The following is a 56377-nucleotide window of genomic DNA, read 5'->3' as shown; positions in this document are numbered from 1 at the left end:
TTGGCACGATCTCGGCTAACGGCGAGACCTCGATCGGCGACATGATCGCTGAAGCCATGCAGAAGGTTGGCAACGAGGGTGTGATCACCGTCGAAGAAGCCAAGACTGCCGAGACCGAGCTCGACGTCGTTGAAGGCATGCAGTTTGACCGCGGCTACCTGTCGCCATACTTCGTGACCAATGCCGAGAAGATGACTGCCGTTCTGGAAGATCCAGTGATCCTCCTGCACGAAAAGAAGCTCTCGAACCTGCAGGCTATCCTGCCGATCCTTGAGTCGGTTGTTCAGTCGCAGCGCCCACTGCTGATCATTGCTGAAGACATTGAAGGTGAGGCTCTTGCGACCCTCGTCGTCAACCGTCTGCGCGGCGGCCTCAAGGTTGCTGCCGTCAAGGCTCCAGGCTTCGGCGATCGCCGCAAGGCAATGCTCGAAGACATCGCCATCCTGACCGGTGGCCAGGTGATCTCGGAAGACCTCGGCATCAAGCTCGAGAACGTGACCATCGACATGCTCGGCACTGCCAAGCGCGTTGAAATCACCAAGGAAAACACCACGATCGTTGATGGCGCCGGCTCTGCCGAAGACATCCAGGGTCGCGTTGGCCAGATCAAGGCGCAGATCGAAGAAACCACTTCGGACTACGACAAGGAAAAGCTGCAGGAACGTCTGGCAAAGCTCGCCGGCGGTGTTGCTGTGATCCGCGTTGGCGGCTCGACTGAAGTTGAAGTCAAGGAGCGCAAGGACCGCGTCGACGACGCGCTGAACGCTACCCGCGCTGCTGTTGAAGAAGGCATCGTCCCCGGCGGCGGCGTCGCTCTGCTGCGCGCTTCGCATGCCATCAAGGCAACCGGCATCAACGCTGACCAGGCTGCTGGTATCGCGATCGTTCGTCGCGCCCTGCAGGAGCCAGTTCGCACCATCGCCAACAATGCTGGCGCTGAAGGTTCGGTCGTTGTTGGCAAGATCCTCGAGAACTCCTCGGCGAACTTCGGCTACAACGCTGCTACCGGCGAATACGGTGACCTCGTTGCACTCGGCGTTATCGACCCAGTGAAGGTTGTCCGTCACGCTCTGCAGGACGCAGCTTCGGTTGCATCGCTGCTGATCACGACGGAAGCCCTGATCGTTGAAGCCCCCAAGAACGACGCACCGGCAATGCCAGGCGGCGGCGGCATGGGCGGCATGGGCGGCATGGATTTCTAGTTCGCAAAAGCGAACTAGATTCCCTTCTCGCTCGCGGGCCGTTTCGCGATCGGCAAACTGCCGATCGCTGGCCCTACGCGGGTGCGGCCGACGGCCGGGCGGCCTTGCCGCCCGAAAAGAATATAGAGCTACGAAGTCTCGTTACTTCCCAGTCACGGACTTTGCAGGAGGCGCGGTGGAAACACCGCGCCTTTTTCGTTGGCCCCTACCCTGTGGCTGGCGGTAAACTGGGAAAGGATACGAGGAAGATTCGATGAAGCCCACCCGACGGACTGGCAGCGCGCTCGATAACGCCGAAGCTGCTTTCAAGGCTGTGACGAGCAAGCCAGTGGCGGCCGCACCCAAAGTGACGGCTCCGCCTGAAGGCAAGGAAATGGTGTCGCTACGCCTCGACCGCGCCGTGCTTGAGCATTTCCAGGAAGACGGCCCCGGCTGGCAGGATCGTATCAACGCGGCGCTGCGTTTGGCGGCTGGGCTGGAATAGGTCTCGGGTAGTTCCCGCCACGACCTCGTCCTTCGACAAGCTCAGGATGAGGTCTACTGTAAATGCGCGGCCCTAGCCGTAGACCTCATGGTGAGCCTGTCGAACCACGAGGGCGTGGCCCCCTTAGCGGAAGACCAGCAGGCGAACCGCCAGTGCGATCGAGACCACGACCACCAGCGGCCGGATCAGCTTGGCGCCGTAGCGAATGCCCGTGCGAGCACCAATATAGCCACCGACCAGCTGTCCGATGCCCATGGCCAGCGCTGCCGGCCAGACGACATCTCCAGCCGGAATGAAGATCGCCAGCGCGGCCAGGTTGGAGGTGAGGTTAAGGATCTTGGTGTTGCCCGAGGCGCGGGTGAGCCCGAACCCGAACAGCATGACGAAGCCGATGGTGAGGAATGAGCCCGTGCCGGGGCCAAATATGCCGTCGTAAAAGCCAATGGCAAAACCCATCAGCGGAACGAACATGCCAAATGGCAGCCGCGCGGCCTTGTCGGCGTCCGAAAGGTTTGGGGCGAACAGGAAGTAGAGCGCGATACCGATCAGCGCCACGGGCACGGCAATGTCGAGCAGACTGGTGTCAGCCTGCTTGACCACCATGGCGCCAAGAAAACTGCCGACGAAAGTGAAGGCGATGGCGGGAATGAGCGCCTTCAGCGAGACAAAGCCTCGGCGCCAATAGGTAAGCGCCGCCATGCCTGTGCCGAACACCGACTGCAATTTGTTGGTCGCCAGCGCCGACACCGGTGGCAGCCCTGCCGACAGGAGGGCCGGCAGCGCGATCATCCCGCCCCCACCCGCAATGGCATCGACAAATCCGGCCAACGTGCCCACCGCGCCCAAGGCAAGAAGGGTCAAGGGATCAAGCATGTTTTGGCACCGTTACCATTCTCGAACTTTCCCGCGCTATCATCACGCCAACTTGGGATGGGGCTGGGATGTCGACGAATCTCTATCGGGGCAACCGTGTAGCGGTGATACTGCCCTGCTACAATGAAGTACTTGTGGTCGCGAGCGTCATTGCAGCCTTTTCCGAGGCGCTGCCGGAAGCGGAAATCCATGTGTTTGACAACGCGTCAACTGACGGCACGGCCGAAGCTGCGCGAGCCGCAGGGGCCCATGTGCGCCATGTCGGCCAGCGGGGCAAAGGCAATGTGGTTCGCCGCATGTTTGCCGATGTTGAGGCCGATATCTACGTCATGGCAGATGGCGACGGCACCTATGACGCTCCCAAATCGCGCGCGCTGGTAGACCGGCTGCTAGACGATGGTCTCGATATGGTGGTGGGTACCCGCCAGCCCGTGGGCGATGGCCTGGAATATCGGCCGGGGCACGCGTGGGGCAATCGGCTGCTGACCGGAACCGTGGCTCAGGTGTTCGGTGGCGGCTTTACCGACATGCTGTCAGGCTATCGGGTGCTGTCGCGCCGTTTCGTCAAATCCTTCCCGGCGCTGTCCAAGGGGTTCGAGATTGAAACCGAGCTGACCATTCACGCGCTGGAGCTGCGCGCGCCCTATGGCGAAATGCAGACCGCTTATGGATCGCGCGTCGAAGGGTCTGTCAGCAAGCTGGGAACGATCCGGGACGGCTTCGCCATTCTCAAATCCATCCTGCGGCTTTATGTGCGCGAGCGGCCACGCCAACTCTATTCTACCATTGCGGCAGCGGGCATCGTCGTTTCCGTGCTGCTGACGCTGCCGATATTCTTTGAGTTCTTCGAGACAGGTCTGGTGCCACGCCTGCCAACGGCGGTGCTGGGTGGGCTGATCATGATTGCCGCCATTGTCACCGGCGCAACCGCCGTGATCATGGACAGTGTGGTGACCGGGCGCGCCGAAGCCAAGCGCCTGCGCTACCTCGATATCCCAGCGGTCAGCGAGCGGCCGAAACGGGCGACGTCGTGAAGCGGCTGCTGCCTTTTGCGATAGCCGGTGCCTTCGGCTATGCAGTCGATGCGAGCGTGCTGTCGTTCTGCATTGGGTGGCTGGGGCCAATTGGCGGGCGGGCGCTGTCATTTGCCTGCGCCGTGCTGATGACCTGGCTGATCAACCGCAACTTTGCCTTTGCCGACCGAGCCGCCGCTGAGGGCAAGCACTACGAGTTCCTGCGCTATCTGCTGGCGATGATCCCGGGTGGGGCGATCAACTGGATGACCTATGGCCTCGCCATGGCGCTTCTGCCATCGGGCGGGTGGAAACCGGCGCTTGCGGTTGGCATCGGAAGCCTCGCCGGCATGCTGACCAACCTGACGGCGGCACATACGCTGGTGTTTCGGGCGCACAAGCAGGGCTAAGCGCCCTGCCCTTCAAAACTCCGACGAAGCGCCCAGCTTTTGCAGCAGGGCCGACATGATCGCGCGGCGCTCGTCCGACCAATCGGCAGTGCGCGAGACGATCAGGCAGGCTTCGCTTTGCAGCATCACGCCATCTTCGAGAACGCGGAGGCCATTGGCAGCCAGCGTCGAGCCGGTGGTGGTGATATCGACAACGATATCGGCCACGCCAGATGCCGGGGCGGCTTCGGTCGCGCCGAGGCTTTCGACCGTGCGATACTCGGCAATACCGGCTTGAGCGAAATACTGGCGGGTGATGTTGATGTACTTGGTGGCGATGCGCATCCAGCGGCCATGACGGCTGCGGAAGTCCGAGGCGACGTCGGCCAGATCGTGCATGTGGGTGACGTCGATCCAACTGTCGGGCACGGCCACGACGCAATCGGCCTTGCCGAAGCCCAGCGGCTTGGCAATGGAGACCGAGGCTGGACCGGTCTCGCTGGTTTCGTGGATCAGATCGCGGCCCGTGATGCCGAAGTCGATATTGCCACGGATCAGCTCGCGGGCAATCTCGGAGGCCGGATAGAAGCGCACGGTGACGTCGGGAAGGCCATCAATCGCGCCGAGATAAGAGCGCGCACCACCGGGGCGGGTAATGGTCAGACCGTTCTGAGCGAACCAGTCGCGGGTGAGTTCTTCGAGGCGCCCCTTGGAGGGGACGGCGAGCGTAATGCCGGTCATGCGCGAACCTCGCTTTCAAGGCGATCCACCCAGACGGCGCAGCCGGAGGCGGCGATGGGCGCGGTGGCGCCGAGACGCTCCAGCAGACGATCGTACTGACCGCCTGAGGCCAGGATTTCGTCGTTGGCGCCAGTCATTTCAAAGACGATGCCGGTGTAATAATCGAGGCGCGGCGAAAAGCTGGCGTCGAAGGTGACGCGAGCTTCGCCCAGCCCGTCGAGATGACGGCGAATGGCGCGGATAGGCGCACCCAGCATCAGCTTGTGTTCGGCCGCCAAAGCCTCAATGCGGGTCAGCGACTGCAGCACAGGGCCGGAGATCGCGAGATAATCATTGAGGAGCTTCAGCGTTGCGGCGGGCACATGCGAGTCATTGAGCATGGCCTTTTCGAGGTAGCGATCAGCAATCTCGCCCGGGGTGCGGCCTTCAGACAGGCTGAGACCGGCGGCGACCATCTGCTCGGTGATGTCTTCGACCAGCGCATCACGGGACGGCTGGGAGACATGATCGGTGTCGTGCGTTACGGCCAGACGGGCCAGCAGGCGATTGAGCGCCTCGGTGTGCCCAAAGCGCTGGCGGATGCGGCTGCGCCACGGGTCGGGCATGTCGGCCTGCACCAGCAGCGCCTCGAACAGCCCAACGCCGCCGAGGCGGATGGTGGGAGCGACGCCGAAAATGGAGAGTGCAGCGCGGGCGAAGGTCAGCACCTGATCGAGCGCAACATCGCCATCGGTCTGCGCCAGCAGCTCGATACCGGCCTGATCGAATTCGGCGGGGCCGGTCTCGCGCTGGCGGAAGATGGGACCGAGATAGGAGAAGGCTGCGGGCTCGCCCACGCCATCGGCAATATAGGACTGCACGATGGGCAGGGTGAAGTCCGGGCGCAGGCAGTGTTCGGCGCCGGTGGTGTCCGTGGTCAGCAGCAGGCGGCGGCCGAATTCCTCGCCCGCCAGATCGAAATAGGCATCCGCCGATAACAGCAGTGGCGGCGAGGCGCGGCAGGCGCCCTGCGCCTCGACGAGGGATTCTAGCTGGGCGCGGCGGACTGCAGCACCACTCATTGTTGCGCCGCCAGCAGGTCTTTGATCGCGGTGACGAGGTCTTCGCGCTTGACCTCGAACTGGCCGGGACGCGCGGCTTTCCATTCGGCATTGTCGGTGATGGCGGCAGCGGCCTGTTTGCCGGCGATCAAGTCCTTGATCTGCAGAATGCCCTGCTCGCGCTCCTGGCTGCCTTCGATGATGACGGCAGGCGCGTTGCGCTTATCGGCATAGGCAACCTGCTTGCCGAAGTTCTTGGTGTTACCCAGGAACATTTCGGCGCGGATGCCGGCATTGCGTAGCTCGGCCACCATGGCCTGATAGCCAGCCATCTGGTCCTTATCCATGACGAGCACCACGACCGGGCCTGCGGGCTCGGTGGAACCGAGATTGCCGGTGAGCTTGAGCGCATTGGCCAGACGCGAGACGCCGATGGAGAAGCCCGTTGCTGGGACTGGTTCGCGACGGAAGCGCGACACGAGGCCGTCGTAGCGGCCACCGCCACCGACGGAACCGAAGACGACCGGCTGGCCCTTTTCGTTCTGCACCTGGAAGGTCAGCTCGATCTCAAAGACCGGGCCGGTGTAATATTCAAGGCCACGCACGACAGACGGATCGAGGATGACGCGACCGCCAAAACCGGCAGCGCTGACTAGGCCAAAAATGGAGGCCAGTTCCTGCACGCCCTGAAGGCCCGTTTCGGAGCCGCCGATAAGACCGGCCAGTGTGTTGATGGTGGCGATGACATGAGCATTGCTGCCCTTTTCGACGCCTTCGGCGGGCGTGCCGCTGCCGATATAGGTGAGCAGGGGCTCGATCTGCTCAGCGGTGAGGCCGGCGCCTTTGGTGAAGTCGCCGCTTTCATCCTTGCGACCAGCGCCCAGCAATAGCTTGACGCCTTCGGTGCCGAACTTGTCGAGCTTGTCGATAGCGCGCAGCACGGTGAGCTTCTGCTCATCGGTGGTGACGCCTGCGGTGGCCAGAACGCCATCGAGGACTTTGCGATTGTTGACGCGGACAACGTACTGGCCGGCAAGGCCCAGCGCATCCATGACGTCAGCCATCATCATGCACATTTCGGCGTCGGCCTCGGGGCCACCGGCACCAACGGTGTCAGCGTCGAACTGCATGAACTGACGGAAGCGGCCCGGACCGGGCTTTTCGTTGCGGAACACGTAGCCCTGCCGATAGGAGCGGTAGGGCTTGGGCAGGGTTTCGAAATTCTCGGCGAAGTAGCGAGCAAGCGGCGCAGTCAGATCGTAGCGCAGGCTCATCCACTGTTCGTCATCGTCCTGCAGCGAGAACACGCCGGCATTGGGCCGATCGGTATCGGGCAGGAACTTGCCGAGGGTTTCGGTGAACTCGAAAAGCGGGGTTTCGACGGGGTCAAAACCATAGCGCTCATAGACTGCCTTGATCTTGTCGATCATGGCGCCCACGGCGGCGATCTCGCCCGGCGTGCGGTCTTCAAAACCACGGGGCAGGCGCGGAGCGATCAGCTTGGTCTTTTCGGTCATCTGGCAGTCCTTAGAAGTCGCGCCGTTCCTAGCGGATCGGGGAGATTGAGACAACAGGGGCACAGGGCGAAACGCCATGTGCAACCCTAAGTTAAGTCGGCTGGGTGGGGAGACCGGGCGAACCCGATCTCCCCTGCTCTTACATTCCCGGTCTCCGCAAGGGCGGTGGGAGAATTGGATGCGCCGGAAGGTCGAACCATTGCGGGGAGTCTGAATCTGGCAATAGGCCAACGTCAGTCCGCAGATGGGCCGGCAATTCGGGCGGCAGCCGTGGGCGGTTCCACCAAGCCGAAATCGCTGCGCCGAGGACGGCGAGCAGACCGCGCTGATGAACGGCATCGGCGATGGAGAATTCAAGGCGCAGCACAATACTGCGCTCGGAGAGTGCATTGTGAGTCATGATGTTTCCGGGCGCGCAAAAACGCGATCCGGCCTCTGGTGAGATGTGAAGACGGATGGACCGGAGTCAGGGGCGCTAAGCGACCCGAATTCGGCGCATCAGTGTCTGGTGATTATGGAAATGTCCGCGGTCCTAGGGACCGGAGCGATTGAGAACGAGGGATCAACCTCGGCTGAAATGCGCTGCTTTGGGACCCTGATGGAGTGTGAACATGGCAGTCATGTATAAGCCTCCCTCGGGTACGGCGTTTATGGACGCATATCCGCTAACTCACGGCCGCGTGATGCGCAAGCGCATATGTGGCGGCATGCCGCAGCGCCGCGAAATCGTTGCGAATGGGCAACAGGTTGGCCAGGTAGGCTATTTAGGGCGAACGAGTGCGGCGCGCTGCGCTTCCACCTCAACGCGGCAGAAGCAGTCTTCCGTGTGGTCATTGACCATGCCCATGGCCTGCATGAAGGCGTAGCACGTGGTGGGACCGACAAAGTTGAACCCACGCTTGCGCAGATCCTTGCTGAGAGCGCGCGAGGCATCGGTCTGTCCGACAGCGCTGAGGGCAGCCCAGGAATAGTCCTCTTCACGATGTCCGGGCTTCGGCTCGAAGCGCCAGAAATAAGCGGCGAGCGAGCCGAACTCCTTCTGCAGCAGCAGGGCGCGCTTAGCATTGTTGATGGTCGCGTTGATCTTGCCGCGATGGCGGATGATGCCCGCGTCTTGCAGCAGCACCTCCACATCGGCCTCGGTCATGGCCGCGACTTTGGCGATATCGAAGCCATGGAAAACCTCGCGAAAGCGCTCGCGCTTGCGCAGGATGGTGATCCAGGACAGGCCGGACTGGAACCCTTCCAGACAAATCTTTTCGAACAGACGGACATCGTCGGTGACGGGACGGCCCCATTCGTAGTCGTGATAATGGCGGTAGAGCGCATCCTCGCCGGGCCAAGGGCAGCGTGGCAGACCATCTACATTTGGCTCGTTCGACATGCTGACTCGTTCCCGTTTCCGACAGGGCCTGATTAGGCCGACTTGGCGCAGATTGGAATTGCCCGCGACCCGATTTTGACCGGCGGCACCGACGGCATTCGTTATTGCTTGGCTAACCAACCGCATCGCCAATGACTTAACCATGCCGCTTCACCGCAAATTGGACAATTTGCGCGAGATTGCCGCGCTGAACCGGCACAGGGCCGGAGCAAGTGCGGATGAGACGATGAAGATCATCAGGATGATGGTGCGGGCCGGGCTGGCCTTGCTGGTATCGCTGCCAATGATGACGCCGGCGCTGGCGCAGGCTTGGCGCTTTGCGCCTCCACCCGGCATAACCATGACCACCGGCAAGCCCAAACACGCACTGATGCTGCAGGGCAATAGCCAGGTGCATCCAATGTTCCTGCGACAAGTGGTGCAATATCCCACCAACGAGCGCAGCGGCACGATCGTTATCGATACGCGCGCGCATTTTCTGTTTTTCGTACTGGGGGATGGTCGCGCCCTGCGCTACGGCATCGGCGTCGCAAAATCGGGCTTCGAGTGGAGCGGCACCCATCAGGTGACCCGCAAGGCGGAATGGCCAGGCTGGACGCCTCCGCCCGAAATGCTTCGGCGTCGTCCCGAACTGCCCCGCTTTATGGAAGGCGGCCCGAACAATCCACTGGGGGCCCGCGCCCTCTATATCGGCTCGACGCTATACCGCATTCACGGCACGACCGAGCCCTGGAGTATCGGACAGAACGTGTCGTCCGGCTGCATTCGCATGACCAATGCGGATGTCGTCGACCTTTATGAACGTGTCAAACTTTATACGAAGGTAGTCGTCCTTTAATAAGGTTTTTGAGCAAGACTTAGTGCGCTCCGAAATGGAGCGAAAGACTTATGGGTGCTGCGTGATGACTTCAATCCTCCAGTTGATCTCCCGATTTCGTCGGGATGAAAGAGGTGCATTTGCCGTGATGTTTGGCATCATGGCTGTCGTCATCATCGCGCTCGGTGGGGCTGTGGTCGACTATGTGTCGCTCGAGCAAACGCGAAGCCGCGCTCAAATTGCGCTCGACGCGGCCGCCCTGGCGCTGCAGCCGGAAATCATGAAGGCGAGCAAGGACGACATACAAAAGCGCGCCCTGGCTTTGATCGTCGATCGTATCGGTGACACACGGGTCACAGCCGACATTACAGACGTCAAGATCGACAAGGTTCTTGGATCGCTGTTCATTGACGCCGAGATCGAGATGCCAACGATCTTCGTTTCGTTGGTCGGTGTCCAAACGCTTGGCGCCCGCGTCAAGTCAGAAACGACGCGCGGTTCGCTGAACGTTGAAGTGGCTGTGGCAATCGACGTGACCGGATCCATGTCCGAACTCATCTCGGCAGGCGCAGGCGGCACCGGCAAACGCACCAAGCTTGATGCGCTGAAAGACGCCTTGAACACTCTCATCGACATCGTGGTGCAGGACGAGCAGACGCCAACCTATTCCAAGATGGCCATCGTTCCCTATTCAGCGAGTGTGAACCTCGGGACCTATGCCGGCGCGATCCGCGGCGGCATCAGGCAACCCACGGGTATTACCAGCGTCGCATGGTCGGCAGACAGTGCGAAAACCATCACCACCACGTCAGCGACAGACCCTGTGGAGGTAACCACAAGCACCGACCATAGCCTCAAGGCGGGTGACACGATCTACGTCTCCAACGTCTCGACCATGACGGGACTTAGCAACACGATACTTGTGGTCAGGGCCGTTACATCCCCGAGAAAATTCACGTTGCAGACGCCTGACGGTAAGGCGTTCAACGGATCGAAACTGAAGGCAGGATCTGGTGGCACCGTGCAAAAGTGCCTGGTATCGACGTGCGACCTCGTCGTGACTTCAAACAGGCACGGGCTGACCGATGGCGAAAATGTCTACATCACCGGCACCGGCGGGATGCAGAATTACGACGCAAAAGTTGCCAGCACGAAGTGGTTTAACAACAATCCAAACGGCGACGATAGCGGCACCGCTGCCGCGAGCGCGACCTTCCTGGTGTCCCGAATAGCCAATGTGACGCTCAATACGTTTTCCGTTGTCAACACGCCCCGAACCAACGGCCTGAACAACTATGGGAGCTACACTTCAGGCGGCAGCGTCTCCTGTGTCACCTCGGGATGCTCCGAGTTTCTCTTTCAGAACGCCAATACGGGGGCGTCTGGCAACACCGGCAAAAACACTGATCGCCGGCACTCGATAAGCACCTGCGTGTCGGAGCGCACGACCAATGCCTATACCGATGCCCCTCCCCAGGAAACGTGGCTCGGGCGCATGTATGACGCACGCGCGAATCCGTGCCTGACCACCAAGGTCATTCCACTGACGACCAACAAGGACACGCTCCACAACCTGGCCAACAACCTCTCGGCAGTGGGCTCGACGGCTGGTCACCTGGGTGTCGGCTGGGCCTGGTATATGGTCTCGCCAAACTTCAATGGGCCTTGGCCCGCCGCAAGCCAGCCTGCACCCAAGGACACGCCCAATGTCCTGCGCGCGGTCGTGCTGATGACGGATGGTGATTTCAACACCGCGTTTTGCAGCGGCGTACTCAGCCGATCCTCCACAACGGGTAGTGGCGACGCTGCCAATAAGATTACCTGCAATGCGCCCAATGGCAGTGCGTTCACCCAGGCCGAAAAGCTTTGTACGGAAATGAAGCGGGTGGGTATTCGCGTCTATACCGTGGGGCTGGACGTGGCCAACCTGACTGCAGCCAAGCAGATCATGGCCAACTGTGCGACGGACGCTTCGCACGCCTACGAGGCGACGACCAGCGCCGGCCTCGCGGATGTGTTTGCCGATATCGGTCGCAAGCTGTCCTTCCTGCGCGTGACTCAGTAGTCGGGGCGGGATCTGGGCTTTGCCAAGCGGCGGTGGATGCGTGCGAAAGCCCATCCACCGATCAGCAGCAACGCGATCAGCGCGAAGGTCATCATGGCGAGCGCACCATCTGAAGTGCTAAGGAAGCCGGTGAGCACCGGGTGATCGGCCCGTGTGGCCGCATCGAACGACCACCAGCGATCAGGTCCTCGCACGGCGTTACCGAAGAGCACCAGTGTGCCGCCGAGTCTTTCTGCGAGCCAGGGGCGCAGCAGAGCGTTCAGGGCTGTGCACATAAACAGGGGCACCACGACGGCGGCGGTGGGCGCTGAGAACAGGACCTTTCTGCGAAGGCTTGGCACTGTCATCGGCGCCCCCTTTACGGCTCGTCGCCTTCGTCCTCGTCGTCATCCTCGAAGCACTGCCAGAAGAAGGCGCTGAGCTGCTCATCGGCAGCGTCCTGCGCCACCTTGGCTTTGATGAGCTCAGCTTTTTTCAGCGTGTATTTCTGTCGATCAGCGTCAGGGAGGTGCTTTGCTGTGGCGTCGTGTTTGCGAAAATCGATTGGCATGGCAACTCAGTCAAATGGCGTTTGATCGAAGTGTCGACGATTGCGCATGGGTTCGGCAAGCACAGTCGCGCCTGGCGACACAGCGCAGCAAAAACTCAAAACTTGCAAGGGAAGGAATGGTACCACCTCTCGGGATCGAACCGAGGACCTCTAGATCCACAATCTAGCGCTCTAACCAACTGAGCTAAGGCGGCAAATACCATTGCTGGGACGGCGGTGCGCTACGTCCCGAAAGCGGGCGGAACATAGGTCGAGAATTTCTGGATGACAAGCACCCATTTGCCCACCTTCCCCGGAAATTCCTTTCCAGCGGATAACGGGTCCAATCACGGCCTTTCTTAACGCTTTGGGACTTAACCATCAGGACGGAATGCCTTGGCAGAAAGGCGCTGCGCTATGGACCGTCCTCGCCACGCCCTATATTGAAGAAAGCTTAAGGATCCCACGCATTTGTGCCGTCTTGGCACACATTGCCGCCGGAATCGCAGGAACACTGTCGTATATGGATGCCGACTGGATCACATCGCCCAGCGCTCGTCGCGTGTTACAGCACGCCGATGACTCGCGCCCGGCCTGGCTCTGGTCGCAGGATGGCTCGCTGCTGCTGTGGCAAAACGCAGCGGCTGGATTGTTTCTGGCGAAACTCAAAAAGCACGGGCTGAAACCAGCGCCGCTGGCTGTTCCGATCAAGGGACAGATCGCGCGCAATATCCGGCTGGGCTCGCTTGGCCGCACAAGCCTGGCGCGAATCCAGTTCCTGGCCGGCGACAAACCCGCTTCGAGCACCTGTGCGACGACACCGCTGACCTGGCAGGATGGACAAAAGGTTCTGCTGGTGGTGGGCGTCGATCCTATCGCTGCCGAGGTGCTGGCTGCGGCCAAAGCGCCCGCAACCGTGGACGAGGCCGTAACGCCCGATGTGACTGTTGCGGACGAATCACCGACGATCCCTGAAGAGTGGCATGACGATGTGGATCATGGGGACATCGTGCCCCCTGCCGCCGACACTCCCGAAGTGTCCACGCCGGCATACCAGGATGACCTGGCGAACTGGACAGAAGCCGAACAGGACGCTGCGCCGCCGCTGGCTTTGGTGACGGCGGATGATTCGGCGGAGCGGACCGAGGACACCGCTGCGTCCGATACGCCTTTGACGAGCAGCCGCCTGAGTCGGCTGGTCGACAAGCTCGCCGCCGACGAGGCGCTCTATACCCCGCTGACCGCGGACGACGACACGCCACCAGAAGCGCCGCACGCCGAAGTGCCCGAAACAGCTGCGACAATGGACGAAAACGATTCGACCGACGCCCGCGTTGCCATCATGGACCCGGGCGAGATCGAAGACACACCAGCTGAAGAGACCGACGCTGAAGCGGATCTTGATGACCTCACCCGGCTGGATCAGGTTTCTGAAGAAACAATCGTCGAGGCGATCACCGAGCCCGGACCACAGCCTGAGGATGCGGCCGCTCCGGACACTGAAACCGTCGAGCGCGTGTCGCGGTATAATTTTGATGAGTTGTCGCGCATCCTCAATGATCGCGTCGGCGACAATAGCGCTGCACGCCAGCCCGTTGCGCCGGTCGCAGCGGCAGCGCCGTCCGGCTCCCTGATCAATCTGGGCGGCGAAACGCTGGTGCTGAACCGTTTGCCGCTGGGCATTCTGGTGTTCCGGGATCAGCAGGTGCTGTTTGCCAACCGGGCGATCACCGAAATGGTGGGGTACAGCTCGGTCGAAAGCCTGCGCGCTGCGGGGCTCGCCTCGGTGTTTCCGGCGGCTGGCCCTGACGGACAGGAAGCCGGACCGGTCAACCATCTGGTGCAGCGCGACGGCACGCTTGTGCCGGTGACGGCGCGCCTGCAGTCAATTTCCTGGCAGGGACGCCCTGCCCTGATGCTGTCCGCCAGCGCGACCGAAGTGCGCACTGGCCATGAAGGGGCAGTGCGCGCCTTTGCGCAGTCGTTCGCCGATGTGCGTGGTGATGGTTTCTTTGAAGCGACCCGCGCGGGTGTGATCAGCGCCATGACGGCGCGCGGCGCCATGTTGCTTGAACAAAAGCCCGACGCTGCGCTGGGCATGTCGCTGTCTGCCATGGTTGCCGACACCGAATTGCCGGGGCTGCGAGAGTTCCTCGAACGCCCGGCGCGCTTTGCTGAAACGGCGCGGCCATGCCTCACCGCCCGGTCTGGCAGCGGCAGAGCTGAAATCATTTTGTTCGCGCAGGGCCAGGCTGGAATCGTCACGGGCTATTTCGGCTTCGTGCGTAATCGCGATACGGCGCCTCAGCGCCTCGCCGCGCCCAGTGACGCCGATCCAGCACTGCTGGCACGTATCAGCCGGGGCGTACGCCGACCACTCAACACCATTATCGGCTTCTCGGACCTGATCCGCACGGAGGCTTTCGGGGCGCTGGAGAACGAGCGCTATGAAAGCTATGCCCAAGACATCACAACGGCTGGCCATGAGATTGCGGCGCTCGTCGATGAGCTCGATGATTATGCGCGCCTGCGGGATGGTCGCTACCTGCCGCAGCGCGCTAGTATTGAGCTGACGGCCCTGCTGGAAAGCTGCGTCATTCGGGTGCGCCAGCAGGCCAGCAGCGCCCGGGTGATCGTGCGCAATGCCATCTCCGAAACCCTGCCCCGCATCACGGCTGACCGTGCATCGCTGGCTCAGGCTGTTTTGAACCTGCTTGCCAGCGCCATCGACCAGACCCCGACAGGTGCCGCAGCCGTGATCTCGGCGCAGCGCGAAGACGATGGTGGTATCGCCATCCACGTCCGCGACAGTTCCACCAATGCCGTGGATATGGCTGAACGCTTCGTGGTGTTCCGCGATGGCCCCGGCCGCGACGGCAAGATGATGACCCCGGTGCGCTCCAGCGTCGGGCTGGCGCTGACGCGCTCGCTGCTGGCCGTGAATGCGTTTTCGCTCGCTGTCGACCCGGCCGGTGAGAAGGGCATGCTGTTCACTCTGCGCATCCCACCCGACCTCGTCGAGCAGACCAACGAAGTCAGCAAAGAAAGCTGACTTGCCTCGTCAGGCAAGGTGCTGAATCTACTCCACTATCGCGCTGCAGTTTGGAATCACTCCAAACGGTAACGCATTGTTTTCGCTAGATTTAATTGACACGCGACCGAACCAGTTCCACAAGGCAGCAACTGGAGATCGGCATTATGGCTGTTTGGCAACGCGTTGGTTTTGTGGTGGCTGCATTGGCATTGAGCCAGAGTGGTCCGGCAATGGCGCAGAGCGATGTGGTGAACGTTTACACCTATCGCGAGCCCGGCCTGATCCAGCCCTTGCTCGATCTCTTCACCTCGGAAACCGGCATCAAGACCAATGTGCTGTTTGCGGCAGATGGGCTGATCGAGCGCGTGCAGGCCGAGGGCGAGCTGTCGCCTGCTGACGTCATCGTCACCGTCGATATTGGCAACCTCGCCAATGCCAAGGACCTGGGCGTGAGCCAGACCATTGCGCCGGAGGCTCTGGCGCGGGTGCCGGCACAGTATCAGGACCCAGACGGGCAATGGGTGGCGCTGTCGCTACGCGCCCGCGTGTTCTATGCCTCGATCGATCGTGTGAGCGAAACCGCGCTGACCTATGAGGACATTGCAGGCCCCGAGTGGAAGGGGCGCCTCTGCACCCGTTCGGGCCAGCATGCCTACAATATCGGGCTGATCGCGACCCGCATTTCCCATTGGGGTGTCGACAAGACGCGCGACTGGCTGATCCATGTGCGCGATAACCTCAGCCGCCCGCCAACCGGCGCTGACCGCGACCAGATGAAGGCGATCTTTGAAGGCACCTGTGACCTCGCCATCGGCAATACCTATTATATGGGCCTGATGCTGACCAATGACGCAGAGCCTGAACAGAAGGACTGGGCCGCTTCGGCACGTATCATCTATCCCGATGCAACGGGCGACGGCACGCAGGTGAACCTGTCTGGTGCGGTTGTGGCGAAGTATGCGCCCAACAAGGACAATGCCAACAAGCTGGTCGAATTCCTGCTGTCGGACGAAGCCCAGCACATCTACGCCAGCGGCAATTATGAGTTCCCCGTGGTGGCTGGCGTCGCGCCATCCGAGCTGGTGGCCAGCTGGGGCGCGCTGAACGCCGACAAGACGCCAATGGTCGAGATTGCCTCGCACCGCAAGGAAGCGGCGGCGCTGGTCGACGAGATCAAGTTCGACGAAGGCCCGCAGAACTAAGGCATGCTGGGGACACTTCGCCAGCACTGGCAAAAGAGCGAGCGCTCGTTTGCACTGCCCATCGTGCCGCTGGTTCTGGTGGCGCTTGCCGGGTTGCCGATTGGCTGGCTGGCATGGTCGGCTGCTGCGGCTGTTGCGACGGGCAGCAATGGACTGGCGGCGGCGATGCTGCCAACGTCACTGCGCGACACGGCGCAACTGATGGTGTCGGTCGGGCTGGTGACCGGAACGGTTGGCCTCGTTGCAGCGTGGCTGGTGACGCATTACGAATTTCCACTGCGGCGGCTGTTTGACTGGGCGCTGGTGGTGCCGCTGGCCGTGCCGACCTATCTGGCGGCCTACACCTATGTGGAGTTTCTCGACTTCACCGGGCCGCTGCAAACCCTGCTGCGCACCTTCAATGGCGCAACCTCGCTCAAGGAGTACTGGTTTCCCAATATTCGCAGCAGCTGGGGTGCGGTGTTGGTGCTGTCAGCCGTGCTCTATCCTTACGTTTATGTGGCATGCCGCGCGTTTTTCTTAATGCAGTCGGCCTCGCTCAATATTGCAGCGCGAACGCTTGGCGCGGGCGGGATGCGGACGTTTTTCACCGTAACGCTGCCGCTGTCGCGCCCTGCCCTTGTGGTGGGGGTGACGCTGGCGATGATGGAGGTGGTGAACGACCTCGGCGCGGTGCAGTATTTCGGCATCAACGCTATCACGGCCATCATCTATTCCACCTGGATCAACCGGGCTGACTTTGGCGGCGCAGCGCAATTGGCGGTGACGGTGGTGCTGGTTATTGGCCTGTTGATCGCCGCCGAAGGTCAGGCGCGGCGCAATCGGGTTTATCTCGGTCGGCGCGACAGCCGGGTGCCACCCGCCCGCGAAATTCTGGCGGGGCCACGCAAGTGGAGCGCGTTCGGCTTTTGCCTCGTGCTCCTGGCGCTGGGGTTCGGCATTCCCGTTGGCCAGCTGACGTTCTCGGCCTTCCGCGTGGTGCTGCCAGAGACTATCGCCTCGACCGTAGCGGCGCTGGTGCCGACAGTCATTCTGGCGAGCCTGGGCGCAGTCATTACGGTGGTATTGGGCTTTATCGCGGCCAAGCTTTCGCAATCGTCCGGCAGCGTGTCGCGCGGGGCAATCCGGCTGGCGACCCTAGGTTATGCCATTCCCGGCACGGTGCTGGCACTGGGCCTGTTGCAGCCGCTGGGGCAGGCCGATCTGTGGTTTAACCGGATGACCATGGCGCTGGCGGACTGGCGCCCGGGACTGATCCTGTCGGGATCGATGGCCGCCCTGCTCTATGTCTACGCCATCCGGTTCCTCGCCGTCAGTCACTCGACGCTGGATGCGGCGATGAAGAAGCGCGGCACGTCGGTGCTCGATGCTGGCAAGGTTCTGGGCGAGCGCAGGCTGGGGCTGCTGTTGCGCATCGATATTCCGACACTCACGCCCGCAATTTTGAGTGCGGCGACGCTGGTGTTTGTCGAGATCGTCAAGGAATTGCCGGCGACGCTGCTGCTGCGCCCGCTCGGCGTCGATACGCTGGCGACGCTGGTTTATATGCGCGCCAATGTGGGGCTTTTTGCTCAGGCAGCGCTGCCCGCACTGTTCATCGTGCTGGCCGGGCTCATTCCGGTCATTCTTGCTACGCGGCTGGGCGATCGTAGGAAAGTATAACCAAACCGGCTACTGCCATGTTAGTGGCGATCCAATATACATTCTGTCCATGGGAGCCGGGGCCTCATGCACCGGCACGATTGAGCAGCGTAACGCTTTGGGGCACCGTCGAAATATCGACGCGGGCTGATCAATCAAACGGCGCGGTTTGGCGCCGAAGTTAGGAGCGACCTATGGGCAATGCATTGAAGGCTATCGGCCTCGCGCTGGCGCTGAGCACGACACTTGTCGCGGCAGCGATGGCGCAGCCAACCGAAGTCCGCATCGGCGTGGCGCTTGAGCCACCGATCCTCGATCCGACTGCCGGGGCGGCTGAAGCCATCGATATCGTCGTCTACCAGAACATTTTTGAGGGTCTGACCCGCATCGACGAGAACGGCGCTGTTCAGCCCGACCTCGCCAAGAGCTGGACCATCTCGGACGACAATCTGACCTATACGTTCCAGCTGCAGGACGGAGTGACCTTCCACGACGGCACCAGCTTTGATGCCGAAGACGTCAAGTTCACCTTCGACCGTATCCTGTCGCCAAACAGCACCAATGCGCACAAGGAATTCTACGAGCCGATTTCCAGCGTCACGGTGATCGATCCGCTGACCGTTGAGTTCAAGCTCAGCAAGCCTGTCGGCATGTTCCTGTTCGATCTGGGCCGTGGCGACGCGGTGATCGTTGCGCCGGAAAGCGCTGACAACAACGCCACCGACCCGATCGGCACCGGTCCATTCAGCTTCGTGCAGTGGGACAAGGGCAGCCGCGTCGTGCTGGAAGCCTATGGCCCCTATTGGGGTGAGCCAATCCACCTGACCAAGGCAACCTATGTGTTCATCAGCGATACCGCGACAATGACCAATGCGCTGCTGGCTGGTGACATCGACGGCACCAACAACTTCGCCGCCGAGGCACTCGGTGTGTTCGAGGGTAATCCAGCGTTCAACATTCTGGTTGGCACGACGGAAGGTGAGACCCTGCTGTCGACCAACAACAAGAAGGCGCCGTTCACGGACCTGCGCGTGCGTCAGGCCATGGCCCATGCCATTGACCGCAAGGCGATCATCGATGGCGCAACCTATGGCTATGGCGTGCCAATCGGCAGCCATTTCGCGCCGCACAATCCCTATTATGTCGACCTGACCAACACCTATCCGTTCGATCTCGACGCAGCGCGCAAGCTGCTTGCAGAGGCCGGCTTTCCTGATGGTTTCTCGGCAACGCTGAAGCTGCCACCCCTGGCTTATGCGCGTCTCAGCGGGCAGATCATTGCCAGCGATTTCGCCAAGATCGGCATCAAGCTCGAGCTGATCAATGTGGAATGGGCGCAGTGGCTGGACGACGTCTACACCAAGAAGGATTTCGACCTGACCATCATCAGCCATGTCGAACCATTCGACATTGGAAATTACGCCAATCCCGATTACTACTTCGGCTATGACAATCCCGTTTTCCAGGCGGTCATAGAGAAGCTGAATGGCACGACCGACGACGCACAGCGCAAGGAACTGGCCATCGAGGCACAGACCATTCTCGCGAAGGACGCAGTCAACGGCTATCTGTTCGAGCTTCCCCAGACTGGCGTGTGGAACTCCAAGCTCACCGGCATGTGGAAGAACTCGCCCATCGAGGGGCTGGTTCTGCGCGACATCCGCTGGACAGAGTAAATCAGTCCTATCCATTCGTATGGACGTTGAAACCTTCAGCGTCATGACCATCCTGCTCCCGGATCATATCCGGGGGCAGCTCTGCGTGGCCTCTGCATGATCCTGTTCGCTCTCCGACGCTTCATCGGCTTTGTGGTCACGCTGCTCGTTGCAGCGGCCGTGATTTTCTATCTGCTCAATCTCTTGCCGGGAGACCCCGCGCAATTCGTGCTCGGCATCAATGCGACACCGGACTCGCTGGCGCGGCTGAGGGCACAAATGGGGTTGGACCTGCCATCCTATCAGCGCTTTGGCAGCTGGCTCTGGGGCATGCTGCAGGGCGATTTCGGCACCTCCTACACACAACGCGCGCCGGTCGCCAAGCTGATCTGGGACCGGATTGGCGTGACTTTGCCGCTCGCTGTTTTCGCCATGATCATCTCGGTCGCCGTTGGCCTGCCACTCGGCATTATCGCAGCGCGACGGCGTGGTAAGGCCACCGATACCGGCATTATGGTGCTGGCCCAGATGGGCGTGGCGGTGCCCAATTTCTGGTTTGGCATGATGCTGACGCTGCTATTTGCAGTGACCCTGCGCTGGCTGCCGCCGGGTGGGTTTACCCCATGGAATGACAATCCGGGCCTCGCCTTTCGCGGGCTGATCCTGCCAAGTCTGGCGCTGGCGCTGCCGCAGGCGTCCATTCTGGCGCGGGTGATGCGCACCGCCCTGGTCGATGTGACCGGGCAGGACTTTATCCGCACCGCACGCGCCAAGGGGCTGACCATGGGTGAGGCCGTGTGGCGGCATGGCGTGCGCAATGCATTGCTGCCGGTGTTGACCGTACTCGGCCTGCAGTTCGCTTTTCTCGTGGCAGGGACGATCATCGTCGAGAACGTATTCTACCTGCCGGGGCTGGGGCGGCTGATCTTTACGGCGATCTCCGAGCGCGACCTCATCCTGGTGCAAGGTGCGACGATGATTCTGGTCGTTGCCGTAACCGCAACCATGCTTATCGTCGACATCGCTTATGCGATAGTCGATCCACGCCTACGTGAGCGAGGCAAGCCATGAAACGTATTCTGGCGCATCCAAGCCTTGCCATCGGACTGGCGGCAACTCTGTTCTTTGCCCTTCTGGGTCTGGTTTCCCTGTTCTGGACGCCCTACCCCATTGCCCAGATCGAGATCGGGCGACGTTTCCTCGGGCCGAGCGCCGAGCATTGGCTGGGCACGGACAATCTGGGGCGCGACATGTTTTCGCTGATGATGTCGGGCACGTTGACGAGCTTTGTCGTCGCTGCGCTGGCCGTGGCGATCGGCGCAGGGATCGGGGTACCGCTCGGACTTGCGGCGGCGGCATGGGGCGGGCCGGTGGAATGGCTGGTGCTGCGGTTTACCGATTTCATTTTCGCTTTCCCAGCGCTGATCGTCGCCATTCTCATCTCGACGCTGATCGGGCCCGGCTCGATTAATGCGGTGGTGGCCATTGGCGTGTTTAACATTCCGGTGTTTGCCCGTGTCGCCCGAGGGGGCGCGCTCAGCATTGCTACACTGGACTTTGTGGCGGCCGGCCGATTGGCTGGATTTGGCAATGCCCAGATCGCCTACCGGCATCTGTTGCCCAACATCATGAGCCTGATCATCGTGCAGGGCACGATCCAGCTCTCGCTCGGCATTCTGTCGGAGGCGGGGCTGAGCTATGTGGGGCTGGGCACCCAGCCACCATCAACCAGTTTGGGACTGATGCTGAAGGATGCACAAAGCCTGTTTCTGCTGCATCCATTCCTGACCTTTGTGCCGGGCTTATGCATCGTGCTGATCGTGATCGCGCTCAATATCGCCGGCGACGGATTGCGCGACGCGATTGACGCCCGTTTGCGTGCCCAGGGAAGCTCCAATGTCGTTGCTTGAGGTTTCCGGACTATCGGTGCGCTTTGGCGACAGCGATGCTGTGACCGACGTCAGCTTCAGGCTGGAACGCGGCCAGCGCTTTGGCGTCATTGGCGAGAGCGGGTCGGGCAAGACCCTGACGGCTTTGGCCGTGACCGGGCTTTTGCCGGACGGCGCGCAGGTTGGCGGGACGATCCTGCTCGATGGCGCACCGCTGCCAACCATTGAACGCGACATGGCGCGGTTGCGCGGCAAGCGCATCGGCATGGTGTTTCAGGAGCCGATGACGGCGCTCAATCCTCTGATGCGCGTGGGCGACCAGATCGATGAGGCCATTCGGCTCAACAATGGCGAGTACAATACGGTCGACGTCGCTGGGCTGTTGGCCGAAGTGGGGCTGGAGCCACGCCACGGCGAACGCTTTGCCCACCAGCTATCGGGCGGACAGCGCCAGCGCGTGATGATCGCCATGGCGTTGGCGAGCCAGCCGGATATCCTCATCGCCGACGAGCCAACTTCGGCGCTCGACCTCATTACACAGCGGCGCGTGCTCGATCTGATTGCCGAAATCTGCGCGCGGCGGCAAATGGCGCTGTTGTTCATCAGCCATGACCTCAAGGCCGTGGGCGCGCTGTGTACCTATGTCGCCGTGATGCACAAGGGGCGACTGGTCGAGAGCGGCCCGGCGGCGAGCGTCTTTGCCAATCCGCAGCAGGACTACACAAGAAAACTCATTGCCGCCTCGCGCTTTGACGTGCGCCCGGAAGTGCATCGGCGCGGCGCAACGCTGTTGGAAGTCGACAATGTCCGGCGTGATTATCGGCAGGGTGGCGCGTGGCTCTGGGCGCAAAAGCCCCTGCGCGCCGTCAATGAGGTGAGCCTGAGCATTGCCAGCGGCGAATGCCTCGCGCTGGTGGGCCCATCGGGATGCGGCAAGACCACACTGGCCAAAATCGTGGTGGGGCTCGATACAGCGACCTCGGGCGAAATCCGGCTGGGCGGCACGGCCTATCATGGTGCCGATCTGCCCAAGGCGCTTCGTCGCGATATCTCGCTGGTATTTCAGGACCCGTTTGGCAGCTTCAATCCGCGCCAGACCATTGCCGCCTCGCTGGGCGAGCCATTGCGGCTGGACCCGGGCCTGAGCCCGCTGGATCGGCACGCGCGCCTGGTCGAGGCCATCGAAGCAGTGGGGCTGAACGCGGCGATGCTAGACCGGTATCCGCACGAGTTTTCGGGGGGACAGCGGCAGCGACTGGCGATAGCGCGTGCGCTGGTGACCAAACCAAAACTGGTGGTGCTGGACGAGCCGGTTTCTGCGCTGGACGTCTCCGTGCGCGGCGAAGTGCTGGCGTTGCTGGCGCGGCTACAGACCGAGTTTGGGCTGACTTATCTCATCATCAGCCATGACCTCGACATGGTGCGCGCCGTGGCCGACCGGGTGCTGGTGATGGAAGCCGGGCGCATTGTTGAGGAAGGCGCGCCCGAAGCCATTTTCACCAATCCCCAACACACGCTGACGCGCGACCTGGTGGCCGCGCGTCTGCCGGAAATTACAGGCTAAAGAACGCCGATATAGGCGCCAAAAGCCGACAGCTTTAGCTGCCCATCCACCGGCTCTGCGGTGACGCCGGGGCAGCCCGCGCCCTGAGGCATGAGGCCGAACGGGACCGCATATTGCGCGGCCTCGTCGCTCATGTTGAACACACAGAGGAGACGCTCGCTGCCCTCGCTCCGCGTGAAAGCGAGCACATTGGCCGGTGCATCAAGCAGCTCGATATCGCCCTTGGCCAGAGCGGGATGGGCTTTGCGGAAGGCCAGTAGCGCGCGATAGAACTCGAGCACCGAGCCATCGACCTTGTCCTGCGTATCGACGGCATGAAGCAGGTGTTCGGCGGGCACCGGAAGCCAGGTGCGGTTGGCGGTCGAGAAGGCGCCATTGGCGGCATGGGACTGCCAGACCATCGGCGTACGGCACCCATCACGCCCCTTGAACTGGGGCCAGAACTCGATGCCATAAGGATCGACCAGATCCTCGAAGGCCAGTTCGGCTTCCTTGAGGCCCAGCTCCTCGCCCTGGTAGAGGCAGACCGAGCCGCGCATGGACAGAATCAGCGTGGCCGTGAGGCGCGTGAAGGCATCCTCCTGCCCGTGGGTTGACCAGCGGCTAATGTGGCGGACAACGTCATGGTTGGAGAAGGCGAGGCAAATCCAGCCGTCAGGTGCGGACTTTTCGGTCGCGGCAATGGCGGCCTTGAAGTGTTCGGCAGAGAACTCGCCGCCCAGATAATCGAAGGTATAGGCCATGTGCAGGTGATCATCGCCCGAAGTGTATTGGGCCATGATCTCGAGCTGATGCTGGCTGTCGCCGATTTCACCCACGGTGGTCTTGCCGGGATACTCGTCCATCAACGCGCGGAGGCGCTTGAGGAAGGCGAGGTTTTCCGGGCGCGACTTATCGTAGAGGTGTTCCTGAAAATTGTAGGGGTTCACCGCCGGGGCCGTCGAGGCGTTGAAATCCTCGGGACGCACCACGGGATTGTTCTCAAAGCCCAGCGAGCAGAAGTAGAAGTTGACGGTGTCGAGCCGGAAGCCGTCGACACCCCGCTCCAGCCAGAAGCGCATGTCGGCCAGCAATGCATCCTGCACGTCAGGATTGTGGAAGTTCAGGTCGGGCTGGGAGACGAGGAAATTGTGCAGGTAATACTGCATGCGGCGGCTATCCCACTGCCAGGCCGAGCCACCAAAGATCGACAGCCAGTTGTTGGGCGGCGTGCCGTCGGGCTTGGCGTCGGCCCAGACATACCAATCGGAACGCGGATTGGTGCGCGACTGGCGCGACTCCGAGAACCAGGCATGCTTGTCGGACGAGTGCGAGATCACCTGATCGATGATGACCTTGAGGCCCCGCGAATGGGCCTTCTGCACCAGATTATCGAAATCATCGAGGGTGCCGAAGCTGGGATCGATACCGCGATAGTCCGAGACGTCGTAGCCGAAATCCTTCATCGGCGAGGTGAAAACGGGCGAAAGCCAAATGGCGTCGACGCCGAGATCGGCCACGTAATCGAGGCGGCTCGTGATGCCGACAAGATCGCCGACACCATCGCCGTTCTGGTCCTGATAGGAGCGCGGGTAGATCTGGTAGATCACCGCCCCGCGCCACCAATCGGCATCCAGTACCTGGTCGGCATTCTGCTTGGTCTCGGTCATCGGGCTGGCAGTCATCGGCACTCTCCCTTGGGGTTAGTGCCAGTTAACGCTGCCCGCGTGACCGAGACAAGGCGCTGCGCTTAGCGCGTGTTGTGCAACATGCCCTGGAAGGCGCGATAGCTCGACTTGGGCGTGCGCTGCTGGGTCTCGTAGTCGACGTGAACGATGCCGAAACGCTTGTTGTAGCCTTCGGCCCACTCGTAATTGTCGAGCAGCGACCAGGCGAAGTAACCCCGTACATCGGCGCCCTGCTCGCGCGCGTTGAGTACAGCCTTGAGGTGCTCGTCGTAGTACGAGACGCGGCGGGGATCATCGTCCCCCTCAACCTCAGCCATGCCGTTCTCGGTGACGTAGAGCGGGATCTTGGTGTATTCCTTGGAGACGCGGACCAGAATGTCGGTCAGCCCCTGCGGATAGATTTCCCAGCCCATTTCGGTCTTTTCGAGCGGCCCCTTGACCTGCTCGGCCGGCATGCCGGGAACACCTGACGCCCTATAGATGCCGCGCGTATAGTAGTTGATGCCCAGCCAGTCGAGCGGACGGGACACGACTTCCATATCCCTCTCGTAGCCTTCTGGCAGATAAGGCGCGAGCCAATCGGTGACTTCCTTCGGATACTGCCCCTTGAGCACGCCGCCCAGATACCAACGATTGAACACCGCATCGCCCATGTCGCGCGCTGCCTGATCGGCAGCCGAGTCGGAAGCGGCTTCGGACTTTTCGAGATTCAGCACGATGCCGAGATTCTTGGCACCATTGGCGCGCAAGGCGTCGATGGCCGTGCCGTGCGCGAACAGCACATGGTGCATGGCGCGGGCTGCAGCGCGCAGGTCGCGATAACCCGGCGCATGCACGCCGAGGAAGTGGCTGAGAAAAGCGACGCACCACGGCTCGTTGATGGTGGCTGTGGCTTCGAGGCGGTCACCGAATTTGTTGGCGATGAGGGCGGCATATTCACCCATCCAACCGGCGATATCACGGTTCATCCAGCCGCCCTTGTCCTGCAAGGCTGAAGGGAGGTCCCAGTGATAGAGGGTCGCGTAGGGCTTGATGCCGCGTTCGAGCATGCCGTCGATCAGGCGGTCATAAAAATCGACGCCAGCCTGATTGACCGCGCCGGTGCCCTGGGGAATGAGGCGTGGCCAGGCAAAGGAAAAGCGGTACGCATCGAAGCCACCATCGCGGATCAGGTCGAGATCCTGGGGCCACAGCTCGTAGTGATTGCAGGCATTGCGCCCGGTATCGCCATTGTGAACATTGCCCGGGGTCGCTGAAAAACTGTCCCAAATGGAGGGACCGCGACCATCCTGCTGGCCACCCTCGATCTGGTAGGCGGCGGTGGCAACGCCGAAGGTAAAGCCGGGACCGAAGTCTTTGCGGTCGATGGAAAACATGGACGCTCCTCTGGCTGTTTCTGCCCGTCCCATAGGCAAATAGCGCAGCCAGAACCCCTATGCAATCGATTGCAATTCGATTGCATGCCTTGTCAGGCGAGCTTGTTGATTTTTTCCATCTTGGCTTTGACCGCCTCTTGCGAGCGCGTGCGGATCTGCATTTCGCTGATCTTGGCCTGCAGTTGGGCCGTGCTATTGATGTTTGCCGAGATCGCCTGGCTCACACTGGCCGACTGTTCGCGCCCACGGTCGACAATCTCGCGACGCTTCGCGCGCTGCAATTGCAGCGCGTCGTAGCGGGAATAGTTTGCGACTTTGGCCATGCCTCAGGGTTACCGCAAGGCGTTAAGATTTGCTGAATTCGGGCGAACGCTGCCGCGCCGGATCATTGGCCAGAATGGTGCGCGCGATGGCGCGGAACGCCTGAGCCTCGGGGCCATCAGGCTGGCTGACCATGGGAGGCAGACCGGCGTCAGAGCCTTCACGGATCGACATGACAAGCGGCACAGCACCCAGGAAGCGCAGGCCGAGATCGGCGGCCGCAGCCTCAGCACCACCACTGCCGAAGATGTCATATCGCGTGCCGGTGTCGGGCGCGATGAAGTAGCTCATGTTTTCGACCAGCCCGAACAGCGGCACATTGAGCCGGTGCAGCATGTCGATGGCCTTTTTCGCGTCGATCAGGGCCAGCTGCTGAGGCGTCGAGACGATGACGACGCCATCGACTTCGGCCTGCTGGAAGAGCGAGATGTGAATGTCGCCGGTGCCAGGCGGCAGATCGATGACCAGAACGTCGATATCGCCCCAATCGGTTTCGCGCAGCAACTGGCGCAGCGCGGAGGTAGCCATCGGGCCGCGCCAGACCACGGCCTGATCGGGATTGAGCATGGAGCCGATCGACATGGCCTTGATGCCAAAGGCTTCATGTGGCGTGAAAATGCCATCTTCGCGGATGGCAGGCCGCCCTTCAATGCCAAGCAGCTTGGGGATGGAGGGGCCATAAAGATCGGCGTCGAGCATGCCGATCTTGAGGCCTTCTGCGGCCAGCGCTAGCGCGATGTTCACGGCGACGGTGGACTTGCCGACGCCACCCTTGCCCGACCCTACCGCGATGATGCGCTTGATGCCCGGAACGGCGGTCTTGCCGGCGGGCACCGGGCTACCATGGGAGAATTTGGGGCCGGCGGGCGGCTTGCCAGCAGTGAGGGAGACCATGACCTTGCGCGTACCGGCAACGGTTTGCGCGGCCTGCTGCGCCTGTTCGCGGGCCGGGCCGAAGGCGGCCTCCATGCCAGGCGCAACCGCAATGGCGAAGGCCACAGCGCTGGGCGTGACGATGATTTCGGACAGTCCGCCATAACCAGCCAGGTCACCCCCGCCAGGAATTTCCACGGCCGCCAGAGCTGACTTGATGCGGGCGGCGAGTTCTAGATCGGCCATGGCTGGCTCCAAAAAGCAAAGACCTCACCCCGAGCTTGTCGAAGGGCGAGGTCTGATTTGGCTGGGGCTCACGGACACCCGTGAAGCCTATATCGTGTGCGGCGCGATCCTTAGAGGATCGACTGGCCGGTTGCCTTCCAGTCCTTCAGGAAGCCTTCGATGCCCGCATTGGTCAGCGGGTGGTTGGCCAGCTTGCGGATCACATCGGGTGGGATGGTGGCAACGTCGGAACCAGCCAGCGCGACCTGGGTCACGTGGTTTGGCGAACGGATCGAGGCAGCCAGGATCTGGGTCTCAAAACCATAGTTGTCGTAGATCTGACGGATGTTTTCGATCAGTTCAACGCCATCGAGGTTGATGTCATCGAGACGGCCCAGGAAAGGCGAGATGTAGGTCGCGCCGACCTTGGCAGCGAGCAGCGCCTGGTTGGCCGAGAAGCACAGCGTGACGTTGGTGTGGATACCCTTGTCATGGAAGTACTTGGTGGCCTTGAGGCCATTGAGCGTCAGCGGCAGCTTGATCACGACGTTGTCGGCGATCTTGGCGAGGTGTTCGCCTTCAGCAACCATGCCTTCATATTCAAGGCTAGCCACTTCAGCCGAAACCGGACCGGGAACCAGATCGCAGATCTCCTTGATGACTTCCTTGAAGTCACGGCCGGACTTGGCAATCAGCGATGGATTGGTGGTGACGCCGTCGAGGAGACCAGTCGCGTAGAGCTCCTTGATGTCCTTGATTTCCGCAGTATCGACGAAGAACTTCATGGTTCCCTCCTAAGGTCGTATGTTGCCCGTTTGGCAAAGGTGTAGCACGGCAAATGCCGTCCGCAAGGCGAATTGACAGGCGCTATTTGATGGCCGCAAGCATCGCATCCGCCAAATCGCCAATGCGATCCTCGGGGATGCCGGCGACATTGATGCGACTATCACCAATCATATAGACACCATTGGCGGCTTTTAAATGTTCGACGGTCTCATTTGGCAGACCGAGGAGCGAAAACATGCCGCGGTGATCGGCGATAAAGTCGAAGTCCTCGGAGTTGGACTTCTGGCGGATCGCCTCGCTGAGCTTTTCGCGCAGACGGATCATACGGCCGCGCATCGCGTTGAGTTCGGTTTCCCACTCGGCACGCAGCTCGGCATCCTCGAGAATGGTGCGGATGATTTCGGCACCATGATCGGGTGGCTGGCTATAGGCGCCACGGATGATGTTGAGCAGCTGGGAATTGGTCACATCAGCCTGCGCAGCATCGCGCGCAACCAGGATCGCCGCGCCAACGCGCTCGCGATAGAGGCCGAAATTCTTCGAGCCCGAAAACGCGATAAGCGCTTCTGGAACCGAGGAAATCACCTTGCGCGTGCCATAGGCGTCTTCGAGCAGGCCATCGCCGAAACCGAGATAGGCCAGATCGATGAAGGGCAGCGCGCCAGTCTTGGCGAGGCTTGCTGCGACCTGATCCCACTGATCGTTAGCAAGGTTGGCGCCGGTTGGGTTGTGGCAGCAACCGTGCAGCAGCACGACGTCATCCTTGCCCAGCTTGTCCAGCGTGGCCAGCATGTCGGCAAACTTCACACCGCGCGTTTCGGTGTCGAAATAGGGGTAGGTCTTGACCTTGAGGCCGGAGTTTTCGGCAATCGGGTTGTGGTTTGGCCAGGTTGGGTCGGACACCCAGACGGTGGTGCCGGGCTTGGCGCGGTTGACCAGCTGCATCAGCACCCAGAGCGAACCTGTGCCGCCGGGAGCCTGCGCGATGCGGACGCGGCTGCGGTCAACGCTATCGGCCAGAGCCAGATCGAGCACGGCGGCGCCATAGCCCTTGTTGCCGGCTATCCCAAGGTAAGTCTTGGTCTTTTCGTTTTCGAGAATGCGCTGTTCGGCCTTGCGAACGGCAGACATCACGGCGGTGACGCCCTTTTCGTCTTTATAGACACCGACGCCAAGGTCGATCTTTGTGGGGCGCGGATCAGCCGCGTATTCGCCCATCAGCGCCAGGATCTTGTCGCCGGGGGCCTTGGTAAGTGTCTCGAACATGTCAGGATCATTCCGGTGGGAAAAGCGCCGTCTTTATAGGCGGCGCGCAGGATTTTGCAATTCAGCTTTTGACGCCCAAGCGATCGAGTTCGGCGATCAATTGAGGAACCACATCAAAGAGATCACCAACCAGCAGGACGTCGGCAAGTTTGCTCAACGGGGCTTCGGCATCGGTGTTGATGGCGACGATCTTTTTGGCGCCCTGAATGCCGGCGAGATGCTGGAGCGCGCCGGAAATACCGATGGCGATGTAGAGATCTGGGGCGATGATCTTCCCGGTCTGGCCCACCTGCCAATCATTGGGGGCGTAGCCCGCATCGACCGCAGCGCGGGTGGCACCAACGGCTGCACCGAGCTTTTTGGCAAGCGTTTCAATGAGTTTGAAGCCTTCGGCCGAACCGACCGAAACACCACCACCGACCACGATCTGGGCAGTGGCGAGGTCGGGCGTATCGCTTTCGGTGCGATGCGCCGCGATGATCTTGGCCGTGGTGGTGATGCCCGTCGCGACGACCGGCTCAATCGGCGCGGCATTGCCTGATGCGGCGGCGCGGAAGGCCGAGGCGCGCAGGGTCAGCAGCTGGCGAGGCTGGTTGCTGGTGACGGTCTGAACCGCGTTGCCCGCATAGATGGGCCGCTCGAAGCTGTTGGGGCCGAGGATTTTGACCACATCGGTGATCGGCATGAGGTCGAGTTTGGCGGCGAGGCGCGGAATAACGTCCCTGCCAACCGAACCTGCCGATGTGGCTACAAACTGATAGCGGACTGCTAACGTTTCCAGTAGCGCGACGGCTGAATCTGCTGGTGCAGATGCGAATGCATCACTCTGTGAAATCAATACCTTAGCCACGCCAACGAGGGACGCTGCGGCTTTTGCCACCTCGTCGACACCTTCGCCGATAACCAGCACATCAACGGGGCCCAACTGGGCGACCGCATTGACCACGCGGGCCGTGGCGGGCGAGAGCGTGCCCAGATCGTGATCGGCAAGAACGAGAACCGACATCAGAGGGCCTCCATCGCAGAAACATCGTTGGCAATGAAGGCAGCCAGCTCGGCAACCGAACCCACGGTCTTTCCTGCCACGCGCTCGGCGGGCGGGGATATCTTTTCGACGGTGAGGCGCGGGGCCAGATCGACGCCGAATTCTGCCGCCGGACGAACGGACAGCGGCTTGGAGCGCGCCTTCATCACCATGGGCAGCGCGGCATTGCGCGGGGTATTGAGACGCAGATCGGCGGTGACAATGGCGGGCAATGGAATGGCGACAGTTTCGCGGCCGAAATCGACCTCGCGGGTAACCTCGAGCCCCTGCCCGACCACCTTGATCTCCGAAGCGAACGTCGCCTGTGGGCGATTGGTGAGGGCCGCGAGCATCTGGCCAACGTGATTGCTATCGTCGTCAACGGCCTGCTTGCCCAGCAGCACGATATCAGGGTTTTCCTCGGCGACGACTTTGGCCAACAGCTTGGCGATGGCGAGGGTTTCGAGCTCGGCATCGGTCTCGATGAGAATGCCGCGGTGGGCACCCATGGCGAGCGCGGTCAGGATCACATCATTGGCCACTTTGGGGCCGATGGAGACAACGACGATTTCATCGCCATGCCCAGCCTCGGACAGCTGCACAGCTGCTTCCACAGCGTGTTTGCAGAACGGGTTCATCGACATGCGAACGCCAGTGGTTTCAACGCCAGACCCATCGGGACGGACCCGGATACGGACGTTGTGATCGACGACGCGCTTGATGGCGACCAGGATTTTCATGGGGGCTCCTGCAAGTTGGCCGTGTCATGACAAATATGGTCCGGACGGGCAAGCCGCGCAGGCGCAAATTTGGGCTAGTTGAGTCAGGTTTGTTGGAAAAGGGTACCGGGGGTGGGAGGGCTCCGTGCGTGGGTGAGCCCCCCATCCGGCTCGATGACGGACTTAGCCAGCTAAGTCCTATCTCGCTTCCCTCCCCGCGAGGGGGAGAGATGACAACTGATGGCGCGGTGGTAGCGGCTTGCATGAGCGACATGGTGTCTTAACCTTGATCGCACTAGTGTTGACGGCATGGATTGGGGCAGCGACACTGTCCCAGAGTAGACTGTTTCGGACCTTTCATGCCCATTCTCAACCGCATCGCCGAGTTCCACGACGAAATCGCCCAGTGGCGCCAGGACTTTCACGCGCATCCGGAAATCCTGTTCGATGTGCATCGGACGGCTGGACTGGTGACGGAAAAGCTCAAAGCGTTTGGCTGCGATGAGGTGGTGACCGGCTTGGGCCAAACTGGCGTGGTCGGGATTATCAATGGCCGAGCCAATACCAGTGGCCGCACCATCGGGCTGCGCGCCGACATGGATGCGCTGCCTGTGACCGAACGGACCGGCAAGGCCTATGCCAGCACCGAAGCGGGCAAGATGCATGCCTGCGGTCATGACGGACACACCGCCATGCTGCTGGGCGCTGCGAAGTATCTGGCCGAGACGCGCAATTTCGATGGCCGTATTGCGGTGATCTTCCAGCCCGCGGAAGAAGGCGGCGGCGGTGGCAAGGAAATGCTCAAGGACGGGCTGGCCGAGCGGTTTGCCATTAACGAATTTTATGGCCTGCACAATTGGCCGGGCATGCCAGCGGGACAGTTTGGCATTCGCGTCGGCGGCATCATGGCCGCGACCGACCGCTTCTATATCGACATCAATGGCGTTGGTGGCCATGCCGCACGGCCGCAGACCACGATCGATCCGATCATCGTGGCGGCCAATATGATCGTGGCCATGCAGTCCATCGTGTCGCGCAATGTCGACCCACTGCAAAGCGCTGTGCTGTCGGTGACCATGGTCGAGGCCGGCGAGGCGGACAATGTGATTTCCAAATCGGCCAAGATCACCGGGACGGTGCGCACGCTGGATGGCGGGGTGCAGGATCTGATCGAGGCGCGGCTCAATGACTTCGTGCCCCAGATTGCCCGCAGCTTTGGCGCCGAAGCCACCATTCGCTATGCGCGCGGTTATCCGGTGACGGTCAATACGCAGGCGCAGACGGACTTTGCCGCGGAAGTGGCCAAGGAAGTGGTCGGCGAGGACCGCGTCGACACCAATGCGCCGCCATCGATGGGTGGCGAGGACTTCTCGTTCATGCTGGAAGCCCGGCCGGGCGCCTATATCTTCCTCGGCAATGGCGACAGTTCCGAGCTGCACACCGACACCTATGATTTCAACGACGAGATCATTCCCGTTGGTGCAAGCTATTGGGCAAAGCTGGCAGAGCGCGCCTTGCCGATTGGCTAGCGCCAAGCCCGACCTCGTGGTTCGACAGGCTCACCATGAGGTCTGCGGATAGACCTCTACACCAGAGTAGACCTCATCCTGAGCCTGTCGAAGGACGAGGTCGTGGCAAGATTTATGACCGTCCCTTCGTCTCTGCTCCCCACCCTGCTCACCCTTGTCATTGCCGCTGCCGGGGGCGCGTTGGCGACCCTGGTGGGCTTGCCTGCCGGATGGCTGATGGGCGGGGCCATGGCGGTGACGGCGGCAGCGATGGCGGGGGTGAAGGTGGCTATGCCCGACCGGCTGCGCGATGTGGCGTTTCTGCTGGTCGGCATGTCGATGGGCGCAAGCGTGGCACCGGACAGCCTCAGCCTGATCACCCGCTGGCCGGTGAGCATTGCCGCGCTGGCGATCGAGCTGGTGCTGATTATTGCCGCGACGGGGTGGATGCTGACGAAGCTGTTCAAGCTGGATGCGGGCACGGCCTATCTCAGCTCGTTTCCCGGACACCTATCCTTCGTCATGGGCATTGCCGCCTCGGGTGTAGGCGACGCCAGACAGATCGTGATCATCCAGGTCATCCGCATCATGATGCTGACCATCTGCGTGCCGATCGGCGCGATGATCCTGCCCATCGAGCATTTCGACGTCAGCGTGGTGACGACGACGCTGCAATGGTGGGAACTGCTGGCGCTGGCGGCGGCCTGCATTGTTGGCGGGCAGATCTTTGTGTGGCTCAAGGTGCCGGCAGGGTTTGTGCTGGGGGCAATGGCCGTGGCGACAGTGGCAAAGCTGGGCGGGCTCTATACCGCAGCCCTGCCCGGCCCGCTGGTGCTGATCACCTTCATTATGACCGGCGCGCTGATCGGGTCGCGCTTTTCCGGGATTTCGCGCCGGGAATTCCTGCAGGCTGCTTGGGGCGGGCTGATTGCCACCTCGATGACGGTGGCCATTGTGACGGTGATGGCCTGGATCGTGGCCAGCATCGTGCAAATGCCGTTTGGCCAGGTGTGGCTGGGGCTATCGCCGGGAGCGCTGGAAGGCATGGGCGCGCTCGGCATCGCGCTGGGCTATGATACGGCGTTTATCGCCGCGCACCATGTAATCCGCCTGTTGATGCTGAGCTTTGCCATCCCAGCGGTTGTGGTGGTGATCCGCCGCCGCGAGGCCGCCACAATGGAAGGGCAGAGGCAGTAGGAAACGGAGACTCGCGATGTCCAAACGCATCACCCTGAGCCTGACTGCCCTTGCCTTCGCCCTCGCCGCTGGTCCCGCCCTTGCCGGCCCCATGTGCAATGACGCCACGCCCGGCATTCAGCTGTCATTTGGGGTGTCAGTTGGCGAGAAGTTTTCCGAGAGCGACCGCAACGAATTCGATCTGCAGCGCCTGCGCGCCAAGGGCGTGGATGCCACCAGCGTCGAGCGTTGGGGCAGCTGCATTCGCGCCTATGTGCGCAAGCCTGAAGGCGGCATCGAAATGCAGTTTTTTGACCCCAACAGCTATCGTCGGGTCGAGTAGCCGCTGGCGAACCTTGCCGTCACATTACCGTCAATTTCCAAAATTTCATAAACATAACAGGGCTTTAATTGGCACTGCCGGGCCATTGACGGCATGATCAGAGCGTTCTCCCGAACATATTTTCAAGGACGTTTTGTTATGATCAAATTTGCTGCTGCCGCCGCTTTTGCCGGACTGAGCCTTGCCGCCGTCGCCATGCCAGCCCAGGCTGCATCGAGCGTAGGGACCATGGTGGCCTGTGACTCGACCACATCCATTTCTGACAATGATACAGCGATTATTAATGCGCTGGCCAACCGGGGCGTCAACGTCTCGAGCGTTGAAGACTGGAACGGCTGCATCCGCGCCTATGTGACCAAACCAGACGGCACGGTCGGCATGCAGTTCTTTGACCCCTCAACTCTGCAGCAGGTTGGCTGATCCCTGGCCATAAGCCTGCCAAGAGTGACCCCCGTGCCTGGCGCGGGGGTCTCTTTTTGTGGGTCAAGCCTTTGTGGTCACCGTCGTGGCGCTGCCAGAGACCGCAATGAAGGCATAGCCATTAGCGCCAAGGGCCAGCTGTTCGCCATCCAGAACGGCATTTTGCGAGACCGCTTCCAGTGAACCACCGCCCGAGACGGTCACGGCGCTCGCGACCGGCGACAAATTGAACACGCAGACCAGCGTGTCATTGCCATGGCTGCGACGGAAGGCGAGGACCGGCTCGGCGGTGTCGTAGAACGCGATATCGCCGTCAAACAAGGCCGGGTGATTTTTTCGCCAGGCCAGGATGGTGCGGTAGAACGCCAGGCTCGAATGGCTGTCCGCATTCTGCTGGGCCACGTTGAGCGCAGACTGGGCGGGCTTGACCGGCAGCCAGGGCGTGCCGGTGGTGAAGCCGTTGGGGGCATTGCCCTCGTCCCACGGGATCGGCGTGCGGCAGCCATCGCGGCCCTTGTCTTCGGGCCAGAAGCGAATGCCGCGCGGGTCGGTGAGCTCTTCAAACAGCAGATCGGTTTCGGGCAGGCCCAGTTCCTCGCCCTGATAGAGGCAGACCGAGCCTTTGAGGCTCAGCACGAGGGCTGCCGACTGACGGACGAGTTCTGGCGCTGTGGCACCATGTTCGGCCCAGCGGGTGATATGGCGGGGCACGTCGTGGTTGGAAAAGCTCCAGCACGGCCAGCCATCGGGACCGGTGGTGAAAAACTTCTCGATGCGGCTGCGGAAATGTCTGGCGGTGAACTGGGGGCCGAGGAAATCAAAGCCGTAGCACATGTGCAGCGTGTCGCCGCCCGAGGTGTACTCCGCCATCAGCTCCACCGACTTGTGGCTGTCGCCGACTTCGCCAACTGAGGTCGCGCCGGGGAACTCGTTGAGCAGGCTACGGACCCGGCGCAGGAAATCGACGTTTTCCGGCTGGCTCTTGGAGTATTTGTGTTCCTGCATGTCATAGGGATTGACCGCATAGGGCAGATGCTCGTCGCGCTTGTTGGGCGGATTGGAGCGCAGCTTCTTGTCGTGGAAATAGTAGTTCACCGTATCGAGGCGGAAGCCATCAATGCCGCGTTCAAGCCAGAAGCGCATGATGTCGAGCACGGCCTGCTGCACATCCGGATTGTGGAAGTTGAGGTCCGGCTGGCTGGCGAGGAAATTGTGCAGGTAATACTGCCCGCGCGTCGGGTTCCATTCCCAGGCGCGGCCACCGAACACCGCAGGCCAGTTATTGGGCGGGGAGCCATCGGGCAGCGGATCGGCCCAGACATACCAGTCGGCCTTGGCGTTGGTGCGGTTGAGGCGCGATTCCTGAAACCAGGGGTGCAGGTCCGAGGTGTGGCTGACCACCTGATCCATAATCACCTTGATGCCACGCGCATGGGCCTGCGCGACGAGGCTATCGAAATCATGCAACGAGCCAAACAGCGGATCGACATCGCGATAATCAGAGACGTCATAGCCCATATCGGCCTGCGGCGACCGGGTGATCGGCGACAGCCAGATGCAATCGACGCCAAGGCTGGCGATGTGATCGAGCCGGGCGATAATGCCGGGCAGATCACCGATGCCGTCGCCATTGCTGTCCTGAAATGAGCGCGGATAGACCTGATAGATCACCCCGCCACGCCACCACTCGCCCATGCCTTGCTCCTGCTTTGCCTGGCTGTTCAACGACGGAGAGGCTAACCGGTTGCGAGGCCGGATGGAATCGCCGTGTGAAGCAGGTAAGCTGTGCGAGAAAGGCAGGATGATGACGATTACCACTGCATTGCTGATCGACCACCCCGACGCCATTGAGGGCCTGACCGCGCTGCTCGATGCCACCTGGCCCGATTGGTACAATCCACGCGGCGCTTCTGCGCGCACCGATCTCAGCGAACGGATGCGGCGCGATGGCCTGCCGCTGGGCATTGTGGCGCTGGGTGACGGCAATATTGTCGGCACCTGCGCGCTGACGGCAACCTCGGGCGGCATGGTGACCGAGCGCTCCCCATGGTTGAGCGGACTTGTGGTGGCGCCAAAATGGCGGCGGCACGGGGTCGCAACAGCGCTGCTGGGCCGAGCCCGCACAGAGGCGCGGCGGCTGGGGCAGAAGCGGGTTTATGCGCTGACGGCGTCGGCCGATCCGCTCCTTGCACGCGAAGGCTGGGCCGTGTCGGATGTGCTGCTCATGAGTGGGGAACCGCACCGGATTTTTATGGCAGTGGCCTGAGGGGCTGTGCAGGGCTCAGGTGTGGGCTGAGGGACCACCCCCACCCTTGATCCCTCCCCGCAAGGGGGAGGGTGTTGACTGAGGGGGGCGGAGTGTCAGTCAATGTTGTGACGGCTGGGGGGCCAGTCGTCTCCCTCCCCCTTGCGGGGAGGGATCAAGGGTGGGGGTCACAGAGCTATGAGTCTGACACGGGCCCGTCAGCTGCGCGCGGCGCAAACACCAGCTGAACGCCGGTTCTGGCAGATCATCTACACACTTCGCAAATCCGGATTTCATTTTCGGCGACAGGCTCAAATCGGGCCGTATTATGCGGATTTTGTGTGCCATCACGCGGCATTAATCGTGGAGATTGACGGCGACACGCACGGGACCATCGCGGCTGCCAGACATGATACGCGGCGGACGTACTATCTCAAATCAAGGGGCTATGAGGTTGTGCGATTCACCAATAGCGATGTTCTTGGCAATCCGGATGGAGTGTTCACGACGCTCAGTGACGTGTTGAAGCATCGCACCCCCGCTACTCCCCGCAAGGGGGAGCGGATTGACTGGAAATCCCCGGCTTGAGGTCGACGCCCCCTATTTCGCCGCCAGAATGATCGGATCGACGTCGACCAGGCGCAGGGATTTGACCATGTCGGCGGTGCCGAGTTTGTATTTGAGGAAATGCGGCGTGGTGATGTGGGTCTCGTAGGCCTCGCGGTTGGCGTAGACTTCGAGGATGCGGATTTTGGTGGGGTCGGCGCGGTCTGCCACGGCGTGCAACATCAGCACGCCGGGCTCGCGTTCAACCGAGGCCGCAATCTCCTCTTCGAGATAGGCCCGATAGTGGTCGAGGTCCGCGCTGTGAATTTCCAGCTCGGCAATGCGAACCATTCGCTCATCTGGCGCGGAACTCATGATCTTACACCACCGCTGAAATGAGCGGTTCGCCGGCGAAATGGGCATCGAGATTGGCGACCAGAAGCGCGCCCATGGCGTCGCGGGTCTGGGTGGTGGCGCTGCCCTGATGGGGCGAGAGGACGACGTTGTCGAGCGCGAAAAAGGCTTCGGGTACCGAGGGCTCTTTTTCGAAAACGTCGAGCGCCGCGCCGCCAAGGCCACCGTTCTGCAGAAGTTCGAGCATGGCAGGTTCGTCGATCAGCGTGCCGCGCGAGACATTGACCAGCATGCCCTTGGGGCCGAGGGCTTCGAGCACTTCGCGCGAGACGATGCGGTCCGTTCCTTTGCCGCCGGGAGCGATGATGACGAGCCAGTCGCTGTCGCGGGCCATGGCGGTGAGATCGCTGTAATAGACATGCGGCTCAGCGGGCTGGCGCTTGCGACCGCTATAGATGACCCGCATCTTCATGGCCTGGGCGCGATTGGCGATTTCCTTGCCGATGCGGCCAAGGCCCAGAATGCCCACGGTCTTGCCGGTGAGTTCGCTGAACAGGGGCATGTTGCCCAAGGTGGGCCACTTGCCCTGGCGCACATATTGGTCCGCCTGGGGAATACGACGGGCCAGCCCGATCATCAGGCCAATGGTCAGCTCGGCCACGGCATCGTTGAGCACGTTGGGCGTGTTGGTGACGCGGATATTGCGGGCCTTGGCCTCTTTGACGTCGATGCTGTCATAGCCGACGCCAAAGCTGGAAATGATTTCGAGATTGGGCAGAGCGTCCATCAGGTCGGCCTGCACATTGGCGCCAGCATGGGCGCGGATGCGCGCACCATTGGCAGCCAGCCAGGCCTTGGGGTCGGCCTGCTCGTGCAGCTTGTGCACGGTGAAACGCTCGGACAGCGCCTGTTCGCAACTGGCAAGCAACTTGCCGGTCTGCAGAATCTCGATGGTCATGGGGTGCTCCTCTTGCGTACCGTAGATTACGGTCTTGATCGGGGGAGACAACCCCTTCTTGCGTTTAATGCTTGATCGGCTTCATCAAAATTGCCCAGCCACCCTCACAGGCTGAGCAGATAGAGCCAGCCCGAAATGGTCAGGGCCGACATGACCGTGGCGATGAGAATCGTATTGGCGGCAACGCTGGTGGCGCGGTTGTAGTAGGTGGCAAAAACATAGACGTTGACGCCTGCTGGCATGGCGGCGAGCAGAATGCCGTAGCGGGCAATGTCCATGGGCACACGTAGCACCCAGATCATCAGCACATAGGCGATGGCGGGGTGAACGATGAGCTTGATTAGCGACGCCTGAAGCGCAGGCTTCCAGCTTTCCGACAGCTTGAACTCATAGAGCGCGCCCCCAATGCCGAACAGGGCGGCGGGGACCACAGCCTGGCTCATCATGACGAAAAAAGCTTCGGCTGGCTCGATCAGCTGCAGGCCGGAGAAGTAGCCGATCATGCCCGCGACAATGCCCCAGATCAGCGGATTGGATACGACGCGGCGCACGGCGACGATCAGCGTCTTGCCGAGGGACTGACCATCGCGGCGCATCAACTCCATGGTGATCATGCCGACCGAGAGCAGGATGGCGCCATGCAGCCCGATGATCGACAGGGTGACCGGCATCGCTTCGAGCCCGTAGGCGCGCTGGATGATCGGCAGGCCGACCAGAACCGTATTGGTGAAGGTGCCGGAAAAGCCGATGGACACAGCCTCGCCGGGACTGGATTTGAACAGCTTGAGCGCCAGCACAATGCCGAGCACGAAGCAGATCAGCGCGCCAATGTAGAAGCCGCCAATGATGGATGGATTGAAGGCCGAGGCGAAATCGCTGGTGAGCAGCGAATAAAACAGCAGACACGGCGTCGCGAAATTATTGACGAAAGCGATGAGGCTCTTGATGCCTTCGGCAGGAAAAAGGCGAAACCGCACCGCGCCATAGCCAAACGCCATCAGCGCGAAGATGGGCGCGATCACATTGAGAATGGCAAGCATGGCCCGAACTTCCTGTGGCCGAAAGACATCTTGGCCTAGTCTGCTGTCGTCATGCGGTCAACCGCGCCCTGTATGGCAGGGGCTTGAGCGCAAAACCGAAACTTGTTGCTTCTCAAACGAAAATGAAACGCGTATAAACGAAAGCAAATGGAGAGCGCGTCATGAGCCTGGATCACAGCGTCGACATCTTTGTCATCGGGGGCGGAATCAATGGCGCAAGCGTGGCGCGCGACGCCGTAGGACGCGGCTATACGGTTGCCCTGGCCGAGATGAACGACCTGGCGTCGGGCACTTCTTCAGCCGCCACCAAGCTGGTGCATGGCGGGTTGCGTTACCTCGAACATTACGAGTTCCGACTGGTGCATGAAGCGCTGGCGGAACGCGAAGTGCTGTGGGCAGCCGCGCCCCACATCATCAAGCCGCTGCGCTTTGTGCTGCCGCATCACAAGGGCCTGCGCCCCGCCATCGTGCTGCGCGCCGGCCTGGCCATGTATGACTATATGGGTGGGCGCCGCCTGCTGCCGCCGACCAAGACGCTGGACCTGACCAAGGACGTGACCGGCAAGCCGCTGAAACCCGGCTATCGGCTGGGCTTTGAGTATTCGGACTGCTGGGTGGACGACGCGCGCTTTGTGGTGCTGAACGCCCGCGATGCGGCAGACAAGGGCGCGACGGTTTATGTGCGCACCAAGGTGACAAGCGCGCGCCGCGAAAATGGTGGCTGGCGCATTGACCTTGATGGCGAAGGTGGCTGCCAGACCGTCCATGCCAAGCTGGTGGTGAATGCTGCCGGGCCATGGGTCGACAGCGTCATCAACGGCACGATGGGCAAGAACGGCGCGCATAATGTGCGGCTGGTTCAGGGCAGCCATATCGTGGTGCGCAAGCTGTATGACCACGATCGCTGCTACATCTTCCAGAACGGCGACGGTCGCGTCATTTTCGCCATTCCCTATGAGGATGATTTCACCCTGATCGGCACCACGGATCTCGACTATAAGGGCGACCCCAAGGACGTGAAAATCTCGGACGCCGAGACGGACTACCTGCTGTCTGCAGCGAGCGAATATTTTGCCAAGCCAGTGACGCGCGACCAGATGCACTGGGCCTATTCGGGTGTGCGGCCGCTGTTTGACGATGGCGCCAGCGCAGCGCAGGAAGCCACACGCGACTATGTGCTGAAGGTTGATGGCGATGCAGCAACCGGCGCGGCGATCAACGTGTTTGGCGGCAAGCTGACCACGTCGCGGCGACTGGCCGAGTCCGTGCTGGAAAAGATCGAGCATGTGCTGGGCAAGAAGGGTCCGGCCTGGACCAAGAAGAGCACCCTGCCCGGCGGTGATTTTGAGCCCCTCGCCTTCGACGCCGAGGTGCGCCGCCTGCACAAGGACTATCCGGGGCTGCCCGCGAACCTGGCACGTCGATTGACCCGGCTTTACGGCACCAAGGCACGGATCCTGCTCGGCGACGCCAAGGATGTGTCGGCGCTGGGCCAGCATTTTGGCTGGGACCTTTATGCCGCCGAAGTGGACTATCTGATTGCCAATGAATGGGCACGGACGGCACAAGACGTGTTGTGGCGCCGCACCAAGGTTGGCTTGCGCGTCGGCCCGGAAGAGGTTGCTGCGCTGGAAGCGTATCTGGCCGCGAAGGGACACTAGGGTGTCAGTCGACCCCTCCCCCTTGCGGGGAGGGATCAAGGGTGGGGGAGGATTGGCCGCGATATCGGGGCTCTCACACCCCATCCCAACCTCCCCCGTCAAAGGGGAGGTGCAGTCTGGTGGACTTGGCAGCATGCTGCCTGAGGAGGAGAATCGCATGAGCGACTACATTCTGGCGATCGATCAGGGCACGACGTCGAGCCGGGCCATTGTGTTCAACAAGGATCGGGCGATTGCCGGGGTGGGGCAGAAGGAATTTACCCAGCACTTTCCACGGGATGGCTGGGTGGAGCATGACCCGGAGGAAATCTGGAAGAGTGTTGTCTGGGCCGTGCAGAAGGCGCTGAAAGAGGCTGAAGTCGAGGCCAGCGATATCGCCGCCATCGGCATTACCAACCAGCGCGAAACCACGCTGATCTGGGACCGCGCTACCGGCAAACCCATCCACAATGCCATTGTGTGGCAGGACCGGCGGACCGCCGCCTATTGCGCCAAGCTGAAAAAGGCCGGGCATGAGGCCGTGGTCACCAAAAAGACCGGGCTGCTGCTGGACCCCTACTTTTCCGGCACCAAGGTCAAGTGGCTGCTGGACAATGTAAAGGGCGCCCGCAAGCGCGCCGAAGCTGGCGAGCTGGCTTTTGGCACCGTGGACAGCTTCCTGATCTGGCGGCTCACCGGTGGGCAATCCCATGTCACGGACGCAACCAATGCGGGCCGCACGCTACTGTTCGATATCGCCAAGAACACTTGGGACAAGGGGCTGTTGGAGCTGTTTGACGTTCCAGCGGCGCTGCTGCCCGACGTGAAGGACTGCGCTGACGATTTCGGCGTGACTGACCCTGCGCTGTTTGGTGCGGCGATCCCAATTCTGGGGGTAGCGGGCGACCAACATGCGGCCACCATCGGGCAGGCCTGCTTTGAGCCGGGCATGTTGAAATCAACCTATGGCACGGGGTGCTTTGCGCTGCTCAATACCGGCACCGACATGGTGCGCAGCAAGAACCGGCTGCTGACCACCATTGCCTATCGGCTGGACGGCCAGACCAGCTATGCGCTGGAAGGCTCGATCTTTATCGCCGGGGCTGCGGTGCAGTGGATCCGCGACGGCCTGAAGCTGGTCAAGAACGCCAGCGAGACCGGGCCGCTGGCCGAGTCAGCCGACCCGAGCCAGAACGTCTACATGGTGCCCGCCTTTGTGGGGCTGGGCGCGCCATGGTGGGACGCCGAGGCGCGCGGCGCGATCTATGGGCTGACGCGCAATTCGGGGCCTGCAGAGATCGCCAAGGCGGCACTGGAAGCGGTTTGCTACCAAACCCGCGACCTGCTGGAAGCCATGCGCAAGGACTGGAAGGGCGGCGGCGACACCGTGCTGCGCGTCGATGGCGGCATGGTCGCGTCCGACTGGACCATGCAGTTTCTGGCCGACATTCTGGACGCGCCGGTGGATCGTCCGGTGATTTTGGAGACCACGGCGCTGGGTGCGGCGTGGCTGGCCGGATCGCGCGCAGGCGTGTGGCCGGACATGAAGAAGTTCGCCGCCAGCTGGGCGCTTGATGCTGAATTCAAGCCAAAAATGGACAGCGCTGAGCGCAAGCGCAAGATCAAGGGTTGGGACGTGGCCGTGCGGCGGACGCTGACCGTCTAGGGCTTGGGCGAAACGATTTCGCCCCAGCTTTCCAGAAAGCGGGACCGCCGCTGCTGATCGAGCGAGACCAGCAAGGCGGGGCCCAGCCCGATCGGCTGAATGACACCACGTCCGCGCGCGGAGATGGCTTCGCTGCTCCACTCGCCTTCGCCGCCCGGTACCACCGAGCCCAAAGCCGTCTGCCCTGCCGCGATCTGCTGGCCGACCGGGGAGAGGGCAAAATCGACAAAGGCCCGACCAAGCTCGGGTGTGGGAGCATCGCGCGGGATCAGCATGGCGCGGGTCAGCACCAGCACGTAATCGTCGGGCACAATGATCTCGATATTGGCGCCGGCGGCCTTGCGGGCGAAGGCGTATGAGCCCAGCACGTTGTAGCCCAGCGCCAGCGTGCCATCGGCGACGCCATTGAGGATGGCAGGACTGGAGCCGGAGAACTGCGCATTGACCCGGCCAAAGGCCGCTGCCAGCCGCCAGAAGTTCGACGAAATTACCTGATCCTGCGACGCCAGCAGATAGCCCACCCCGCTCAGCGCAATGTCATAGGTCGCAATCGCACCGCGAAACCGCTCAGTCTGGTTTTCCAGCAGCTCGGCCAGCGTCAGATGGGTGCGCGGCACTTCGGCGGCGCTGATCCGGTCGGGATTGTAGATGATGACGGCGGGCTCGAAGGTGAAGCCAAACACCTCGTTGCGCCAATGGGCCCAATCGGGCAGATCGCCCAGATAGGGGCTGTCATAGGCCAGCGCGTAGCCATCGTTGGCCAGCTTGATCTGCAGGTCCGCCGCTGAGCTGATCACGAGGTCCGGCCGGGCCATCTCACCCGACAGAAACTGCTGATACATCGGCAGGGAGTCCTGCTCGTCATAGTCCACCGTCACATCGGGCCGGATCGCCTGAAACCCGGCGACGAAATCGGCGAACAGCGGGGTATCGGTGGTGCCTACAATTTTGAGCACGGTCTCGGTGCTGCCATCGGGCGCGGGATAGGTTGAGCTCGCCGCCTGTGCCCCACGCGGATCAGCCAGCAGCAGGCACAATACCAGCGCGGCAAGGCTGCCCAAGGCACGGCGCATCTGCTCGGCGCGGGCATTACGCCCAACCAGTGGCAAAGTGATATCGACGATCAACCCGCCACCTGTCCGATCCCGGAGCAGCAGCGCGCCGCGATGCGCCACCACCACGCGATTGACGATGGACAGGCCCAGGCCCGAGCCAACCTTGTTGCCACTGGCGCTGCCGCGCTTGAAGCGTTCCAGCACCAGCGGCTTTTCGGCGTCGGTAATGCCCGGTCCCACATCGCTCACCCGCATGTTCAAGACCCCGTCGCCGACACTGCCATCGATTTCGACCGCCCCCTCGGAATAGACCAGCGCATTGTCCACCACATTGCGCACCATCTCGCGCAGCGCCACCCGGTCGCCACGAATCTGCGCCGCCGCCACATCTTCAGGCACGTTCAGCACAAGTCGCTGCGCCAGATCGGGATCAAGCCTTTGCCGTACATCATCAATCACCGCTCCAAACGCCGTGGTGTCGGTTTCCTGATTTTCGAGGCGATGGGAAATCGTTGCGTCCATCAAGAGCTGGCTGACCAATTGGCTGGCCTGAATAGCCCCCTGATGAATGCGGCTGACCCGGCGTCGCAGCGCTTCAGGGTCCTGCTCATCCATCGCCACTTCCGCCTGCGCGCGCAGCGAAGCCAGCGGCGTGCGCACCTCATGGGCGGCTTCGGCCACCAAGCCCGTCACCCGCTCCATCGCGCTGCCCAGTCGGGCCATAAAGGCGTTGAGCCCGGACACAAGGTGGCTCACCTCCACCGGCACCGGCACCTCGATGGGGGACAGATCGTCTGGGGCGCGACCACGCAACTCCTGCTCCAGCTGATAGAGCGGGGCAAACATGCGGCCGATGCCAAACCATACCAGGGCGATAGCCAGCAGCGTCAGCGCCACAACCGGCACAATGGCATTACCGAGGATTTCGGCGGCCAATGCCTCACGCTCGGTTTGCGTTTCGGCAACGTGGATGGTCACCCAATCGGTGTCGCTGCCCGATGATGTCAATCGCCCGACGCTGACGACGCGCACCAGCTCGCCGCGATACATGGTGTCGACAAACACCGGTCCCGCCGACGACATTTCGGGGAGCGTGGCAGACAGGTCATCATAGCCCGTCACCGCACGGCCACTGGGGTCCTCGACAGCATAGAACACCCGGTCGCGCCCCGAAAACATGGCGAAGGAGGCAAAGGGCAGTTCGACGATCACCGTGTCATTTTCCACCTGCACGGCACCAGCAATGGTTAGCGCGGACGCGGCCAGGAGGCGATCGAAGGCGCGGTCGGACGCGCGCTCGGCATAGTCGCGAATGAACACGATGAGTACGACAGCGGCGGCAAGCAACAGCGCGAGGGCAAGCGCGAGAATGCGGCGGCGGATGGAGAAGGATTTGGTCAAAGCGCGGGGACTCCCCGAGCACCACACTGTTCCCTCCCCCTTGCGGGGAGGGCTAGGGTCGGGGTGCGATGCCTCAGTGATGCGCGAGCGCGGCGGGATCGCAGTCCCCCACCCCGGCCCTCCCCACAAGGGGGAGGGAGAAGAAGGAGTGGGCGTGCGTTCGCCTCTTTCTCACCTCTCCCTTCGGGGGAGGTGAGAAAGAGGCCGGTGTCACGGCTAGCCATTGGGCGTGCGCAGTACATAGCCGACCCCGCGCACGGTTCCGATTTCGATGCTCGCTGCTTCGAGCTTTTTGCGCAGCCGCGAGATGTGCAGTTCGAGCGCATTGACCGAAACCGCTTCATCGAAATTGAACAGCTGGTTCATCAGCCGCTCCTTGGGCACGACCTTGCCGGCGCTGGTAACGAGGATTTCGAGCAGGCGGAATTCGCGGCGGCCCAGTTCCAGGGATTTACCAGCGACCGCAGCGTTGAGCCCGGCCAGATCGAGTTCGAGATTGCCCACGCCCAAGGTGCTCGTGGTCTGGCCACCGGTGCGACGAATGAGGGCGCGGAGGCGCGCTTCGAGCTCGCGCAGGTCGAACGGTTTGACGAGATAATCGTCGGCCCCCAGATCGAGCAGGCTGACCTTGTCGTCGATCTCGGAGCGCGCGGTGATGACGAGGATGGGGGCATTAAACTTGCGGCGGCGCAGCTCGGCGATCAGCCCGATACCATCGCGATTGGGCAGCATCAGATCGAGCGCCACCGCATCGAAATTGTCGCCTTCAGCCGCCGAAACAACGTCGGCGCCGTCGCGCACCCATTCTACCGAGTGGCCAGCACTGCGCAGCCGCTTTTCGATGGCCTCGCCCAGGTCTTCATTGTCTTCGACAAGCAGGATGCGCATGGCGGGACACTAGGGTCTTTTCGCCATGCCGTCACTTGGGTTTACCGCTAAAACACCGCGACCAGCATGGCGCCTGCAACCGCCACTATGCCGAAGGCGGCAAGACCGGCTGCGACGAGCATGATCTGTGCATTTTGCACATGACCGGACCGACGCGCCTCGCGGCGCGCGGCAACCAGAATGTCCTGCGTGTCGTGTGTGTCCAGATGCGCCATAAACGTCCCCTCGCTGGCCCCAGCCAGATGATCGGTTTCAGTTTTGGGCGGCCGCTTTGCTCAGCCGTTTCTCACCCGCATCGAAAGGCTAACCTCCACGGGGAATGTCGCGAATTCGTTCCTGCTATCGCGGTTAATTTACATAAAATGCCACAATCTTCATCTTGTATGGCAGATCGTTGATCTGGCTTCTGCTTCGTGGCAAGTTCCGCGCATGACCCAGCCCGCTCATCTCCATCCCGATCGTTTGTTGCCCGCCGCCGAGCCCGCCCGCTCCATTGCGCGCGAGCTTTATCCGGAGGTGGCCGAGCTGCCGCTGATCTGCCCGCATGGGCATACCGATCCGGCCTGGTTCGCCAATAACGAGCGCTTCGCCAGCCCCACGGCGCTGTTCCTCACGCCCGACCACTATGTGCTGCGCATGCTGCGCAGCCGTGGCCTCAGCTATGACGATCTGGGCATTCCACGGAAGGACGGCAAACCCATTGCCGATGGCCGAGCGGCCTGGCGTCTGTTTGCCGCCAATTATCACCTCTTTGTCGGCACTCCGTCCAAGTCGTGGATCGACCATTCGCTGCATTGGGCGTTTGGCATCACCGACGAGCTGTCTTCCGACACCGCCGACGCCATTTACGACACGATCGATACCGCTTTGGCCACGCCTGACCTGCTGCCCCGCGCCCTGCTCGACCGGGCGCGCGTCGAGGTTATCGCCACCACCGAATATGCGCTCGACCCGCTCACCCATCACCACAAGATGGAAGCCGAGGGCCTTATTGGCCGCGTCCGCACCACCTATCGCCCCGATGATGTCACCAATCCCGAGCGCGCAGGCTTTCTCGACCGGTTGCATCAGTTTGGCGACCTGACCGGCGAGAACATCACGATCTGGTCGGGCCTGATCAATGCGCATCGCAACCGCCGCGAAGTCTTCCGCCGCTTTGGTGCCGTCGCTACCGATCACGGCTTGCCTACCGCCCTGACCGCCGACCTCGCGCCGCTCGAAAAGCAGGCTTTGCTGGAGCGCATTCTGACCGGGCAATACGACCCGGAGGATGCCGACCTGTTCCGAGCCCAGATGATGACCGAAATGGCGCTGCTGGCGGTTGAGGATGGCATGGTGATGCAGCTGCACGCGGGCGCACGTCGCAATACTGACGCGCACTTGCTGGAAGAGCGCGGGCCGGATCTGGGTGGGGATGTTCCGAGCCGGGTGAACTATGTCGATGGCCTGCAGCCCCTGCTCAACCGTTGCGGCAACGAGCCGAACCTGCGCCTCATCGCTTTCACGCTGGACGAGAGCAATTATGCTCGCGAGCTGGCGCCGATGGCGGGCTTCTGGCCCTCGCTGATGATCGGTCCGCCGTGGTGGTTCCACGATAGCCCGCAGGGCATTCGCCGCTATCTCGATCAGGTGGTGGAGTCAGCCGGGTTCTATAACCTTGCCGGGTTTAACGACGACACGCGCGCCCTGCTGTCCATTCCGGCGCGGCATGATGTGTGGCGGCGCGAAGTCTGCGGGTTCCTGGCGCAATGGGTGGCCGAGCATCGGCTGAGCAAGGCCAGCGCCCGCGATATTGCGCGCCACCTGAGCTACCAGGCGGCGAAGGACGCTTACAGGATCGCCTAGGGCGTGAAGCAGCGCGCCCGCCCACTTGGGTTTGCTACTGGCACCATCCCACCCACTGTCGCTTCCCTCGGACTTGATCCGAGGGTCACTACCCGCTGGTGCCGTGGGGGGAGTGGCCCTCGGATCAAGTCCGAGGGCAGCGCGGTGATAGTGGTGACTTTTATGGGGTTACGGCGACTTCCAGAGCACCAGCAGCACGATCACTATTCCGGTGATGAGCAGCACCAGCAATCCGCCAATGCCATTGAGCAATTGCTTGCCGATACCCGGCCGCGCCTCGTCGGCCGCAACGATGTCGGTGAACTCGTTGGCTTCGCGTCTGTCTTCATAGGGTAGATGTGTCATTGACTGTCCCCCCTTTGATGGACTGGTCTTTGCGTTTACCCATGCTGCGCCCGCAATCATAACGAACCCTTTCCGGGCCAATGTCCCGTCGATTAGGGTTGCTGTCTTGCCAAGCCACAAGGCTAACCAATTCTTGCCGCCGCCTGAATTCGATCACCTTTTGCGGCGAGGACGGGCTGGATAGTCGAAACTGGGGCCGCGTTCTGCTCTAATGACCGCCATGAATCAGTCTCCCGTCGAAACTGCACTCAACCGCGCCCTGATCCGCTGGTCGCTCACCAAATCCACGCCCGTGGCCGAAACAGCGACGAGCTGGATTTTCCGCGTCGAGCAGAACGGGCGCAATTTTGCTGCCCTCAAGATCCTCAAATCCGGCCCTGCTGCCGCCGAAGAGCGCCGTGGCGCGCAGTTGATGAACTGGTATGGCGGCGAGGGTGCCGCGACCGTTTTCGATATGCATGGCGACACCATCTTCATGGAATGGCTCGATGGCGGCACGCTGGGCGAACCGGTCCGCGCCGGGCACGACGATCAGGGTACCATCGCCGTCTGCACGGTTGTGGCGAGCCTGCACAAACCGCGCGGCGATATCCCCAATGGCCTGATGCCACTGCGCGAACGCTTCGATGCGCTGTTCGCCACCGATGTGCGCATGTGGCCGCACACCGCGCGCGATTTGTATGCCCGCTCCGCAGGCATTGCGCTCAAGCTGTTCGACAAGCCTGCGCCCACCATTCCCCTGCATGGCGATCTGCACCACGACAATATCCTGAGCTCGGATCGCGGCTGGCTGGCCATTGATCCAAAGGGGCTGCTTGGTGATCCAGCCTACGAAGTGGCCAATGTGTTCCGCAACCCGGTTGGCGCGACCAAGCTTGCCGCCGATCCGCGCCGCATTGCGGCGCTGGCCGATGCCTTCGCCAATCGCCTCGGGCTCAATCGCAAACGGGTCCTCGGTTACGCCGCCGCGCATTCCGCGCTCGCCGCCTGCTGGGAGCTGGCCGAAGGCACGCCGATCGCCACCGATCTGGCGGTGCTGCCGCATCTGCTCAGTGCTTACGATCAGGCCTAGCGCGCTAACCCTGCCAGGCCTCGACGCTTTGCCGGGGCGGCCAATTGCGCTACCACTTGTGCGTCTTCGGCTGCCCACCATCGGAATTCTGCATGAGCTCACTGACCCGTCGCGGCTTTCTCACCCTGGCCCCCGCGTTCGTTCTCGCCGCCTGCGCCAGCACGGTTCCCTTTGTTCCAGCCGGTGGCGCTACCCCCGAAACATTGACCGATGCGCAGTTTCTCGCTGCCATCAATGCGGTGCGCGCGGCCAATGGCGCCCCCGCATGGACCTATAACAAGCGCCTCGAAGACGCCTCACGCGCGCAGGCGCGGCTGATGGCGCAGAAAAACACCCTCAGCCACGATCTTGGCGTCAAGCTGCGCCAGCGCGTGACCACGGCGGGCTATATCGGCGCCGTCGGTGAAAATCTCGCGGGCGGCCAAAAGACGCTACAGGAAGCGATTCAGGGTTGGATGGATTCTCCTGGCCACCGCTCCACCCTGCTCAGCACCCGCTTTACCGAGTTCGGCCTTGCCGTCGCTCGTGCCCCCGGCGGCAAGCTCTATTGGGCGATGATCGCCGGCGGCAGCTTCCAGGCCTGGCTGCAATAAAAGCGCTCCGGACAGAGACGCAGCAATGCATCCCCAGCGGTGCATAGCTGGCTTGCCGTAGGCGACCTAGTAAAGGGGCAGTACAAGGTCCATTTGAACACTCATGAGAGTGACGCGGCAATTCGGCCGGGTCTTTGAGAGGAAATGGAAATGAGTACCCTGCGCAGCAAAGGTTTGTTTGCGACCCTGAGCACGTTCGTTGAAGTCTTTGGCAGCGCTGCTGCCGCCGCGAATGCTGTTGAGGCTGGACGGGCACCCAAAGCCAAGCATCTCGAGACCCTCGGTATCGACGCCGCTGCTTTCCGTTCGATCAGCCGCTATTAAAGGTCGAAAGACCCGAGGGCGCTTGCTCCCTGTGCGACCTCGATTGGCAGCCGACAGAACGTTGAAAAGCCCGGACACCAGCAATGGTGCCCGGGCTTTTTCTTTGCGGGAGAGCTCGGTCAGTCTTCGTCGCTGGCCAGCTGACCCAGAACCTGCCCCTTGCCGCGCAGGCGCATGAACAGCGGCAGTAGAACGGCGATGGCCGTCACTACATAGAGGGTGATGGCGATGGGCGAGTGGAACAGGATGGTGACGTCGCCCTGGCTGATCGCCAAAGCGCGGCGCAATTGCTGCTCGGCCATGGGCCCCAGGATCAGGCCGACAACGACGGGCGCAATCGGGTAGCCGAAGCGGCGGAGCAGATAGCCCAGCACGCCGAAGGCCAGCAGCAGCACCAGTTCAAACGAGAAGCTGATGGGGCCGATATGGCCGGACATGGCGCCGTTTGCCCCCAGTGTACCCAGCGTAGCGAACACCAGAATACCGCCATAGAGCCAGGGCTTTGGAATGGTCAACAGCTTCACCCAGAGACCGATCAGCGGCAGATTGAGCACGATCAGCATGAAGTTGGCGACGAGCAGGCTGGCAATCAGCGCCCAGACGAGGTTGGCGTTGTTGGCGAACAGCAAGGGGCCGGGCTGGAGGCCGAACTGCTGGAAGCCCGCCAGCATGATGGCGGCGGTGGCCGTTGTCGGCAGACCCAGCGTCAGCAGCGGCACGAGCGTACCGGCGGCAGAAGCATTGTTGGCCGCCTCGGGACCGGCAACGCCCTCGATGGCACCGTGGCCAAACTCTTCGGGATGCTTGGCGAAGGACTTTTCGGCGCTGTAGGAGAGGAAGCTCGACACATCAGCGCCGCCCGCCGGCATGGCGCCGATGGGGAAGCCGATGGCGGTGCCGCGTAGCCACGGAATCCAGCTGCGCTTCCAGTCTTCCTTGGTCATCCAGACCGAACCCTTGACCGCCATGACCTCTTCTTTGACCTGATTGCGGTCGGCAGCGATCTTGAGGGTTTCGCCAATGGCGAACAGGGCCACGGCAAGCGTCGTCACCTCGATACCGTCAAGCAGATCGAGCACGCCAAAGGCCAGGCGAGACTGGCCGGTTTGCTGGTCGATGCCGATAATGCCCAAGCCTAAGCCGATGAACAGGGCGGTGAGACCGCGCACGGCACTGTCGCCAAAGGCGGCAGAAACGGTGATGAAGGCCAGCACCATCAGGGCGAAATATTCGGCGGGGCCAAAGGCCAGCGCGAATTTGACGACCCATGGCGCAACGAAAGCCAGCGCCAAAGTCGCGATCAGGCCAGCGACGAACGAGCCGATGGCGGCGGTGGCGAGGGCGGGACCGCCCCTGCCCTTGCGGGCCATTTTGTTGCCTTCGAGCGCGGTGACGATCGAGGCGGATTCACCGGGTGTATTGAGCAGGATCGAGGTAGTCGAGCCGCCATACATGCCGCCGTAATAAATGCCAGCGAACATGATGAGCGAGCCAGCCGCGTCGAGCCGATAGGTGACGGGCAAGAGCAGAGCGACGGTGAGCGCAGGGCCGATGCCGGGCAGCACGCCAACGGCGGTGCCCAAGGTAACGCCGATCAGGGCATAGATCAGGTTTTGCCACTGCAACGCAGCGACCATGCCCTGCGCGAGAAGTCCGAAAGTGTCCATTTCAGCGCCTTCCGATCAGGGGATGAGCCGTTCGAGGAAGCCGGCCGGCAGCGAAAGTTGCAGGCCCTTGGCAAAGGCGAACCAGACGATGAAGGCGAAGACGACGCCTATCGGAATGGTCTGCCACAGCGGGCCACGCCCGAAGGCCTTGGCGGTGAAGGCAAAGAGAATGCCGGTGGCGATGGAAAAACCGGCGGTCGAGAGCAGCAGGATCTGGGCAACCAGCCCGCCAATGATCCACGCAATCGGCACGTAATTGTCGTTGTCACGCGCAGGAAAACCACCGCGCATGGCGGAAACCGCCGTGCCGACGGAGAGCAAAAGCATGCCGCCCGCGATGGCGTAGGGGAACACGGTTGGCCCGACGCGTGCCTGAATGGGTGGCAAGCGCATCTGGCTGGTTTGCCAGATGATGATGGCGGCGATACCGGCCAGAATGACCGCTATGACAAGCGCCGCCCCATCGGGGCGGCGCGACAGGTTTGGTGCGCCTGAGCTCATTGCACCAGGCCAATGTCTTTCAGGATGGCTTCGGTCGCGCCGATATCGGCATCGAGTTGAACGTCGAACGCATCGCCAGCGAGGTAGGTGTTGACCCAGCCCTTGGTTTCAAGCGCGGTCTTCCAGGCATCCGAATTGACCATCTTTTCGATATCGGCGGAGATGGCGGCTTTCTGCTCGGCAGTGATGCCGGGGGCAGCAGCAACCATGCGCCAGTTCTGCAGGGCCATATCGACGCCCGCTTCACGCAGGGTTGGCGCGTCAACGCCGGGGATGCGTTCGTCGCTGGAAACGGCGAGCAGGCGCAGTTCACCGGCTTCGATCTGGCTGGCAAATTCGCTGTAGCCGGAAATGCCTGCGGTCACCTGTGCACCGAGCACGGCGGCGAGGGCTTCACCACCGCCCGAATAGGCAATGTAGTTGATGGTGGTTGGGTCGACACCGACCGTCTTGGCGATGAGGCCTGCGGTGATGTGATCAGCGCCGCCCGCCGAACCACCGGCCCAGGAGACGGAGCCAGCATCAGCCTTGAGCTTGGCGACGAGATCAGCCAGCGTCTTGAGATCGGAATTCTTCGGCACGACGATGGCGACAGCTTCGCCGGTGAGGCGGGCAATCGGGGTGACCTCTTCGAGTGTCACAGGGGAGGCATTGGTGAGAATGGCGCCAACCATCACATAGCCACCCACGATCAGTGCATTGGGATTGCCAGCGGACTGATTGACGAACTGGGCGAGACCGATGGTGCCGCCAGCCCCGGGAACGTTGGTGACCTGCACATTGCCCGAAATGCCCGAGGACTGGAGAGCTTCCTGCATGGTGCGGGCGGTCTGGTCCCAGCCGCCGCCGGGGGCAGCAGGCGCCATGATGGTGTAATCGGCAGCAAAAGCGGGCACGGCCATAGCGCCAGAAATCAGCGCGGCCAAAAGCAGCTTGTTCATAAGTCCTCCCATGGAAATCCGGAACGTCGTTGCGTCCTTGGATTGGGAGCATAGGCACGCAGCCTGTCACCGTCCTGTCATGGGGACGTCAGGCGAACAGGCGCGTTTCAGCAGAGGGCTTGGGCTTTTGCGCAAAGACCGAGAGAAGCTCTGTCGTGTCTTTGGCCGAGCATGGGCGGGCAAAAAGATAACCCTGCCCCAACGAACAGCCAAGTGCGCGAAGGGCGTCGACCTGTTCGGCCGACTCGATGCCTTCGGCGATGATGCGCATGTCGAGCTTGCGCGCGATATCGATGATCGCGCCGACGATGACCTTGCTGGAGGTGTCATGCACGAGCCGCTCGATGAACGACTTGTCGACCTTGATGATATCGACAGGGAAAGTCAGCAAGTGTGTGAGCGAGGCAAAGCCAGTGCCGAAATCGTCGAGCGCCACGAGTAGCCCACGCTGGCGGAGGGCACTGACCGCACGCGGGACCTTATTGTCATTGCCGCCCATAAAAACGGCTTCATTGACCTCAAGCACGATATGCTTGAGCGGCACGCCAGCAGCCTCAAAGGTCGAGACGATGCGCTGCTCGAGATCGCCACGCAGGAAATCGCCGCTGGTGACGTTGATGCCGACGTGCTGGAAGTCGATGCCCAAATCGAGCCAATGCCGGATATCGGCGGCGACTTGGGTCAGCATTTCGCCGGTCAACTGATAGGCGATGCGCGCGTCGGCCATGGCGGCGTGGAACTCGCCAGCGGCGGCGATGCGCCCATCGGGCATGCGCATCCGCGCCAGAGCCTCAAGGCCAACGATCTCGCCGGTGTCGATCCGCACCAGCGGCTGATAGTGCGCGATGATGCGTTTTTCGGTGATGGCCTGATCGACGGCGCGGACCATGCTGGCGCGCTGGATCATCGAAGTGCGCAGGCCCGGGGCAAAGCGCACATAGCTGCCGCGCCGGGTTTCCTTGGCATGATAAAGGGCAAAGTCCGCGCTTTGGCTGAGCGTGGCCGCATCGGCACCGTCGGGACCGAACAGCGCCCCACCAGCAGTGACATGCGGGTCGAGCGTCTGCTCGCCCACCGCAATCAAGCCGCGCACGCAGGACAACATATGCGCTGCAGCGGACGACAGCGATCGCTCATCGGCGCAACCGGGCACGATGACGGCGAATTCGTCGCCGCCGAGGCGGCAGGCGACGAGGCCCGGCGCGCTATCGGCGATACGCTCGGCAATGGTGCGGATGAGGATGTCGCCATAGGTGTGGCCCAGCGTGTCATTGACCACCTTGAGGTGATCGATGTCGGCCAGCAGCAGGCCGAAAGGCTTGCCGCGCTTGATGTGACTGGCCAGGAGGTCGTTGAAGTGGCCACGATTGGGCAGATTGGTCAGCGCGTCGAAATAGGCCAGGCGGTGGTTCTTGAGGCGGACACGCTCGTGCTCGATGGCAATGGCGCAGAGATGCACGCAGGTCTGGACGATGCTGCGCTCGAGCTCGTCCGGCCCTCGGCATGAGCGATAGTAAAACGCAAAGGTGGCCACGACGTTGTCGGCGCTATCGCGAATGGGGCTGGACCAGCAGGCACGCAGTCCAAGCGGCAGGGCGAGATCACGGAAATCTTCCCAGAGCGGGTCGCTGGCAATGTCGGTGACCATCACCGCTTCATTGCGGAAGGCAGCCGTGCCGCAAGACCCTGCCTTTGGACCGATCGGCGCGCCATCCACGGCGGCACCGAAATTAACCGGCAGGCTCGGCGCTGCAAGGGGGTGAAGATACCCCTCTGCATCAACGGCAAGGATGGAACAGGTGACGTCGGGCACCGCTGCTTCGACACGAAGGCACAGCAGCTCAGCGATGGCCGTGAGGGATTCCCCGCACGCCACGGCTTCCAATATCTCAGTCTGGAGGCGTAGCAGCAACGCGCTATCAGTTATCATCGGCACCCTACCTTGACGGCGAAGCTAGCAGGCAGCGGTGAAACCGGAGTTCCGAAGATGGCTTGATTTGCGCGAGGGTGAGCAAGACTTCGTTAGCCAGTGCGCCGGGGTCGAACGCGGTGGATCGACCCCGGCGAATGCTTACTGTGCGGCTGCGGCAGCAGGCTGGTCGAGCCCGGCCAGCTGGCGGGCGCGGCGCAGGCTTTCGGGCTGCTCGCTGCGGTGGCGCTTGCCGATTTCCATCATCATGACCGTGTCGGGCAGGAAGGTGAGCTCGGCAAAGATCGAGTCCCAGTCAATGTCGCCCCAGCCGAGCGGCATGTGCAGATCGCCGATGCCCATGGCCGTGTTTTCCTGCAGGTGGAACGCCTTGTAGAAGGCCTGAGGCCGACCAAAGCTGTCATGGACATGCAGGTGCCCGGCGACGGGCGCCATCGCAGCGATCTGCTCGCGGAAATTGAGGCCCTTATAGGTGCTTTCGATATAGGCGTGGCTGAAGTCGATCAGTGCCACCACGTTGGGGTGGTTCACCGCCTTGACGGTTTCGGCGACCTCGGCCGGGGTCTGGCGGTATTGGCCAAGCTCAGTGGTGAAGATGTTTTCCAGCGCGATCCGCACGCCAT

At 61.9% G+C, this 56377-nt stretch carries 54 protein-coding genes and 1 tRNA gene (2 of these 55 only partly in view); 25 read left to right on the top strand and 30 right to left on the bottom strand.

The genetic code is table 11. The annotated features are described in order from the left end of the window. Both groL and WH87_RS17460 read left to right on the top strand, forming a co-directional pair. Positions 1–1202: the 3' portion of a chaperonin GroEL gene (gene groL, locus WH87_RS17465; protein ID WP_046138886.1), read on the top strand. Its footprint begins 439 nt before the window's first position; only the last 1202 of its 1641 coding nucleotides appear in the window; its start codon lies off the left edge, out of view; it ends in the stop codon at positions 1200–1202. Between the two features lie 253 nt (positions 1203–1455). After that, the gene (locus WH87_RS17460; protein WP_046138887.1) at positions 1456–1686 is read left to right on the top strand and encodes a BrnA antitoxin family protein; all 231 of its coding nucleotides are present in this window, start codon (positions 1456–1458) and stop codon (positions 1684–1686) included. Between the two features lie 123 nt (positions 1687–1809). Here the strand turns inward: WH87_RS17460 and WH87_RS17455 are convergent, their stop codons facing one another. Then, a complete protein-coding gene (locus WH87_RS17455) occupies positions 1810–2559 on the bottom strand; it encodes a TSUP family transporter (protein ID WP_046138888.1) in 750 nt (249 codons plus the stop codon). A gap of 68 nt (positions 2560–2627) precedes the next feature. Between WH87_RS17455 and WH87_RS17450 the strand changes: the two genes are divergently transcribed. Together WH87_RS17450 and WH87_RS17445 are read left to right on the top strand one after the other, a co-directional pair. After that, positions 2628–3593, top strand: coding sequence for a glycosyltransferase (locus tag WH87_RS17450; RefSeq protein ID WP_046138889.1), 966 nt, complete (start codon positions 2628–2630; stop codon positions 3591–3593). Next, positions 3590–3982 (top strand): GtrA family protein, encoded by a 393-nt coding sequence (locus tag WH87_RS17445; RefSeq protein ID WP_046138890.1) that lies wholly within the window; start codon positions 3590–3592, stop codon positions 3980–3982. The genes WH87_RS17450 and WH87_RS17445 overlap by 4 nt, the downstream gene beginning before the upstream one ends. 12 nt (positions 3983–3994) lie before the next feature. Here the strand turns inward: WH87_RS17445 and hisG are convergent, their stop codons facing one another. The 5 genes from hisG to WH87_RS17425 all read right to left on the bottom strand — a co-directional run bounded on the left by hisG (position 3995) and on the right by WH87_RS17425 (position 8643). Further along, positions 3995–4702: an ATP phosphoribosyltransferase gene (gene hisG / locus WH87_RS17440; protein WP_046138891.1), complete on the bottom strand. Its 708-nt coding sequence runs from the start codon at positions 4700–4702 to the stop codon at positions 3995–3997. Next, complete coding sequence (locus tag WH87_RS17435; RefSeq protein WP_052726375.1) at positions 4699–5763, bottom strand: ATP phosphoribosyltransferase regulatory subunit; 1065 nt, start codon at positions 5761–5763, stop codon at positions 4699–4701. Before WH87_RS17435 ends, hisG begins: the two co-directional genes overlap by 4 nt. Then, positions 5760–7259, bottom strand: a complete 1500-nt coding sequence (gene hisS, locus WH87_RS17430) for a histidine--tRNA ligase (protein WP_046138892.1) — start codon at positions 7257–7259, stop codon at positions 5760–5762. Before hisS ends, WH87_RS17435 begins: the two co-directional genes overlap by 4 nt. Before the next feature lie 139 nt (positions 7260–7398). Beyond that, positions 7399–7659: a hypothetical protein gene (locus WH87_RS19705; RefSeq protein WP_156458277.1), complete on the bottom strand. Its 261-nt coding sequence runs from the start codon at positions 7657–7659 to the stop codon at positions 7399–7401. A 360-nt stretch (positions 7660–8019) separates the two neighbouring features. Continuing rightward, on the bottom strand, positions 8020–8643 hold the full coding sequence (locus WH87_RS17425) for a DNA-3-methyladenine glycosylase I (protein WP_046138893.1): 624 nt from the start codon (positions 8641–8643) through the stop codon (positions 8020–8022). A gap of 244 nt (positions 8644–8887) precedes the next feature. On the opposite strand from WH87_RS17425, the gene WH87_RS17420 reads away from it, so the two are divergent. Both WH87_RS17420 and WH87_RS19180 read left to right on the top strand, forming a co-directional pair. Next, positions 8888–9481 carry a L,D-transpeptidase gene (locus WH87_RS17420; RefSeq protein WP_455350797.1) on the top strand — a complete coding sequence of 198 codons (594 nt, stop codon included), beginning with the start codon at positions 8888–8890 and terminating at the stop codon, positions 9479–9481. A 64-nt stretch (positions 9482–9545) separates the two neighbouring features. Next, positions 9546–11525: a TadE/TadG family type IV pilus assembly protein gene (locus WH87_RS19180; protein WP_197410846.1), complete on the top strand. Its 1980-nt coding sequence runs from the start codon at positions 9546–9548 to the stop codon at positions 11523–11525. Here the strand turns inward: WH87_RS19180 and WH87_RS17410 are convergent. From WH87_RS17410 to WH87_RS17400, 3 genes are all read right to left on the bottom strand, one after another. After that, positions 11519–11872 (bottom strand): hypothetical protein, encoded by a 354-nt coding sequence (locus WH87_RS17410; RefSeq protein WP_046138894.1) that lies wholly within the window; start codon positions 11870–11872, stop codon positions 11519–11521. The two genes, WH87_RS19180 and WH87_RS17410, sit on opposite strands and share 7 nt — an antisense overlap. A gap of 11 nt (positions 11873–11883) precedes the next feature. Beyond that, the gene (locus tag WH87_RS17405; RefSeq protein WP_046138895.1) at positions 11884–12075 is read right to left on the bottom strand and encodes a hypothetical protein; all 192 of its coding nucleotides are present in this window, start codon (positions 12073–12075) and stop codon (positions 11884–11886) included. A gap of 117 nt (positions 12076–12192) precedes the next feature. After that, positions 12193–12269 (bottom strand) — tRNA-His (locus WH87_RS17400). Between the two features lie 308 nt (positions 12270–12577). Here WH87_RS17400 and WH87_RS17395 point away from each other — a divergent pair. From WH87_RS17395 to WH87_RS17365, 7 genes are all read left to right on the top strand, one after another. Continuing rightward, complete coding sequence (locus WH87_RS17395; RefSeq protein WP_046138896.1) at positions 12578–15106, top strand: two-component sensor histidine kinase; 2529 nt, start codon at positions 12578–12580, stop codon at positions 15104–15106. A gap of 146 nt (positions 15107–15252) precedes the next feature. Next, the gene (locus tag WH87_RS17390; RefSeq protein ID WP_052726379.1) at positions 15253–16290 is read left to right on the top strand and encodes an extracellular solute-binding protein; all 1038 of its coding nucleotides are present in this window, start codon (positions 15253–15255) and stop codon (positions 16288–16290) included. A gap of 3 nt (positions 16291–16293) precedes the next feature. After that, positions 16294–17952 carry an ABC transporter permease gene (locus tag WH87_RS17385; protein ID WP_052726380.1) on the top strand — a complete coding sequence of 553 codons (1659 nt, stop codon included), beginning with the start codon at positions 16294–16296 and terminating at the stop codon, positions 17950–17952. A 173-nt stretch (positions 17953–18125) separates the two neighbouring features. Further along, a complete protein-coding gene (locus tag WH87_RS17380; RefSeq protein ID WP_046138897.1) occupies positions 18126–19607 on the top strand; it encodes an ABC transporter substrate-binding protein in 1482 nt (493 codons plus the stop codon). A gap of 96 nt (positions 19608–19703) precedes the next feature. Then, complete coding sequence (locus tag WH87_RS17375) at positions 19704–20657, top strand: ABC transporter permease (protein ID WP_046138898.1); 954 nt, start codon at positions 19704–19706, stop codon at positions 20655–20657. Further along, positions 20654–21496 carry an ABC transporter permease gene (locus tag WH87_RS17370; RefSeq protein ID WP_046138899.1) on the top strand — a complete coding sequence of 281 codons (843 nt, stop codon included), beginning with the start codon at positions 20654–20656 and terminating at the stop codon, positions 21494–21496. The genes WH87_RS17375 and WH87_RS17370 overlap by 4 nt, the downstream gene beginning before the upstream one ends. Then, on the top strand, positions 21483–23039 hold the full coding sequence (locus WH87_RS17365) for a dipeptide ABC transporter ATP-binding protein (protein WP_046138900.1): 1557 nt from the start codon (positions 21483–21485) through the stop codon (positions 23037–23039). Before WH87_RS17370 ends, WH87_RS17365 begins: the two co-directional genes overlap by 14 nt. On the opposite strand, the gene bglA is transcribed toward WH87_RS17365, so the two are convergent. The 8 genes from bglA to WH87_RS17325 form a co-directional block, all read right to left on the bottom strand. Further along, positions 23036–24703, bottom strand: a complete 1668-nt coding sequence (gene bglA / locus WH87_RS17360) for a beta-galactosidase BglA (RefSeq protein WP_245622472.1) — start codon at positions 24701–24703, stop codon at positions 23036–23038. The two genes, WH87_RS17365 and bglA, sit on opposite strands and share 4 nt — an antisense overlap. 65 nt (positions 24704–24768) lie before the next feature. Then, the gene (locus tag WH87_RS17355; RefSeq protein WP_046138902.1) at positions 24769–26082 is read right to left on the bottom strand and encodes a GH1 family beta-glucosidase; all 1314 of its coding nucleotides are present in this window, start codon (positions 26080–26082) and stop codon (positions 24769–24771) included. Positions 26083–26174: 92 nt separating this feature from the next. Continuing rightward, positions 26175–26405: a hypothetical protein gene (locus WH87_RS17350; RefSeq protein ID WP_046138903.1), complete on the bottom strand. Its 231-nt coding sequence runs from the start codon at positions 26403–26405 to the stop codon at positions 26175–26177. A gap of 22 nt (positions 26406–26427) precedes the next feature. Next, complete coding sequence (locus WH87_RS17345; RefSeq protein WP_046138904.1) at positions 26428–27522, bottom strand: Mrp/NBP35 family ATP-binding protein; 1095 nt, start codon at positions 27520–27522, stop codon at positions 26428–26430. 110 nt (positions 27523–27632) lie between these two features. Beyond that, a complete protein-coding gene (fsa, locus tag WH87_RS17340; RefSeq protein WP_046138905.1) occupies positions 27633–28286 on the bottom strand; it encodes a fructose-6-phosphate aldolase in 654 nt (217 codons plus the stop codon). A gap of 82 nt (positions 28287–28368) precedes the next feature. Next, positions 28369–29553, bottom strand: coding sequence for an amino acid aminotransferase (locus WH87_RS17335; RefSeq protein WP_046138906.1), 1185 nt, complete (start codon positions 29551–29553; stop codon positions 28369–28371). Between the two features lie 61 nt (positions 29554–29614). Next, positions 29615–30559, bottom strand: coding sequence for an electron transfer flavoprotein subunit alpha/FixB family protein (locus tag WH87_RS17330; RefSeq protein ID WP_046138907.1), 945 nt, complete (start codon positions 30557–30559; stop codon positions 29615–29617). Beyond that, positions 30559–31317: an electron transfer flavoprotein subunit beta/FixA family protein gene (locus WH87_RS17325; protein WP_046138908.1), complete on the bottom strand. Its 759-nt coding sequence runs from the start codon at positions 31315–31317 to the stop codon at positions 30559–30561. The genes WH87_RS17330 and WH87_RS17325 overlap by 1 nt, the downstream gene beginning before the upstream one ends. 338 nt (positions 31318–31655) lie before the next feature. On the opposite strand from WH87_RS17325, the gene WH87_RS17320 reads away from it, so the two are divergent. From WH87_RS17320 to WH87_RS17305, 4 genes are all read left to right on the top strand, one after another. Further along, entirely contained in the window at positions 31656–32825 is a 1170-nt protein-coding gene (locus WH87_RS17320; RefSeq protein WP_046138909.1) for a M20 aminoacylase family protein, read from the top strand. A 114-nt stretch (positions 32826–32939) separates the two neighbouring features. Continuing rightward, positions 32940–34001, top strand: coding sequence for an AbrB family transcriptional regulator (locus WH87_RS17315; RefSeq protein ID WP_046138910.1), 1062 nt, complete (start codon positions 32940–32942; stop codon positions 33999–34001). A gap of 16 nt (positions 34002–34017) precedes the next feature. Further along, entirely contained in the window at positions 34018–34323 is a 306-nt protein-coding gene (locus WH87_RS17310) for a hypothetical protein (RefSeq protein ID WP_046138911.1), read from the top strand. A gap of 138 nt (positions 34324–34461) precedes the next feature. Further along, positions 34462–34743, top strand: coding sequence for a hypothetical protein (locus tag WH87_RS17305; RefSeq protein WP_046138912.1), 282 nt, complete (start codon positions 34462–34464; stop codon positions 34741–34743). A 63-nt stretch (positions 34744–34806) separates the two neighbouring features. Here the strand turns inward: WH87_RS17305 and WH87_RS17300 are convergent, their stop codons facing one another. Continuing rightward, the gene (locus WH87_RS17300) at positions 34807–36438 is read right to left on the bottom strand and encodes an alpha-glucosidase family protein (RefSeq protein ID WP_046139693.1); all 1632 of its coding nucleotides are present in this window, start codon (positions 36436–36438) and stop codon (positions 34807–34809) included. 106 nt (positions 36439–36544) lie between these two features. Between WH87_RS17300 and WH87_RS19175 the strand changes: the two genes are divergently transcribed. Together WH87_RS19175 and WH87_RS17290 are read left to right on the top strand one after the other, a co-directional pair. Then, positions 36545–37009, top strand: a complete 465-nt coding sequence (locus tag WH87_RS19175; protein ID WP_052726381.1) for a GNAT family N-acetyltransferase — start codon at positions 36545–36547, stop codon at positions 37007–37009. 177 nt (positions 37010–37186) lie between these two features. Next, a complete protein-coding gene (locus tag WH87_RS17290; protein WP_046138913.1) occupies positions 37187–37576 on the top strand; it encodes an endonuclease domain-containing protein in 390 nt (129 codons plus the stop codon). Positions 37577–37588: 12 nt separating this feature from the next. Here the strand turns inward: WH87_RS17290 and WH87_RS17285 are convergent, their stop codons facing one another. The 3 genes from WH87_RS17285 to WH87_RS17275 form a co-directional block, all read right to left on the bottom strand. Next, positions 37589–37909, bottom strand: coding sequence for a putative quinol monooxygenase (locus WH87_RS17285; protein WP_052726382.1), 321 nt, complete (start codon positions 37907–37909; stop codon positions 37589–37591). A 4-nt stretch (positions 37910–37913) separates the two neighbouring features. Then, positions 37914–38846: a 2-hydroxyacid dehydrogenase gene (locus WH87_RS17280; RefSeq protein WP_046138915.1), complete on the bottom strand. Its 933-nt coding sequence runs from the start codon at positions 38844–38846 to the stop codon at positions 37914–37916. 104 nt (positions 38847–38950) lie between these two features. After that, positions 38951–39886 (bottom strand): AEC family transporter, encoded by a 936-nt coding sequence (locus tag WH87_RS17275; RefSeq protein ID WP_046138916.1) that lies wholly within the window; start codon positions 39884–39886, stop codon positions 38951–38953. 161 nt (positions 39887–40047) lie between these two features. On the opposite strand from WH87_RS17275, the gene glpD reads away from it, so the two are divergent. After that, positions 40048–41547, top strand: a complete 1500-nt coding sequence (glpD, locus tag WH87_RS17270; protein WP_046138917.1) for a glycerol-3-phosphate dehydrogenase — start codon at positions 40048–40050, stop codon at positions 41545–41547. A 157-nt stretch (positions 41548–41704) separates the two neighbouring features. Then, positions 41705–43192, top strand: a complete 1488-nt coding sequence (gene glpK, locus WH87_RS17265; RefSeq protein ID WP_046139695.1) for a glycerol kinase GlpK — start codon at positions 41705–41707, stop codon at positions 43190–43192. Here glpK and WH87_RS17260 read toward each other — a convergent pair. The 3 genes from WH87_RS17260 to WH87_RS19700 form a co-directional block, all read right to left on the bottom strand. After that, positions 43189–45648 (bottom strand): sensor histidine kinase, encoded by a 2460-nt coding sequence (locus tag WH87_RS17260; protein ID WP_046138918.1) that lies wholly within the window; start codon positions 45646–45648, stop codon positions 43189–43191. The two genes, glpK and WH87_RS17260, sit on opposite strands and share 4 nt — an antisense overlap. A 216-nt stretch (positions 45649–45864) precedes the next feature. Next, positions 45865–46536 (bottom strand): response regulator transcription factor, encoded by a 672-nt coding sequence (locus tag WH87_RS17255; RefSeq protein ID WP_046138919.1) that lies wholly within the window; start codon positions 46534–46536, stop codon positions 45865–45867. A gap of 47 nt (positions 46537–46583) precedes the next feature. Further along, a complete protein-coding gene (locus WH87_RS19700) occupies positions 46584–46751 on the bottom strand; it encodes a hypothetical protein (protein WP_156458276.1) in 168 nt (55 codons plus the stop codon). 214 nt (positions 46752–46965) lie between these two features. Between WH87_RS19700 and uxaC the strand changes: the two genes are divergently transcribed. After that, the gene (uxaC, locus tag WH87_RS17250; protein ID WP_046138920.1) at positions 46966–48381 is read left to right on the top strand and encodes a glucuronate isomerase; all 1416 of its coding nucleotides are present in this window, start codon (positions 46966–46968) and stop codon (positions 48379–48381) included. A gap of 168 nt (positions 48382–48549) precedes the next feature. Here uxaC and WH87_RS19695 read toward each other — a convergent pair whose 3' ends face one another. After that, positions 48550–48726, bottom strand: a complete 177-nt coding sequence (locus WH87_RS19695; RefSeq protein ID WP_156458275.1) for a hypothetical protein — start codon at positions 48724–48726, stop codon at positions 48550–48552. Positions 48727–48946: 220 nt separating this feature from the next. Here WH87_RS19695 and WH87_RS17245 point away from each other — a divergent pair, with 220 nt between their 5' ends. From WH87_RS17245 to WH87_RS19895, 3 genes are all read left to right on the top strand, one after another. Further along, complete coding sequence (locus tag WH87_RS17245; protein ID WP_197410844.1) at positions 48947–49798, top strand: aminoglycoside phosphotransferase family protein; 852 nt, start codon at positions 48947–48949, stop codon at positions 49796–49798. A 92-nt stretch (positions 49799–49890) separates the two neighbouring features. After that, positions 49891–50391 (top strand): CAP domain-containing protein, encoded by a 501-nt coding sequence (locus tag WH87_RS17240; protein WP_052726384.1) that lies wholly within the window; start codon positions 49891–49893, stop codon positions 50389–50391. 150 nt (positions 50392–50541) lie between these two features. Beyond that, positions 50542–50715, top strand: a complete 174-nt coding sequence (locus tag WH87_RS19895) for a hypothetical protein (protein WP_197410843.1) — start codon at positions 50542–50544, stop codon at positions 50713–50715. A 119-nt stretch (positions 50716–50834) separates the two neighbouring features. On the opposite strand, the gene WH87_RS17230 is transcribed toward WH87_RS19895, so the two are convergent. The 5 genes from WH87_RS17230 to WH87_RS17210 all read right to left on the bottom strand — a co-directional run. Further along, positions 50835–52382 carry a tripartite tricarboxylate transporter permease gene (locus WH87_RS17230; protein ID WP_046138922.1) on the bottom strand — a complete coding sequence of 516 codons (1548 nt, stop codon included), beginning with the start codon at positions 52380–52382 and terminating at the stop codon, positions 50835–50837. Positions 52383–52397: 15 nt separating this feature from the next. Further along, complete coding sequence (locus tag WH87_RS17225; protein WP_046138923.1) at positions 52398–52883, bottom strand: tripartite tricarboxylate transporter TctB family protein; 486 nt, start codon at positions 52881–52883, stop codon at positions 52398–52400. Continuing rightward, positions 52880–53824, bottom strand: coding sequence for a Bug family tripartite tricarboxylate transporter substrate binding protein (locus tag WH87_RS17220; protein ID WP_046138924.1), 945 nt, complete (start codon positions 53822–53824; stop codon positions 52880–52882). The genes WH87_RS17225 and WH87_RS17220 overlap by 4 nt, the downstream gene beginning before the upstream one ends. Before the next feature lie 88 nt (positions 53825–53912). After that, a complete protein-coding gene (locus WH87_RS17215) occupies positions 53913–55754 on the bottom strand; it encodes a putative bifunctional diguanylate cyclase/phosphodiesterase (RefSeq protein ID WP_245622470.1) in 1842 nt (613 codons plus the stop codon). Between the two features lie 141 nt (positions 55755–55895). Continuing rightward, positions 55896–56377, bottom strand: partial view of a TIM barrel protein gene (locus WH87_RS17210; protein ID WP_046138926.1) — the 3' portion only. The gene runs 430 nt beyond the window's last position; only the last 482 of its 912 coding nucleotides appear in the window; its start codon lies off the right edge, out of view; its stop codon occupies positions 55896–55898.

Origin of the sequence: Devosia epidermidihirudinis (genome assembly GCF_000971295.1) — a bacterium.
GTDB lineage: Bacteria > Pseudomonadota > Alphaproteobacteria > Rhizobiales > Devosiaceae > Devosia > Devosia epidermidihirudinis.
The sequence above is the reverse complement of the archived record's forward strand: the minus strand, read 5'-3'. Positions and strand labels throughout refer to the sequence as shown.

Coding starts and splice junctions, on each gene's coding strand:
- WH87_RS17460 (WP_046138887.1), top strand. CDS start 1,456: ATGAAGCCCACCCGACGGACTGGCAGCGCGCTCGATAACGCCGAAGCT.
- WH87_RS17455 (WP_046138888.1), bottom strand. CDS start 2,559: ATGCTTGATCCCTTGACCCTTCTTGCCTTGGGCGCGGTGGGCACGTTG.
- WH87_RS17450 (WP_046138889.1), top strand. CDS start 2,628: ATGTCGACGAATCTCTATCGGGGCAACCGTGTAGCGGTGATACTGCCC.
- hisG (WP_046138891.1), bottom strand. CDS start 4,702: ATGACCGGCATTACGCTCGCCGTCCCCTCCAAGGGGCGCCTCGAAGAA.
- WH87_RS17435 (WP_052726375.1), bottom strand. CDS start 5,763: ATGAGTGGTGCTGCAGTCCGCCGCGCCCAGCTAGAATCCCTCGTCGAG.
- hisS (WP_046138892.1), bottom strand. CDS start 7,259: ATGACCGAAAAGACCAAGCTGATCGCTCCGCGCCTGCCCCGTGGTTTT.
- WH87_RS19705 (WP_156458277.1), bottom strand. CDS start 7,659: ATGACTCACAATGCACTCTCCGAGCGCAGTATTGTGCTGCGCCTTGAA.
- WH87_RS17425 (WP_046138893.1), bottom strand. CDS start 8,643: ATGTCGAACGAGCCAAATGTAGATGGTCTGCCACGCTGCCCTTGGCCC.
- WH87_RS17420 (WP_455350797.1), top strand. CDS start 8,888: ATGGTGCGGGCCGGGCTGGCCTTGCTGGTATCGCTGCCAATGATGACG.
- WH87_RS19180 (WP_197410846.1), top strand. CDS start 9,546: ATGACTTCAATCCTCCAGTTGATCTCCCGATTTCGTCGGGATGAAAGA.
- WH87_RS17410 (WP_046138894.1), bottom strand. CDS start 11,872: ATGACAGTGCCAAGCCTTCGCAGAAAGGTCCTGTTCTCAGCGCCCACC.
- WH87_RS17405 (WP_046138895.1), bottom strand. CDS start 12,075: ATGCCAATCGATTTTCGCAAACACGACGCCACAGCAAAGCACCTCCCT.
- WH87_RS17395 (WP_046138896.1), top strand. CDS start 12,578: ATGGATGCCGACTGGATCACATCGCCCAGCGCTCGTCGCGTGTTACAG.
- WH87_RS17390 (WP_052726379.1), top strand. CDS start 15,253: ATGGCTGTTTGGCAACGCGTTGGTTTTGTGGTGGCTGCATTGGCATTG.
- WH87_RS17385 (WP_052726380.1), top strand. CDS start 16,294: ATGCTGGGGACACTTCGCCAGCACTGGCAAAAGAGCGAGCGCTCGTTT.
- WH87_RS17380 (WP_046138897.1), top strand. CDS start 18,126: ATGGGCAATGCATTGAAGGCTATCGGCCTCGCGCTGGCGCTGAGCACG.
- WH87_RS17375 (WP_046138898.1), top strand. CDS start 19,704: ATGATCCTGTTCGCTCTCCGACGCTTCATCGGCTTTGTGGTCACGCTG.
- WH87_RS17370 (WP_046138899.1), top strand. CDS start 20,654: ATGAAACGTATTCTGGCGCATCCAAGCCTTGCCATCGGACTGGCGGCA.
- WH87_RS17365 (WP_046138900.1), top strand. CDS start 21,483: ATGTCGTTGCTTGAGGTTTCCGGACTATCGGTGCGCTTTGGCGACAGC.
- bglA (WP_245622472.1), bottom strand. CDS start 24,703: ATGACTGCCAGCCCGATGACCGAGACCAAGCAGAATGCCGACCAGGTA.
- WH87_RS17355 (WP_046138902.1), bottom strand. CDS start 26,082: ATGTTTTCCATCGACCGCAAAGACTTCGGTCCCGGCTTTACCTTCGGC.
- WH87_RS17350 (WP_046138903.1), bottom strand. CDS start 26,405: ATGGCCAAAGTCGCAAACTATTCCCGCTACGACGCGCTGCAATTGCAG.
- WH87_RS17345 (WP_046138904.1), bottom strand. CDS start 27,522: ATGGCCGATCTAGAACTCGCCGCCCGCATCAAGTCAGCTCTGGCGGCC.
- fsa (WP_046138905.1), bottom strand. CDS start 28,286: ATGAAGTTCTTCGTCGATACTGCGGAAATCAAGGACATCAAGGAGCTC.
- WH87_RS17335 (WP_046138906.1), bottom strand. CDS start 29,553: ATGTTCGAGACACTTACCAAGGCCCCCGGCGACAAGATCCTGGCGCTG.
- WH87_RS17330 (WP_046138907.1), bottom strand. CDS start 30,559: ATGTCGGTTCTCGTTCTTGCCGATCACGATCTGGGCACGCTCTCGCCC.
- WH87_RS17325 (WP_046138908.1), bottom strand. CDS start 31,317: ATGAAAATCCTGGTCGCCATCAAGCGCGTCGTCGATCACAACGTCCGT.
- WH87_RS17320 (WP_046138909.1), top strand. CDS start 31,656: ATGCCCATTCTCAACCGCATCGCCGAGTTCCACGACGAAATCGCCCAG.
- WH87_RS17315 (WP_046138910.1), top strand. CDS start 32,940: ATGACCGTCCCTTCGTCTCTGCTCCCCACCCTGCTCACCCTTGTCATT.
- WH87_RS17310 (WP_046138911.1), top strand. CDS start 34,018: ATGTCCAAACGCATCACCCTGAGCCTGACTGCCCTTGCCTTCGCCCTC.
- WH87_RS17305 (WP_046138912.1), top strand. CDS start 34,462: ATGATCAAATTTGCTGCTGCCGCCGCTTTTGCCGGACTGAGCCTTGCC.
- WH87_RS17300 (WP_046139693.1), bottom strand. CDS start 36,438: ATGGGCGAGTGGTGGCGTGGCGGGGTGATCTATCAGGTCTATCCGCGC.
- WH87_RS19175 (WP_052726381.1), top strand. CDS start 36,545: ATGATGACGATTACCACTGCATTGCTGATCGACCACCCCGACGCCATT.
- WH87_RS17290 (WP_046138913.1), top strand. CDS start 37,187: ATGAGTCTGACACGGGCCCGTCAGCTGCGCGCGGCGCAAACACCAGCT.
- WH87_RS17285 (WP_052726382.1), bottom strand. CDS start 37,909: ATGAGTTCCGCGCCAGATGAGCGAATGGTTCGCATTGCCGAGCTGGAA.
- WH87_RS17280 (WP_046138915.1), bottom strand. CDS start 38,846: ATGACCATCGAGATTCTGCAGACCGGCAAGTTGCTTGCCAGTTGCGAA.
- WH87_RS17275 (WP_046138916.1), bottom strand. CDS start 39,886: ATGCTTGCCATTCTCAATGTGATCGCGCCCATCTTCGCGCTGATGGCG.
- glpD (WP_046138917.1), top strand. CDS start 40,048: ATGAGCCTGGATCACAGCGTCGACATCTTTGTCATCGGGGGCGGAATC.
- glpK (WP_046139695.1), top strand. CDS start 41,705: ATGAGCGACTACATTCTGGCGATCGATCAGGGCACGACGTCGAGCCGG.
- WH87_RS17255 (WP_046138919.1), bottom strand. CDS start 46,536: ATGCGCATCCTGCTTGTCGAAGACAATGAAGACCTGGGCGAGGCCATC.
- WH87_RS19700 (WP_156458276.1), bottom strand. CDS start 46,751: ATGGCGCATCTGGACACACACGACACGCAGGACATTCTGGTTGCCGCG.
- uxaC (WP_046138920.1), top strand. CDS start 46,966: ATGACCCAGCCCGCTCATCTCCATCCCGATCGTTTGTTGCCCGCCGCC.
- WH87_RS19695 (WP_156458275.1), bottom strand. CDS start 48,726: ATGACACATCTACCCTATGAAGACAGACGCGAAGCCAACGAGTTCACC.
- WH87_RS17245 (WP_197410844.1), top strand. CDS start 48,947: ATGAATCAGTCTCCCGTCGAAACTGCACTCAACCGCGCCCTGATCCGC.
- WH87_RS17240 (WP_052726384.1), top strand. CDS start 49,891: ATGAGCTCACTGACCCGTCGCGGCTTTCTCACCCTGGCCCCCGCGTTC.
- WH87_RS19895 (WP_197410843.1), top strand. CDS start 50,542: ATGAGTACCCTGCGCAGCAAAGGTTTGTTTGCGACCCTGAGCACGTTC.
- WH87_RS17230 (WP_046138922.1), bottom strand. CDS start 52,382: ATGGACACTTTCGGACTTCTCGCGCAGGGCATGGTCGCTGCGTTGCAG.
- WH87_RS17225 (WP_046138923.1), bottom strand. CDS start 52,883: ATGAGCTCAGGCGCACCAAACCTGTCGCGCCGCCCCGATGGGGCGGCG.
- WH87_RS17220 (WP_046138924.1), bottom strand. CDS start 53,824: ATGAACAAGCTGCTTTTGGCCGCGCTGATTTCTGGCGCTATGGCCGTG.
- WH87_RS17215 (WP_245622470.1), bottom strand. CDS start 55,754: ATGATAACTGATAGCGCGTTGCTGCTACGCCTCCAGACTGAGATATTG.